The 56160-nt window shown below is 60.8% G+C and carries 55 protein-coding genes, 1 tRNA gene, 3 pseudogenes and 1 riboswitch (2 of these 60 cut by a window edge); of the genes and pseudogenes, 23 read left to right on the top strand and 36 right to left on the bottom strand.

The genetic code is table 11. The features are described 5' to 3' along the window. The 3 genes and pseudogenes from gor to DCY11_RS13405 all read right to left on the bottom strand — a co-directional run. Positions 1 to 1142: the 5' portion of a glutathione-disulfide reductase gene (gene gor, locus DCY11_RS13415; RefSeq protein ID WP_108683302.1), read on the bottom strand. The gene continues 250 nt to the left of window position 1, outside the view; the window shows 1142 of its 1392 coding nt (coding positions 1-1142); the start codon lies at positions 1140 to 1142; its stop codon lies beyond the left edge, outside the window. A 96-nt stretch (positions 1143 to 1238) separates the two neighbouring features. Then, the gene (gene rpiA / locus DCY11_RS13410; RefSeq protein ID WP_108683301.1) at positions 1239 to 1958 is read right to left on the bottom strand and encodes a ribose-5-phosphate isomerase RpiA; all 720 of its coding nucleotides are present in this window, start codon (positions 1956 to 1958) and stop codon (positions 1239 to 1241) included. 33 nt (positions 1959 to 1991) lie between these two features. After that, positions 1992 to 3451: pseudogene (locus tag DCY11_RS13405) on the bottom strand (NAD-dependent succinate-semialdehyde dehydrogenase). Positions 3452 to 3507: 56 nt separating this feature from the next. Here DCY11_RS13405 and DCY11_RS13400 point away from each other — a divergent pair. The 3 genes from DCY11_RS13400 (at position 3508) to DCY11_RS13390 (ending at position 4843) form a co-directional block, all read left to right on the top strand. Continuing rightward, complete coding sequence (locus DCY11_RS13400) at positions 3508 to 4191, top strand: HAD-IA family hydrolase (RefSeq protein ID WP_108683300.1); 684 nt, start codon at positions 3508 to 3510, stop codon at positions 4189 to 4191. Between the two features lie 116 nt (positions 4192 to 4307). Next, a complete protein-coding gene (locus DCY11_RS13395; protein ID WP_108683299.1) occupies positions 4308 to 4613 on the top strand; it encodes a hypothetical protein in 306 nt (101 codons plus the stop codon). A gap of 154 nt (positions 4614 to 4767) precedes the next feature. After that, positions 4768 to 4843, top strand: a tRNA-Val gene (locus DCY11_RS13390). A 182-nt stretch (positions 4844 to 5025) separates the two neighbouring features. On the opposite strand, the gene hsdR is transcribed toward DCY11_RS13390, so the two are convergent. From hsdR to DCY11_RS13370, 4 genes are all read right to left on the bottom strand, one after another. Beyond that, complete coding sequence (gene hsdR / locus DCY11_RS13385) at positions 5026 to 7347, bottom strand: EcoAI/FtnUII family type I restriction enzme subunit R (RefSeq protein ID WP_371515047.1); 2322 nt, start codon at positions 7345 to 7347, stop codon at positions 5026 to 5028. Positions 7348 to 7370: 23 nt separating this feature from the next. Continuing rightward, positions 7371 to 8591 carry a restriction endonuclease subunit S gene (locus DCY11_RS13380; RefSeq protein WP_108683297.1) on the bottom strand — a complete coding sequence of 407 codons (1221 nt, stop codon included), beginning with the start codon at positions 8589 to 8591 and terminating at the stop codon, positions 7371 to 7373. Continuing rightward, entirely contained in the window at positions 8588 to 10036 is a 1449-nt protein-coding gene (locus DCY11_RS13375; RefSeq protein WP_108683296.1) for an N-6 DNA methylase, read from the bottom strand. Before DCY11_RS13375 ends, DCY11_RS13380 begins: the two co-directional genes overlap by 4 nt. A gap of 81 nt (positions 10037 to 10117) precedes the next feature. Then, a complete protein-coding gene (locus DCY11_RS13370; protein ID WP_108683295.1) occupies positions 10118 to 11032 on the bottom strand; it encodes a YecA family protein in 915 nt (304 codons plus the stop codon). Between the two features lie 165 nt (positions 11033 to 11197). Here DCY11_RS13370 and DCY11_RS13365 point away from each other — a divergent pair, with 165 nt between their 5' ends. Then, on the top strand, positions 11198 to 11935 hold the full coding sequence (locus DCY11_RS13365; protein WP_245409378.1) for a recombinase family protein: 738 nt from the start codon (positions 11198 to 11200) through the stop codon (positions 11933 to 11935). A gap of 145 nt (positions 11936 to 12080) precedes the next feature. Next, positions 12081 to 12704, top strand: coding sequence for a GIY-YIG nuclease family protein (locus DCY11_RS13360; protein WP_159080027.1), 624 nt, complete (start codon positions 12081 to 12083; stop codon positions 12702 to 12704). A gap of 63 nt (positions 12705 to 12767) precedes the next feature. Here the strand turns inward: DCY11_RS13360 and DCY11_RS13355 are convergent, their stop codons facing one another. The 6 genes from DCY11_RS13355 to DCY11_RS13330 form a co-directional block, all read right to left on the bottom strand. Then, complete coding sequence (locus DCY11_RS13355) at positions 12768 to 13331, bottom strand: hypothetical protein (RefSeq protein WP_108683293.1); 564 nt, start codon at positions 13329 to 13331, stop codon at positions 12768 to 12770. Positions 13332 to 13455: 124 nt separating this feature from the next. After that, positions 13456 to 14355: a nucleotidyl transferase AbiEii/AbiGii toxin family protein gene (locus tag DCY11_RS13350; protein ID WP_108683292.1), complete on the bottom strand. Its 900-nt coding sequence runs from the start codon at positions 14353 to 14355 to the stop codon at positions 13456 to 13458. Beyond that, a complete protein-coding gene (locus tag DCY11_RS13345; RefSeq protein WP_108683291.1) occupies positions 14345 to 15298 on the bottom strand; it encodes a hypothetical protein in 954 nt (317 codons plus the stop codon). The genes DCY11_RS13350 and DCY11_RS13345 overlap by 11 nt, the downstream gene beginning before the upstream one ends. Positions 15299 to 15496: 198 nt before the next feature. Further along, complete coding sequence (locus DCY11_RS13340) at positions 15497 to 16360, bottom strand: hypothetical protein (RefSeq protein WP_159080026.1); 864 nt, start codon at positions 16358 to 16360, stop codon at positions 15497 to 15499. 540 nt (positions 16361 to 16900) lie between these two features. After that, positions 16901 to 17122 (bottom strand): AlpA family transcriptional regulator, encoded by a 222-nt coding sequence (locus DCY11_RS13335; RefSeq protein WP_108683289.1) that lies wholly within the window; start codon positions 17120 to 17122, stop codon positions 16901 to 16903. A gap of 134 nt (positions 17123 to 17256) precedes the next feature. After that, entirely contained in the window at positions 17257 to 18483 is a 1227-nt protein-coding gene (locus DCY11_RS13330; RefSeq protein WP_159080025.1) for a site-specific integrase, read from the bottom strand. A gap of 698 nt (positions 18484 to 19181) precedes the next feature. On the opposite strand from DCY11_RS13330, the gene DCY11_RS13325 reads away from it, so the two are divergent. Together DCY11_RS13325 and DCY11_RS13320 are read left to right on the top strand one after the other, a co-directional pair. Further along, positions 19182 to 20465: a type II toxin-antitoxin system HipA family toxin gene (locus DCY11_RS13325; protein WP_108683287.1), complete on the top strand. Its 1284-nt coding sequence runs from the start codon at positions 19182 to 19184 to the stop codon at positions 20463 to 20465. A 469-nt stretch (positions 20466 to 20934) separates the two neighbouring features. Next, positions 20935 to 22383 carry an LLM class flavin-dependent oxidoreductase gene (locus DCY11_RS13320; protein ID WP_108683850.1) on the top strand — a complete coding sequence of 483 codons (1449 nt, stop codon included), beginning with the start codon at positions 20935 to 20937 and terminating at the stop codon, positions 22381 to 22383. A gap of 320 nt (positions 22384 to 22703) precedes the next feature. Here the strand turns inward: DCY11_RS13320 and DCY11_RS13315 are convergent, their stop codons facing one another. The 11 genes and pseudogenes from DCY11_RS13315 to DCY11_RS13270 all read right to left on the bottom strand — a co-directional run bounded on the left by DCY11_RS13315 (position 22704) and on the right by DCY11_RS13270 (position 33562). Continuing rightward, positions 22704 to 23327: a TetR/AcrR family transcriptional regulator gene (locus DCY11_RS13315; protein ID WP_245409377.1), complete on the bottom strand. Its 624-nt coding sequence runs from the start codon at positions 23325 to 23327 to the stop codon at positions 22704 to 22706. Positions 23328 to 23835: 508 nt separating this feature from the next. Then, a complete protein-coding gene (locus DCY11_RS13310; RefSeq protein WP_108683286.1) occupies positions 23836 to 24933 on the bottom strand; it encodes a hypothetical protein in 1098 nt (365 codons plus the stop codon). 116 nt (positions 24934 to 25049) lie between these two features. Next, a complete protein-coding gene (locus tag DCY11_RS13305) occupies positions 25050 to 25619 on the bottom strand; it encodes a c-type cytochrome (RefSeq protein WP_108683285.1) in 570 nt (189 codons plus the stop codon). Continuing rightward, positions 25612 to 26853: a sulfite dehydrogenase gene (gene soxC, locus DCY11_RS13300; RefSeq protein WP_108683848.1), complete on the bottom strand. Its 1242-nt coding sequence runs from the start codon at positions 26851 to 26853 to the stop codon at positions 25612 to 25614. The genes DCY11_RS13305 and soxC overlap by 8 nt, the downstream gene beginning before the upstream one ends. 116 nt (positions 26854 to 26969) lie before the next feature. After that, positions 26970 to 28328 carry a carbohydrate porin gene (locus DCY11_RS13295; RefSeq protein WP_108683284.1) on the bottom strand — a complete coding sequence of 453 codons (1359 nt, stop codon included), beginning with the start codon at positions 28326 to 28328 and terminating at the stop codon, positions 26970 to 26972. A 137-nt stretch (positions 28329 to 28465) separates the two neighbouring features. Then, complete coding sequence (locus DCY11_RS13290) at positions 28466 to 29023, bottom strand: flavin reductase family protein (protein WP_108683283.1); 558 nt, start codon at positions 29021 to 29023, stop codon at positions 28466 to 28468. Next, a complete protein-coding gene (ribB, locus tag DCY11_RS15990; protein ID WP_108683282.1) occupies positions 29020 to 30258 on the bottom strand; it encodes a 3,4-dihydroxy-2-butanone-4-phosphate synthase in 1239 nt (412 codons plus the stop codon). Before ribB ends, DCY11_RS13290 begins: the two co-directional genes overlap by 4 nt. A gap of 76 nt (positions 30259 to 30334) precedes the next feature. After that, positions 30335 to 31420, bottom strand: a pseudogene (gene sfnG / locus DCY11_RS13280) (dimethylsulfone monooxygenase SfnG); the annotation flags it as partial. A gap of 38 nt (positions 31421 to 31458) precedes the next feature. Then, positions 31459 to 32025, bottom strand: a complete 567-nt coding sequence (locus tag DCY11_RS13275) for an NAD(P)H-dependent oxidoreductase (protein WP_108683281.1) — start codon at positions 32023 to 32025, stop codon at positions 31459 to 31461. A gap of 296 nt (positions 32026 to 32321) precedes the next feature. Continuing rightward, the gene (locus DCY11_RS15985) at positions 32322 to 32618 is read right to left on the bottom strand and encodes a hypothetical protein (protein ID WP_245409376.1); all 297 of its coding nucleotides are present in this window, start codon (positions 32616 to 32618) and stop codon (positions 32322 to 32324) included. Further along, entirely contained in the window at positions 32603 to 33562 is a 960-nt protein-coding gene (locus DCY11_RS13270; RefSeq protein WP_245409375.1) for a nitrate/nitrite transporter, read from the bottom strand. Before DCY11_RS13270 ends, DCY11_RS15985 begins: the two co-directional genes overlap by 16 nt. A gap of 390 nt (positions 33563 to 33952) precedes the next feature. On the opposite strand from DCY11_RS13270, the gene DCY11_RS13265 reads away from it, so the two are divergent. After that, positions 33953 to 35098: a GTP cyclohydrolase II gene (locus tag DCY11_RS13265; RefSeq protein ID WP_159080024.1), complete on the top strand. Its 1146-nt coding sequence runs from the start codon at positions 33953 to 33955 to the stop codon at positions 35096 to 35098. Beyond that, on the top strand, positions 35095 to 35526 hold the full coding sequence (locus tag DCY11_RS13260) for a MaoC family dehydratase (RefSeq protein ID WP_108683279.1): 432 nt from the start codon (positions 35095 to 35097) through the stop codon (positions 35524 to 35526). Before DCY11_RS13265 ends, DCY11_RS13260 begins: the two co-directional genes overlap by 4 nt. Here the strand turns inward: DCY11_RS13260 and DCY11_RS13255 are convergent. Then, positions 35510 to 36039: pseudogene (locus DCY11_RS13255) on the bottom strand (N-acetyltransferase family protein). The gene DCY11_RS13260 and the pseudogene DCY11_RS13255 sit on opposite strands and share 17 nt — an antisense overlap. A 126-nt stretch (positions 36040 to 36165) precedes the next feature. Here DCY11_RS13255 and DCY11_RS13250 point away from each other — a divergent pair. Further along, complete coding sequence (locus DCY11_RS13250) at positions 36166 to 36930, top strand: molybdopterin-binding protein (RefSeq protein WP_108683278.1); 765 nt, start codon at positions 36166 to 36168, stop codon at positions 36928 to 36930. A 12-nt stretch (positions 36931 to 36942) separates the two neighbouring features. On the opposite strand, the gene DCY11_RS13245 is transcribed toward DCY11_RS13250, so the two are convergent. Continuing rightward, entirely contained in the window at positions 36943 to 37920 is a 978-nt protein-coding gene (locus DCY11_RS13245) for a GlxA family transcriptional regulator (RefSeq protein ID WP_108683277.1), read from the bottom strand. Positions 37921 to 37977: 57 nt separating this feature from the next. On the opposite strand from DCY11_RS13245, the gene DCY11_RS13240 reads away from it, so the two are divergent. The 8 genes from DCY11_RS13240 to DCY11_RS13200 all read left to right on the top strand — a co-directional run bounded on the left by DCY11_RS13240 (position 37978) and on the right by DCY11_RS13200 (position 43475). Beyond that, a complete protein-coding gene (locus DCY11_RS13240) occupies positions 37978 to 38415 on the top strand; it encodes a putative quinol monooxygenase (RefSeq protein WP_108683276.1) in 438 nt (145 codons plus the stop codon). 339 nt (positions 38416 to 38754) lie between these two features. Continuing rightward, a riboswitch (cobalamin riboswitch) is annotated at positions 38755 to 38979 on the top strand. Between the two features lie 173 nt (positions 38980 to 39152). Then, positions 39153 to 39950 carry a DUF4198 domain-containing protein gene (locus tag DCY11_RS13230; protein WP_108683274.1) on the top strand — a complete coding sequence of 266 codons (798 nt, stop codon included), beginning with the start codon at positions 39153 to 39155 and terminating at the stop codon, positions 39948 to 39950. 25 nt (positions 39951 to 39975) lie between these two features. After that, complete coding sequence (cbiM, locus tag DCY11_RS13225) at positions 39976 to 40608, top strand: cobalt transporter CbiM (protein WP_108683273.1); 633 nt, start codon at positions 39976 to 39978, stop codon at positions 40606 to 40608. Further along, on the top strand, positions 40605 to 41210 hold the full coding sequence (locus DCY11_RS13220; RefSeq protein WP_108683272.1) for a cobalt ABC transporter permease: 606 nt from the start codon (positions 40605 to 40607) through the stop codon (positions 41208 to 41210). Before cbiM ends, DCY11_RS13220 begins: the two co-directional genes overlap by 4 nt. 4 nt (positions 41211 to 41214) lie before the next feature. Beyond that, positions 41215 to 42000, top strand: a complete 786-nt coding sequence (cbiQ, locus tag DCY11_RS13215) for a cobalt ECF transporter T component CbiQ (RefSeq protein ID WP_108683271.1) — start codon at positions 41215 to 41217, stop codon at positions 41998 to 42000. A 16-nt stretch (positions 42001 to 42016) separates the two neighbouring features. Then, positions 42017 to 42679 carry an energy-coupling factor ABC transporter ATP-binding protein gene (locus DCY11_RS13210; RefSeq protein ID WP_108683270.1) on the top strand — a complete coding sequence of 221 codons (663 nt, stop codon included), beginning with the start codon at positions 42017 to 42019 and terminating at the stop codon, positions 42677 to 42679. Between the two features lie 106 nt (positions 42680 to 42785). Next, positions 42786 to 43028, top strand: a complete 243-nt coding sequence (locus DCY11_RS13205) for a hypothetical protein (protein ID WP_108683269.1) — start codon at positions 42786 to 42788, stop codon at positions 43026 to 43028. 195 nt (positions 43029 to 43223) lie between these two features. Then, a complete protein-coding gene (locus DCY11_RS13200; RefSeq protein ID WP_245409374.1) occupies positions 43224 to 43475 on the top strand; it encodes a hypothetical protein in 252 nt (83 codons plus the stop codon). Positions 43476 to 44303: 828 nt separating this feature from the next. On the opposite strand, the gene DCY11_RS13195 is transcribed toward DCY11_RS13200, so the two are convergent. The 3 genes from DCY11_RS13195 to DCY11_RS13185 all read right to left on the bottom strand — a co-directional run bounded on the left by DCY11_RS13195 (position 44304) and on the right by DCY11_RS13185 (position 46256). After that, positions 44304 to 44543 carry a hypothetical protein gene (locus tag DCY11_RS13195; RefSeq protein ID WP_108683268.1) on the bottom strand — a complete coding sequence of 80 codons (240 nt, stop codon included), beginning with the start codon at positions 44541 to 44543 and terminating at the stop codon, positions 44304 to 44306. A gap of 105 nt (positions 44544 to 44648) precedes the next feature. After that, positions 44649 to 45044 carry a DoxX family protein gene (locus DCY11_RS13190; protein WP_108683267.1) on the bottom strand — a complete coding sequence of 132 codons (396 nt, stop codon included), beginning with the start codon at positions 45042 to 45044 and terminating at the stop codon, positions 44649 to 44651. A 180-nt stretch (positions 45045 to 45224) separates the two neighbouring features. Then, positions 45225 to 46256, bottom strand: coding sequence for a glutamine synthetase beta-grasp domain-containing protein (locus DCY11_RS13185; RefSeq protein WP_108683266.1), 1032 nt, complete (start codon positions 46254 to 46256; stop codon positions 45225 to 45227). 418 nt (positions 46257 to 46674) lie between these two features. Between DCY11_RS13185 and DCY11_RS13180 the strand changes: the two genes are divergently transcribed. Next, positions 46675 to 46875, top strand: a complete 201-nt coding sequence (locus tag DCY11_RS13180; RefSeq protein ID WP_158007438.1) for a DUF2735 domain-containing protein — start codon at positions 46675 to 46677, stop codon at positions 46873 to 46875. A 99-nt stretch (positions 46876 to 46974) separates the two neighbouring features. Here DCY11_RS13180 and DCY11_RS13175 read toward each other — a convergent pair whose 3' ends face one another. From DCY11_RS13175 to DCY11_RS13160, 4 genes are all read right to left on the bottom strand, one after another. Continuing rightward, positions 46975 to 48168 carry a decarboxylase gene (locus DCY11_RS13175; RefSeq protein ID WP_108683264.1) on the bottom strand — a complete coding sequence of 398 codons (1194 nt, stop codon included), beginning with the start codon at positions 48166 to 48168 and terminating at the stop codon, positions 46975 to 46977. A 173-nt stretch (positions 48169 to 48341) separates the two neighbouring features. Continuing rightward, positions 48342 to 49763: a caspase family protein gene (locus DCY11_RS13170; protein WP_159080022.1), complete on the bottom strand. Its 1422-nt coding sequence runs from the start codon at positions 49761 to 49763 to the stop codon at positions 48342 to 48344. 66 nt (positions 49764 to 49829) lie between these two features. Then, on the bottom strand, positions 49830 to 50765 hold the full coding sequence (locus DCY11_RS13165; protein ID WP_108683262.1) for a c-type cytochrome: 936 nt from the start codon (positions 50763 to 50765) through the stop codon (positions 49830 to 49832). A 27-nt stretch (positions 50766 to 50792) separates the two neighbouring features. Then, on the bottom strand, positions 50793 to 51422 hold the full coding sequence (locus DCY11_RS13160) for a glutathione S-transferase N-terminal domain-containing protein (RefSeq protein WP_108683261.1): 630 nt from the start codon (positions 51420 to 51422) through the stop codon (positions 50793 to 50795). Between the two features lie 174 nt (positions 51423 to 51596). Between DCY11_RS13160 and DCY11_RS13155 the strand changes: the two genes are divergently transcribed. The 4 genes from DCY11_RS13155 to DCY11_RS13140 all read left to right on the top strand — a co-directional run bounded on the left by DCY11_RS13155 (position 51597) and on the right by DCY11_RS13140 (position 54633). Further along, positions 51597 to 52373, top strand: coding sequence for a DUF1045 domain-containing protein (locus DCY11_RS13155; RefSeq protein ID WP_159080021.1), 777 nt, complete (start codon positions 51597 to 51599; stop codon positions 52371 to 52373). Positions 52374 to 52464: 91 nt separating this feature from the next. After that, entirely contained in the window at positions 52465 to 52644 is a 180-nt protein-coding gene (locus DCY11_RS13150) for a hypothetical protein (protein ID WP_045367957.1), read from the top strand. Between the two features lie 283 nt (positions 52645 to 52927). Next, complete coding sequence (locus DCY11_RS13145) at positions 52928 to 53626, top strand: 2OG-Fe(II) oxygenase (protein WP_245409373.1); 699 nt, start codon at positions 52928 to 52930, stop codon at positions 53624 to 53626. A 122-nt stretch (positions 53627 to 53748) separates the two neighbouring features. Further along, the gene (locus tag DCY11_RS13140; RefSeq protein ID WP_108683259.1) at positions 53749 to 54633 is read left to right on the top strand and encodes an NAD(P)-dependent oxidoreductase; all 885 of its coding nucleotides are present in this window, start codon (positions 53749 to 53751) and stop codon (positions 54631 to 54633) included. Between the two features lie 6 nt (positions 54634 to 54639). Here DCY11_RS13140 and DCY11_RS13135 read toward each other — a convergent pair whose 3' ends face one another. The 3 genes from DCY11_RS13135 to DCY11_RS13125 form a co-directional block, all read right to left on the bottom strand. Beyond that, positions 54640 to 55119, bottom strand: a complete 480-nt coding sequence (locus DCY11_RS13135) for an Lrp/AsnC family transcriptional regulator (protein ID WP_045367962.1) — start codon at positions 55117 to 55119, stop codon at positions 54640 to 54642. A 113-nt stretch (positions 55120 to 55232) separates the two neighbouring features. Continuing rightward, on the bottom strand, positions 55233 to 55844 hold the full coding sequence (locus DCY11_RS13130; protein ID WP_108683258.1) for a uracil-DNA glycosylase family protein: 612 nt from the start codon (positions 55842 to 55844) through the stop codon (positions 55233 to 55235). Positions 55845 to 55914: 70 nt separating this feature from the next. Next, positions 55915 to 56160, bottom strand: the end of a protein-coding gene (locus DCY11_RS13125) for an MBL fold metallo-hydrolase (protein WP_108683257.1). 498 nt of this gene lie beyond the right edge of the window; 246 of the gene's 744 nt are visible here — the last part of the coding sequence; its start codon lies beyond the right edge, outside the window; its stop codon occupies positions 55915 to 55917.

Here is a 56160-nt window from a genome sequence, read left to right as displayed (position 1 = left end):
CCGCTGATGGTGGCACGCATGGGCCGGAAGCTCGTCTTGTAGACATCGACCGCATGGTTCTTGCGCGCGTCTTCTTCCGTAAGGCCCACGGTGCCGATCTCCGGCTCGGTGAAAACCGCCGTCGGGATGAAACTGTAGTCCATCGCCTTGGGACGGTCTTCGAACACCGTCTCGACGAAGGCCGTCCCCTCGCGGATCGCCACCGGCGTGAGATTGGCGCGGTCCGTCACATCGCCCACCGCATAGATGCTGTCGACGGACGACTTGGAGTAGGCGTTCACGACCACTTTGCCGTTGTCGCCGAGTTCGACACCGGCGGCCTCAAGCCCCAGCCCCTTGGTGTTGGGCGTGCGGCCGATCGCAGCCATGACGGATGAGGCACGAAGGCAATCACCATCCGTCAGCGCGACGCGGTATCCGTCGCCGTCCTTCTCGACCGAGGTGATGTTGGTGCACATCCGCAAGTCGACACCGCGATCGCGCAGTGCCTCGGCGACCATGTCGCACAAATCGTTGTCGAACCCGCGCAGGATCTGTTCGCCGCGATGGACCACGGTGACGTCGACACCGAACCCTGCGAAGATCGAGGCAAACTCCATACCGATATAGCCCGCGCCCAGAATGACAATGCTCTGGGGCAGCGCCTCGAACTTGAAGCACTCGTTCGAGCTGATGAAATGCTCCGTACCCGGTATGGACGGGAATGCCGGCGCCGATCCGGTGGCAACCAAAATGTATTCGGCCGTTACGGGCGTATCGCGATCGCCAAGGCGCACGCTGTGAGGGCCGTCCACCGTCGCCCGCGTCAGGAAGCGCTCGACCCCGTTGTTCTCAAGGGTTCGCGTATAGACGCCGTTGAGCCGGTCGACCTCGCGCTGCACGTTGTGGATCAGCGTGGACCAATCGAATGCAAGATCACTATAAGACCAGCCGAAAGGCTTTGCGTCTTCGATTTCGGCGCCGTAGCGGCTGCCATAGACCAACAGCTTCTTCGGCACACAGCCGCGAATGACGCAGGTACCGCCGACACGATATTCCTCGGCGATAGCGACGCGCTTGCCGAGCTGGGCCGCGAGCCTGGCCGCGCGAACGCCGCCGGACCCTGCCCCGATGACAAACAAATCGTAGTCGTAGTCAGACACTTTGGATCGGTACTCCGGATGACTTTTTCAGATGATGCGTCGGATGATGACGGGTCGGATGAGATTTTGTCAGATGACAACTTGGCGCTTGTGACCTTATGCGCTCGGATGCTTCAGGACTTGTACGCCATTTGCCCCTGCGACAATTGCCATATCGCAAAGTCCGAGAAAAAGACCGTGCTCGACCACGCCGGGCACGCGCGTCAGCGCGAAAGCCAGAACCTCGGGCTCAGCGATCTTGGGAAATGCGCAGTCCACGATCAGATTGCCCTGATCGGTAACGAAGGGGCGGCCGCCCTCACCGGGCCGCAGCCGGATCTCGCCCTCGCAGCCGGCTTCCGCGGAAAGTGCCTGGATCAGCTGCACGGTCGCCTTCAGGCCGAAGCGCACCACTTCGATGGGCAGCGGGTGAGACCCGAGCGTTCGTGAGAGTTTCCGGTCATCCGCGATGACGACCATGCGCTCGGATGCCGTCGCGACGATCTTCTCCCGCAACAGAGCCCCGCCCCCGCCTTTGATCAGCCGGAGCTGATCGTCGATCTCGTCGGCACCGTCCACGGTCAAATCGAGATGCGGGGTTTCGTCCAACGTCGTCAGCGGAATGCCCAAAGCTTCGGCATGGGCGCGCGTCGCCTCCGACGTCGGTACGCAAATGACGTTGAGACCATCGCGCACGCGCGCGCCGACCTCTTCGACGAAAGGCGCAGCCGTGGAGCCCGTGCCGAGCCCGAGCCGCATGCCCGGCTGCACCAGCTCGATAGCCGCCCTCGCCGCGGCGGCCTTGTACCCTTCGATCGTCCTTGCGCTTTCCGACATCGGTGGCCAGGTCTCCCCTCGTGAGGTCTCTCGCTATCCGGGGCTCCCGTTCTCGAGACCACCCATCATGACGTATTTCAATTCCAAGAATTCTTCGATGCCATGGTGGGAGCCTTCGCGGCCCTGGCCCGACTCCTTCACACCGCCGAACGGGCCAATGCGGAGGAGATCATCCCTTCGTTGACGCCGATCATGCCATATTCGAGCGCCTCGGCCACCCGCCAGGCGCGGGAAATATTCTCCGTGAAGAAATAGGCCGCAAGACCGAACGGCGTGTCGTTCGCCAGAGCAATCGCCTCCTGCTCGTCGCGGAAGCGGAACAGCGCCGCGACGGGTCCGAAGGTCTCTTCGTGGGCGATGCGCATCTCCGGCGTCACGTCGGTCAACACGGTGGGCGTAAAGAATGTCCGTCCCAGCTCGTGCCGTACGCCGCCGGTCAGAACCTTGGCGCCATGGGCGACCGCGTCCCGCACATGAGCCTCGACCTTTTCGAGCCCCGCCTCGTTGATGAGCGGGCCTTGCGCCACGCCCTGCTCGGTGCCGTCGCCTACCTTGAGGTCCGAAACGACCTCGGTGAGCCGTTCGGCGAAGCGATCGTAGATGCCACTCTGAACCAGAATGCGGTTGGCGCTCACGCAGGTCTGACCCGAATTCCGGAACTTCGAGGCGACGGCGCCCGCAACGGCCGCATCGAGGTCGGCGTCGTCGAACACCATGAACGGGGCATTGCCCCCGAGCTCCAGGGAGAGCTTCTTCACCGTGTCGGCCGACTGACGCATGAGGAGCTTCCCGACCTCGGTGGATCCGGTGAAGGTGATCATGCGCACGAGCCGGTTCGAAGTGAGTTCGCCGCCGATGGCCTCGGCATTGCCGGTGATGACATTGAGAACGCCCGGGGGGAATCCGGCCTGGCACGCCAGCTCCGCCAGCGCGAGCGCGGTGAGCGGCGTCTCCGGTGCCGGCTTCACGACCACGGTGCAGCCTGCGGCCAGCGCCGGCGAAATCTTGCGCGTGATCATCGCGAACGGGAAGTTCCACGGGGTGATGGCCCCGACCACACCGACCGGCTGCTTCATGACGAGCACGCGGCCGCTGTGCTTGGGCGTCGGGATGATCTCGCCCAGCACACGCCTGGCCTCCTCCGCGTAGAACTCCGTGAAGGATGACCCGTAATCCACCTCCGCGCGCGCTTCGGCCAAAGGCTTGCCCTGCTCGGCGGTCATGAGACGGGCGAGGTCCTCCGCGTGCTCCTGCTGGAGTTCGTACCAGCGGCGCAAGACTTTCGCGCGCTCGCCCGCCAGCAAGCCACTCCAGGCCCGAAAGGCGCGATCCGCGGCCTCAACGGCCGTGCGGGTCTCGTGCGCGCCGAGATCGGGCACGCGGCCGACCACAGCGCCGGTCGCCGGGTTGGTGATGTCGTCCACCGGCGTGCCTGTCCAGGCACCGCCGATCAGGCATTGGTCCTTGATGAGGGTCGGTGTCTTGAGTTGCATGGCCCGCTCTCTACGCCGCCGCTTGCGCAACGGCAAGTCACGTGTGAGAGAGGCCCATGTTCGAGGGTGCGACAATTGTTTTCGATCTCGACGGCACGCTGGTCGACACCGCGCCGGACCTCACGAATGCCCTCAACCACGCCCTGCAACTGCATGGACACCGGACCGTGGAGCCCGCGCTCGTCCGCGAGGCGGTGGGACGCGGCGCGCCGGCCATGATCTACGAGGCGCTGGGGATCGAGACCGGCACGGAGGCGATCCTCGCGGACTTCCTCATCCACTACGAGGCCAATATCGCGGTGGAGAGCCGCCCCTTCCCCGGCGCCGTGGCGCTGCTGGAGCGCCTCGCGGACCGCGGCGCGCGCCTTGCCGTCTGCACCAACAAGCGGGCGCGCCTCGCCAATCTTCTCCTCGAAGCGCTGGAACTCGATCATCATTTCGCAGCAATCGCGGGCCGCGATACGTTCGAGACTTCCAAGCCCCACCCGGGTCACCTTCTGGACGCCATCGCCGCCGTGGGCGGCGATCCGGCCCGCGCCGTCATGGTGGGCGACAGCGCCGTCGACATTGAGGCTGCGCAGCGCGCCGGAATTCCCTCGATCCTGGTCACGTTCGGCTATTCCCCTCCGTCGCCGGACGGTCCCCACCCCAGCGCCGCAATCGACAGCTTCGACGCCTTGGAATCCCAGGCCGAAATCCTGCTCAAACGCTTGACAGACCACGACCCGACCCGTTCCTAATAGCGCCCGGGTGGACGCGCTGGAATTTCGCCTCAATCGCCCCACGGGCTGCAACCAACAGCCACAATTGCGCGCTAGGTACGGGAACTGAGCTTTTTGCTCCAAGGAGAACTGGAATGCGCGGACGTATTGTGATGAGCGCTTGCATCGCATTGATGATGAGCGGAACCGCTTTCGCCCAAGACGCAGGGGACGACTGTGTCAGCCAGCTTGCCGAAACCGAAAGCCTCGTAGACCAGACGGTCAACGCGAAGGTGCTCGACGAAGGCGACGTCGAAGAGGTGAACATGCTCCTCGACGAGGCGGACGCCGCCTGCACGGATGGGGACTACGGCAAGGCCAAGACCACGATGGCCAAGGTCAAGGGCATGCTGAAGCCGGCGCCCGCCCCGGCCCCGGCGGAAGACGCGGCGGCCCAGTAGACTTTTTAGGAAATCTGCGCGGTTTCGCGGGACGGCCTGCTTGACTTGGCGAGGGGCCGTTCGCTAAATGCGCGCTTGCCGTCGCGGCCCCTCATCACTTGAGGCGAGGACGCGGACGGAGCCGGGCGCAAGCTAGATCAGCCGCGCCCCGCACGGGCGGTTAGCTCAGCTGGTAGAGCACTGTGTTCACATCGCAGGGGTCACTGGTTCAAGTCCAGTACCGCCCACCATATTTAGTGTTAAAAATCAACTTACTAAGACGGAAGATGGGGTGATGGTCCGTTGCGGGCAACGTCTGGGGCAACATCCGACGCGATCGAGACTCATTGGCTTCATGCCAAAAGCGGAGCTTGCCCGAGACGTTATTAGAGAAATCGCTGCAAGCGGGAACAGCCTAAGGGGGCTAGACAGTTCAACCTGAATAGAGGGTCGTCTGCATTGCTCGAAACGCGTCCCTTACCATGTCTAGCCCACCTAATCTCTCCTTGCCCTCACTGACACTGCCGTAGCGTGCCGTCATGAATGTGCCGAGTTTGTTGGTGGCCAGTTCCGCTTCGCCGCGCTCCTCATATGCCGCCAGGATGGCCAGAAGCAGCGCCTTCATTTCTCCATCCGCGTCGGCGACGCCATCCTTACGAACCTGTTCTGCTCGCTGATGTCGCGTCTTAGGTTCAGTTGTGAACAAGATGTAGCTAAGCACGTCAAAGAGGTCGCTGTCCGCAGCATCTACAAGCCGACGAATGTCGTCGAGCCTGTCCTTATCATACCCGCGATCTGACAGTTGCTGTAGGAAATGCTCACGGTTGTCTGGATCACTCCACATCGCGCGAAGTTGGTCTTCGTCCGCGACCAACCCAGATAGATCGCCGAAGAGCCGCTCAAGAAACTCCATAGCCGAAATCGGTTTGCCTTCGGGACTCCAGTATGTCGTGGAAGCGATGTAGGCGATGCGCCGTAAACTGCCGTCCGACAACTTTACGACAATCTTCTCGCGCGGCGGCTCCTCGGGGCCATCTTCGCCCGGTTCGCCTGGGTCGCCTGGTTCGGGCTCAGGTCCCCCAATGGGTGGGTGTGGTTCTCCCGGCGGTTCGGGCTCCAGCGGCTCGCCGTCCCACTCAGGATCGTTGAAGTTTTCGTGCGCCTTCACGAAGTCCCAGATGGTGAAAAAATCTTTGCCTTCATAGGTACGCGTGCCGCGTCCGATGATTTGCTTGAACTCGATCATTGAACGGATGGGGCGCATCAACACAATGTGGCGAATGTTCCGCGCATCCACGCCCGTTGATAGCTTTTGGGAGGTCGTCAGGATCGTGGGGATTGTCTTGTCATTATCCTGAAAATCGCGAAGGTGCTGCTCGCCCACTGCGCCATCATCAGCAGTAACGCGGTGACAATAGTGCGGGTGAGTGCTGTGCTTCACCTGATTGATGAGGTCTCGCACTAACGCTGCATGGTCCTGCGTAGCACAGAAAACTATCGTCTTCTGACGCTGGTCGATCTGACTCATGAATTCCTTCACGCGGCTGAGCTCGCGTTCTTCGATTATGATCCGCGTGTTGAAATCGCCTTCCGTGAAGGCCTCGCCTTCTTCAATGTCACCCGAAATCAGCTCGTCGCTGCCATCATAGACATATTCGTCGATGGTGCTGGCCAACTGACGTACTTTGAAAGGCGTGAGGAAGCCATCCTCGATGCCATCTCGCAGAGCGTAGGTGTATACGGGCTCGCCGAAATAGGCGTAGGTGTCGGCGTTGTGCTTGCGCTTGGGCGTGGCGGTCAGGCCAAGTTGCGCGGCTGGCTCAAAGTATTCGAGTAATTGACGCCACTCGCTTTCGTCCTTGGCCCCGCCGCGGTGGCATTCGTCGATCACAATAAAATCGAAGAAATCGGGTGGGTACTGCATATAGACCGGTTCACTTTCGCCGGTCATGAAGGTCTGGAAGATCGTAAAGAATAGGCTCGCGTTCTTAGGCGGCTTGCCGCCATTCTTCCTGATTGTGCCAGGGTCAATCCTTGTTACCGCATCGTTCGGAAAGGCGGAAAAAGCGTTGTAGGCCTGGTCAGCGAGAATGTTGCGGTCGGCCAGGAACAAGATACGGGGACGGCGAACCGGTTCGCCAGAGAGGTTCCACTTGGACTGGAACAGCTTCCACGCGATCTGAAACGCAATGGATGTCTTTCCAGTGCCAGTCGCGAGCGTCAGCAGGATACGGTGGTCGCCCTTGGCTACGGCCTCAAGTGCTGCCGTGATGGCCTTGTGTTGGTAGTAGCGCAGCTCCCACTTGCCGCCATCAGTTTCAAAATCCACGGCACCAAAACGCTCGCGCCAATCGTTGTGATCGGCAAAGGTCCGGTCCCAAAGCTCGTTGGGCGTCGGGAAGGGCAAGTCCATATCGCCCTCGGCCCCGCTGGCCATGTCGATCTGATACCAGTTCAGCCCGTTGGAGGCGTAAGCATAGCGCGAGCCCAGACGGGTGGCGTAGTCCTTGGCCTGACCAACCCCGTTGCGATGACTGACGCCTGCGCGCTTGGCTTCCAGCACTGCAAGCTTCTGGTCTTTGTGGATCAGGACGTAATCAGCGGACAACCCTTTACCACGTGTGCCGCCTGATTGGATGCGCCCAGGGCAGATAACTTCACGACGGACCCTAGAGCCGTTCTTACCCCAGCCAGCCGCCGCAAGGACGGGGTCTATGCGCTCGGCGCGAGTGTCGGCTTCGGTTTCATCGTGAATGCTCATCTTCGCGATCCGCTACATCATGCCAACTCGGCCGCAAAGGCTCTTTGCAAAAGACATTGCCGGAGATCGTCGATGTCATGGAGCTTTTCGGAGTACAGCCCTGCCAATTCCCTCGACGCCTTATTTAAACTTGAAATCTTTTCAACTGCGGAAAATTGCAGTTCCAAGTTCGGTATCGGGAACAGCCGATCACTGAAGGTTCGCAGGTTAATATTGTCTCGGGCACTGCCCTTGCCAGCTTCCTTTAGATCCGCCTTGACGAATTGCAGCAGAAACTCGAGAAACTCCGGATCGGCCTTCTCGGGATGAGGGATCATTCCGATTATGCTGTCGGGAAAGCATGCTTCAAATTCTAAAATTGCACTCTCGCCGATTGTTGCACCAACTATCGCGACGCAGACAGTCCCTTTGGGCCAAACACGGCTTTGAGCTATGCCTGCAGGGGAATAGGTCTGTGTAAAGTCACTAAGAAAGTGATCGGCGCGGCTCAAGTCCCCTGTCTGGATAAATGGCATATCGCCGCCATAAAGACGGGGGTCGTTGCGCGGGCGATGCTTCGACTTGCCCCTACCGAAATTGGAGCAAACATCCGCGATGTTTCGTAAAGGCCAATGCTCACTGTTATCCGAGAATAGCGAGCGCAACGACGCGGAGAACAACTCACGCGAATTTTTGAGGTTGGCCTCTGCATGGGCACGCGCGCGGGCCAGGCCCTCGAAGGCCTCATCCAGCACAGCAACAATCCGTCGCTGTTCTTCGAGTGCAGGAAACGGGATCGGTATCTTCTTGAGCTTTGCTTTGTTTAACGTCTTTCCCTTAACTTTCTGATCACCTTCAGCAGCCTTGTCCCAGTCAAACGCAGTCAGGGCCCAATATAGGAACTCCTTTGAAATTCGCTGTTCATCGATTTCGAGAAGCGAGGCTATAGCCTCGTTTGAAAAAAGGTCGCGGCCAGCGTACGCAAGCCTTCCCAAAGTCAGCTTGAAGCTGACCAAGAGGGTTCCCCGAGGGATCACTCGCATGCTCTCGGCGGCTAGGTCAGAAACGTACTCTTTGCTGTCTGTCACAACGGCGTGAAGGCTGTGCGGAAGATCGGCGATTGACAGCCAGACGTTTTCTGTCTTCCGGCCTGGGTCCCACATTGCCGCACTCTTTCGTGCAGGAGTGCTGCCAAGCTCAATGCGGCACAGTTCACCCAGCGGTTTGACCGCCCACGAAGCTTCTACCGCAGCCCTCAAAGCGTCCTCCGAATATCTTCGAGGATTTGTGCCGTCTCGGCATCCCGCGCCAGCATGTCAGCGATGACCTCCTCGGGGCTGCGCAGGAGCTCGGCCTCAGGCGCGTTGGGGTTCTTAACCGACAGATCGTAGCTCTCCTCGTCCAAATCGGCACGATTGACGACCCAGCTGTGCGGCCCCGTTGCGCGGGTGCGTTGTAGCTCGACAAACTCCGTCAGATCGTCGTCATTCAACGGGCTGGTCTTCCCAAGGCTGCGGCCAGGATTGAGCTGGTAGTACCAGATGTCCCGAGTTCTTGCGCCTTTCTCAAAGAACAGCACCACGGTCTTCACACCAGCGCCCTGGAACGTGCCTTGCGGGCAATCGAGGATCGTGTGCAGTTCAGCAGCCTCCAGAAGTTCTTTGCGCAGTGCGATGGAGGCGTTGTCGGTGTTGCTGAGGAAGGTGTTCTTGATCACCACGGCGGCGCGTCCGCCTGCCTTCAGCTTGCGAATGAAGTGTTGCAGGAACAGATAGGCTGTCTCGCCCGTGCGGATCGGGAAGTTCTGCTGCACCTCGCGCCGTTCGCCGCCACCGAATGGAGGATTGGCGAGGATGATGTCGTGGCGGTCCTTTTCCTGAATATCCATCACGTTCTCATTGAGCGTATTGGAATGGATCAGGTTCGGCGCTTCGATCCCGTGCAGGACCATATTCATGATCCCGATAATGTAGGCGAGGCCCTTCTTTTCCTGACCGAGGAAGGTTTTGGTTTGCAGGGTCTCGTATTCGGACGCGGAGATCTCGTCGGTGCGCAAGTAGTCATAGGCCTCACAGAGGAAGCCCGCAGAGCCGACTGCTCCGTCATAAATCGTCTCACCAATTTTTGGATCGACGACTTTGATCATGGCGCGGATGAGCGGGCGGGGCGTGTAGTATTCGCCGCCGTTGCGGCCCGCGTTGCCCATGCGGCGGATGCGCGTTTCGTAAAGCTGGGACAGCTCGTGGCGCTCAGCCTGGGTGTTGAAAGACAGGCCGTCCACGGCTTCGAGGACATCGCGCAGAATGTAGCCAGAGCGAAACTTGTTTCGCAGCTCTGTAAAAACCTCACCGATCTTGTACTGGATCGTCTGCGGGCTTGTGGCAGACTGCCGGAATGACGCAAGGTACGGGAACAGCTCCTGATCAACAAACTTTATCAGGTCATTCCCGATCCGTGCCGCGTTGTGATCGAATTCGCCATCCTTTGTAGGGGCTGCCCACTTATCCCAGCGGAACTCGCCGTCAATGATCGGAGTGTAATCTTCGCCATCGAGCTCCGCGCGATCGCGACGTTCCGTTTCGAGGTCGTGTAGATATTTTAGGAACAGGACCCAAGAGGTCTGTTCGACGTAATCCAGCTCATTGGCGATGCCATCCTCGGCCCGCAGGTCTCGCTCGATTTTGTTGAATGCGTTCTCGTACAAGTGAGTTTTGATCCTTGTCTATTTTCCCGATCGGTTCTGCTGAACCACAGCCGCAACCGAAGCGGTTTTAGTCAGGCAGGCTTAATGAGTGCGACCATGGCAGCGCTTATACTTCACTCCACTTCCACATGGACAAGGCGCATTCCTATTCGGTCGCCCGGGAAATTTGTCCTGAGTAACCAACTGAATACGGGCGATGGCCCAACCATTGGGCTCGACCATTCCTAAAAGATGAATCTTATCGCCTCCGGTCGCAGAGTGATAAATAGACTGAGGTGGCTTCTGCCGTATCGGCCACAAGGTCGCTTCCATGGTGTTTGGCCCAACTGCACCGCGCGCACGGGGATTGTCAGACGCCTCCGCCACTATTTGAAGAGCTTTCCCCGCCAGAGCTTTGGGCGGTTTCCCTTCCTTGATCAGCGCAGTTAGCTCCGCCTTCCTGCTGTCAGAGACCACCTGGACTCCGAGAAGCAACAGTTGCTGCGCACCAGATTCATCACACGGCCTGACATGCAGAAAAAATTCACTCTGCGCAGTGTCGTGCCTTACCTCAGAGGCCACATCTTCAAAATTTGAGAGAACTGCGGAGAAAGGACGACCTTCCTCTGGTCCGTTTTGCTGAGGATACTCATAACCAAGGAAGACGACGCTCAGCCTGCGTCTTTCAGGCGCAAGCTGCGTCAACGCGGGATGAGAATTGAATGTGTTTGAAGCGCGTTCCCGAAGCTCACGAAGCAAATCATTTATCGACGTGGTGCGTCCCAGACACTCGGATATTTCGCCTGTCAGCCACGCTAGAGTATTGAATGACGTGTCGGGATCATTGGTCTTCCATTCTGCCAACCCGGTATAGCCGAAAATTACACGAGCGACTCCAGACTCGAAGAAACATGCTTTGACGGTTTCATCGTCACGAACCTCCCCGTTCCAAGAAAGCCGCATGTCTGAGAACATTTGGACGGCTTGCGAAGTACAAATCCCGATAATGATTGTCATCGGTGGAGTCCCTCCAAGCGCCGCCGCTTGCCGATTTGACTTTTCATCTTGGACCCCGCTCGACCGTTGGCCGTTGCACCCCAAAGTGGTGATCTACTATCTTACTACTTTGACCATCCTGTCACGCACTCAAAATCTGACCCGGGCTGTTAAAATTCGGTATTTGTGTTACTTTATCTTGAGATTAAATTACAACTATGCGACTATCCCATTGAACTTAAGCAGGTAATGTCGAAACAAATGAAACCCGCAGTTGCCTATTTGCGCACTTCGAGCGCGACGAATGTCGGCGCAGACAAGGACAGCGACAAACGTCAACGGGCCGCCATCGAGGCATTTGCTGAGCGGGCTGGCTTCCAGATCGTGGACGAGTACTACGACCGCGCGGTCAGCGGTGCCGATTTGGTGGACCAACGACCCGGCTTCGCTGAGATGCTCCAGCGATTGGCATCGAACGGGGCTAAGACAATCATTGTAGAGAGCCCCGACCGTTTTGCGCGTGATCTCGCGGTGCAGCTCGCCGGTCACGACATGCTACGAGACCTCGGGATTGCGATCATCCCCGCGTCGGCCCCAGACTTCTTCACGGAGGATACGCCAACTGCTGTTTTGGTGCGTCAGGTGCTTGGAGCTATTGCGCAGTTCGAGAAGGCAAGCGTCGTGGCGAAGCTCGCCGCCGCGCGGAAGCGCAAGCGGCAGAGCGAGGGGCGATGCGAGGGACGCAAACCTCTGCAGGAGACGCATCCCGAAGTTGTCGCCCTTGCGCGCAAGCTCCGCAGGAAGCGTCCGAAGGCCGGGCGGATGTCGTTGCGGGCAATCTCTAAGGAGCTGGCAGCGTGCGGCTATGTCAATGAGCGGGGACGCCCCTATGCTGCCAAATCAGTCGCCAGCATGCTGGCCTAGTCCCTCGGCAGGGGGCCCTTCTTAAGGGGCGGTCACGAACTGAGAATGTTCGCGGCCACCATGCCAACCACAGTGTTGTTACCTTGTGTTTTTTGCGTCGAGAACATCACTCTTGCGGGAGACAATGCGATCCCAGGAGAGAAGAATGCTCAAGCTAACCGATGATCAGTTGCGCAGCTTGGGCAGACACAAATTGCCCGTCGATAGTGTGCTTGATGCGCGGGGAATGCGCACTTCGGACTGGAAGATTGAACTGAAGCGCCAGAATAAGTCGTTGGCGCTTGTGGACAGCCCGTGCCAGAAGGGTCATGCAGCCCGGCTTCGTCTAAGCTCCGGTCATTGTGTGGAATGTTCCCCCCAAGGCGTAGCCCATTGGAAGAGGCACCAGGTGCCTGGCTTTGTCTACGTTGCTGTGTCTCGCAAACTGAGGCTTGTCAAAATTGGGATCGCTCAGCTCGCCAGCGAACGCGCGGATGCCCTGATCAAGGATGAGTATGGCGGCGCGGATGACTGGCAACTGATCTATCGACGCAAATTCGACAAAGCGGGCTGGGTTGAGGCGAAGGCGCAAACATCTCTTGCAGAGTACAGCAGTCCCCGGACGTATACCCGCAAGCATCACGGGAAATCGGTGACGGCAAGAGAGCTATTTAGTTGCGACTACAGCAAAGCCATCGGCTCGGTAGAAAGTCTTTGCGAGCATGCGTTGGGTGACGCTTGGGAACCAGCAGATTTGGCGCGCATCGTGGCTCGCCTAGAAGCACCCTAGCTCCTCCCGCTCTGGCTGCCCAGTTTCAGAAATCGAAACACGTTGGCTAACCCGCAAAAAAACTCAACGCAGATAGTCAGCAATAGTCTGATCGATGATACGTTGCTGGTGCAGGTATTTTTCGGCCAAACGCTCATAGGTTCTAAGCCGCATCCATTTCGGTTTCGGAGGTAAGTCCCAGGCGCGGCGGTCGAGGTCGCCGATCAGGCGGTCCTTCACCTTCTCCCTCGCCGTGATAGCCCGGTCAAATGGGGTCTCGAACTGGGTCTGGTAGGCGACCTGGTTTCCCCAAGCTTGGCGGCTGCAAAAGCGGTGCGCTCCGGGAGGTTGCCACAGCACGGAGCACTTTCGTCCCGTGATGGGGCAGACGAAATACCACTGGCGTCCGCCAAAGTGCCGAGGTTGTGTGATCAGCTCGACCCGCTGCTCAAACCTGCCGGGGAAGAGCACTCTTAGCGACGCTCGGTCCTCATCATGCTTCTGAATGATCATTCCAGCGCTGGCCTTCGGTCCGGTACGATTGGAGGTCCACTCAGTGCGGAAGACGACGGGCTCGTTGTCGCGTGGCCCGAAGCCATCGCGTACTAGCTCGTTCAGATCGAGCTTGAGACCATCTTCAAGGCGCACTCGGCTTCTTGCTCTGCTCATGGTTCCACCGTTCCAGGTTATCGTTGGTGTTTCGCAGTCAGACGTGGCGCTAGGTGCATAAATTTTGCGCCAGATTGTCTAGCAAGCTGAAAGCCGAGATTGGCTAATCGCGTTTCCAAGGCAAAGACCGGTAGAAGGCGTCGACGCGTGAGAAGCAGTCGTCGAAGTCGGGTACTTCAGCCAGCTCCTGGCCGAGTGTGTCCCATTCCTGCTTGGCTCGCCTGACTATTTCAGGCTGCGACAGCGATTGTTCGTTGGGGTTTATCTTTCTTGCAGCGCACTTCTCCAAGAGCGTTTCATGCAGCTTTTGCTTCTCGTCGTCGTCCAGAGCAAATTTATTCAGAAGCGCATCTAGATCGTAGATGTCTTGCCGTCTGAAGCGGTTCCTGAGTTCTTGCTGCAACAGCGCCCGGAGCTTCTCCGCAATGAGGTCGAAAAGAGAATATGCGTGAACTCGACCAGACGAGCCCGTGAACTTGACAATCTGGATTGCTCTGACAGGCTCTCGAAAACTGATATCAACGTCGAGGGTGTTTATCGCACGTCCCTGTTGGAAATGGCGTTCCTGCGGGGACCCTCGTCGTGCATAGCCAATCTTCAGCAACAGTGCGGGTGCTTCAGCAGTCGGGAACTTCTCCATAGCCGGACGATACTTCGATGTCTGCACTGCACACAGGAGATCGGGATAGCCAAGTTCAGCAGCCGCGCGCGGAAAGGCGGCGTCGAGTGCATTGCTGATTTGGTCGCCAATCTCAGGGGTTGGCTCCATGATGGTGGTGAAATCAATATCACCCGTTTGGCGCGGGCTTTGGTAGACAACGCCCATCAGAATGCCGCCCTTAAGAAATATCTGATGGCTGAATGGCTCGGCAATTCCTAAGGCCGTCAGAAAAACCTCTGTAGCCTGACGTTCTAGGTAGGCCTCCGGGTCCGACTTTGCTTTTTCAACCCACTCGGCGATATCTACGACGACTTCGTTGTCGCCTTCACTTTCAGCCGACATTAATTGAGATCATCCAATCTTCTGAATAGTGGTCAACGAATGGCTCCCCGGGGTCCAGAACGCGGCTGCCCCCGCGCTGAGCATATTTCTTCCAGGCGAGCACTCTCGGATCATCGATGCCCAACTGCTCCTCTAATATGTAACCGGCTCGAACCTTATGAATTGGCTTGGGAGCCGTATTCACTCGCGTGATGATTTCCTCAAGGTAGCCCCGAGCATGTGCATTCCATGTAGACAAGACGTGGAGCATGCCGCCACAGCGATGGGGCGCTTCAAGCATGTCAAGAAAGGTTTGGCCGACAGTGGCGACGCGAACGAATGAGCCTCTAATTTGCCGCCACTCGCCAAAGTACCGTGTGGAGAACGTGTCGATGGGGCGACCCCTAACCCGGCGCGGGTGATGCGTCGCATTTAAGGGTTCGATGTAGATATCGTTGTTGTCTATCGCGTCGCCGAAGTCTTCACGAACGCGCGTTCTCAATCTCTGTTTGACCTCTGTCGGCGCAGGCAGCGTTATAAACAATGCCTCTGGACGTCGACTTGTTAGGCCATATCTCTGCATTGCCGAAAGGTGAGATACATAACAGTTTGGATCGGCGACACAGACGATGTCGTCGGCGGGACTGTCAGAGACTGCCGTTATTCGCCACATGCTAGTGTAGTCGTTGTCCGCACGGATTACGCCTTCTCTGCGAAGCAGTTTGCGAGTGCGCCGAAGCACGTCTTGGCTCGGGAGGTCTCCTCGAAGGTACTTCACATCCCTAGCTGCATAGATGTCCCAGAGATGGCGAAAAATCTCGTAGTTTCCTACCAATGGTTTGCCGGACGCTTCGAGCTTTCGCATTAGCGCTTCGCCCAAGAGCGTCATGCGCTTTGTATCTTGGAACGGCGCTCGGATTTGCTCTGCCATATGGCCTGCTTGGGTTGGCACCATGTAGAGCATCAGTTGTCCTTAGGACAACTGATGCTCTACATGTATCGATTATAAACGCCTTAGGCTGAATGTCAAGCCGCTTGACATTCAGGAGTTTTTAAGATATAGCCAATAAGGCGTCCTAAGGACGCCTTATTGGCTATATCAATCTAGTTCCAAAAACCTATTCCACTCAGATAGCTGGCCCATTCCCCTGCATCGACGGACTTACAGCCGACATGTGATCTTGACGTGGCTCTCTTTGTTGGTCGGCGGCCGTATCCGGTACACTCGGCAGTCTTGCGGTGTTGCAAGGGCTCGGGGGCGACCAGATGACCTCGCTCGCACATCCTCTTCCCAACCCTCGTCAGTTTCCCAGCGCTCGCGTGCCAGCCGCCCAATATTCTCAGTAGTGCCGCACCGTTTCCCCTGAATTAGGCCCTGCAGGCGGCGGTGTTCTCTTCTAACACCAAAGCGCTCCCACACATCGGGGCCTCCGCCCTTGATTAGATACTTGCCGTCAGGGCAGTAGTGGATCACGAGCTTGACGACTTCATCGGCCCAGTAGCCATCACTTGGCTTCGATCCCGTGCGTCGACCGTGTTTGTTGATGAGGCGATAGATTGCGGCTTCGACTTCGCTCAGGCCTTTGCCCGTCCGGTATTTTACCGGCAGGTGAAAGAGCAGATGACAGTGCTCCACCTCCGCCTGCCCGCCTGACATCCGTTCTCGTGCCCAAATACCAGCGAGGGGGAAGCCGCGCCGACGAGCCCACTTGTCCAGGCCTTCCCGCAACTTGGCGAATAACTTGCCGTCTTGGTCATCGCCAACATCAGTGTAGCCCCAATGGATTGTGAGGTGAGCCACTAAGGGCAGACCAATGGAACGGGCAAACTGGACGGCCTCCATCATGTTCTCAGCCTGACGCATGGTGATGCATTTGCTCGAATGGTGTCTGCCTGGCTTTGCGATGTTGGCACGCTCAGCTCGATACGGATTGGCGAGAGATGAAAGCTGTTCCAGAGATGCTACGCAGGAGCGGCTAACTAATAGAGAGCAGAGCTGAACGTCATGTTCGCTATCTGTCAGCATCGCGAACCTCGAAAGTCTCGGGCGACGACCGCATGGACCCGTTTTCGCCTGGTACTTGGTCTGTTTCCAGAACGTCCAAGTTTTGCATTCCATGAAAATCGGGCAGAGAAGCGAGTTTGGACAGTGCCGACGGGTCGACGTTGCTGCAGTACTCACGCACGCACTGGAGGAGGCCCTCTTTCGTCCGGCAATGGGAGCGATGCGACCAGCCGGAGTTTTTGTTGCGGGGATTTCCCTTGCGCTTCTGAAGTGTCCACTGAGGTGGATCGTCCACGACCCGCCATCGATCATTTAGCTGGGCTACGAGCGGATTTGAGGGGTGCGCTAGACGTTTGAGACGCTCCGGGCACTCTCCAACAGGTTCAGCCTGTGTCACACGCTCGCGCACCATCAAACAGCCGGTGCCCAGGTACTCCTGGCCCACAGCCTGGCGGGTGGAAACGCGCTCCGAAAAGAGCAACGACTTGGTTGAGTTCAAGAGAGGCTGGTGCTCGCGGCGCGGATCGGCCAGGGGGATTTGTGACTGGTCAATCATCTCCCCTATGCAGCCTCCACGTCACGCTCGGACATCCGTTTACGTATGTGCCCGTCAATCTCGTGCTCTAGCCACGTAGGTGACTTGCCGAGATAAACCGGCTTCGGGAACTTGTCCTGTTTGATCTGGCGGTAAATCGTTGGCTTGCTGGCAGTGATGCCTTTTGCGACTAAACCATCCCAGCCCAGCAATTTGAGCTGCGCTTGGCCTTCTGAAACTGTCTTCATGGTACGAGTTCCCTCAGTGCGTGACTGCGCGCTTCATTGCGCCTCAGTGCTTACTGACGAACACTGAGCCCACTCGTTTTTTGCGTAAGTCAGGACAGAGCCTTTATCCACACTTGATGCGGACCCGTTCGGCGTCACGCTGAAGTCGTCACAATCTCGTGCAAGCGGTCGGCCCAAAGCTCAAGGGCCTCGCGCATCTCTCGTTCGTAGCTGTGCTGATCGTAAACGCGTTGAAGACCCCTGCGGCCATGGCCAATTACCATCTCCGCGATAGTGTCCGAGACCCGCAGCGCAGCCAGTTGGGTTCGCATGGTTCGCCTAAGATCATGGTTTCGCCATGGGTCCAGTGGGCGTCCTAACTCGGCAGCCATCAGCCGATCTAGGCGCTCCTTCGCATTCGCGAAGCCCGAGACGGGTCGCACCCCAAACGAAGTGCTGAAGAGAAAATTAGGTTTCTCAAAGACCGGGAGACCATCGATCACTTTCATGGCCTCGTCAGTCAGCGGGACGATATGAGTGGCGTCTGATTTGAAGCGCTCGGGAGGGATAACTAGCGCCTTCTTCACCCTATCCAGTTCGCGTTCGCGCGCCTCTCCGATTTCGCTCTTACGAGCGCCAGTGAGAAGCAGCAGTCTATAGAGTGGACCGAACGGATAACCGATCTCGCCGGTTGCGATCCAGAAGGCTCGGAGTTCGGCGTCAGTCAACACCCGCTGGCGTGACTTGCGTTCACCTATCAACTTGTTCGGTCGGATGCGATCACAGGGCGAGTGCTCAAGCCCGTAATCGCCCGCTTCGATGCACCAATTAAAGAACGAACGAAGATGTCCGAATAGATTGTGGGCTTGGTAGGTCGCACCCCGCTCGACGACCTCGCTAATTGCTTCGATGACATCACGCCGCTCGATGGAGCTAATCGGTCGTCCAGTCCAACGGCCACAGAACTCCCGACGCATTTCCCTCGCGACAATGTCTCCACGTCGCTGCGAGGGAAGAACGCGACTGACGTACGCTTCGACAACCCCTTCAAACCTATCATCACGCTTGCGCTGTTCCGCGCGTCGCTGAGCCTCCTCCTCATTTCGCGGGTCTTTCCCGTCCTTGATGAGGTCGATCCAGTCCCGAGCCTTCTTCCGTGCCTTCTCCAAGCTGAGTGATGGGTATTCGCCGAGCTTGCGACGCGTCGGGTTGTTGCTGCCGGGATAACGCGCCAAGAGGATGAAGGTCTTGCGTCCCTTGTCGGTCAGCCTCACACCGAAACCGGGAACAACCGTATCCATAAATTCAACGCGCAGGCCTGTCGGGGCAGATTGCAGACTGCGAAGGAACGTATCCGAGAATTTGCGCTTGTCGGCGGCCATACCAGTGGCTGTGCCCTCGTTACCAGTGACCCTTTCTGGGCAACGTGTGGGCAACATTTGAGGTGCGCTGCCGTGTTGCCCCGTGAGAGGCAATGATCCGCTATGTATGAAATAACACAAGCAAAACAGTGGTCTTACGCAACACTATGCACTGGTTTGATTTCGATCAAAACGCTCATGTCACTGGTTCAAGTCCAGTACCGCCCACCATTTGTATCAATGATCTAGGTTTCAATCTGCGCAGCGCGCGTTGGTACAACTGTACCAGCCGATGTCCCATTCGACATGACGGGGCCGCAGGTTCACGGACAGTAGAATTGAAGGCCACATAGAAAGTCTATTGCCGTGGTGCCTTAGCCGGTACCAATACGTAGCCGCTCGGCTCACGGTACGCCCGCGCGTCCACTTGCACTTCGGGAAGCCACTAGAGGGCGGGCCTATCACACTGATGTGCAGATTTCCGCGCCGATGTCGTGCAAAAAACGACTTCTCTCTTTATTGTACCGATCGGATGATACATGCTTGGGCTCGCGACTGCAGTCCACGTCCCCGGGGCGTATCCATCGGAGTGAGACTTTGATTGAAGGAACACGTCGCACGGCCGTCTGTGCCGTGCATCTCATCCCCGTTGGTCCCATAGGTCGCGGGGCTTGTTCGTAGTGCCGCACTCCGACCTCCGCCCCCCTTTGCGGGTTCTGATGAACAACTGCGTTGTGGGACATCTGACCCATGCTGGAAACGAGACCATTCAGTTCGGCTACGATTCCCGTTGGCTCAACCGGCCTTTTGCCCCTCCCGTTTCGACGACCCTTCCGCTGCGCGAAGCCCCCTACAGCGGCGCTTCCGTCTTGGCGGTGTTCGACAACCTGCTGCCCGATTCAGAAAGACAGCGGTGCGAGATCGCCGCGACGGTCGGCGCCCCGGGGAGCGACACGTGCAGCTTGCTGGCGGCGATCGGCAACGACTGCGCGGGCGCACTTCAGTTCGCAGCTGAGGACGAAGGTCCCGAAGACGGCGGAACGGGCGCGGGCGAGATCAGCGGCGACGCCCTAGGCGACACGGAACTTGAAGCACTGCTCCAGAGTCTTCCAGACACTCCACTCGGCATCCGCTCGGACGACCCGTTTCGTATTGCCCTGGCGGGAGCCCAGAAGAAAACGGCCCTGCTGCGCCACGACGGCCGCTGGTTCAAACCGCACGGCTCAACCCCGACGACGCATATTCTGAAGACCCAGATCGGAAAACTGCCGACGGGCACCGATCTGTCGAACAGCATCGAAAACGAATACTACTGTCTCGAGCTTGCGCGGGCTTTCGGACTGTCCGTGGCCAATGCGGAAATCCATTCCTTTGGGGACACGAAGGCGCTTGTGGTGGAGCGGTTCGACCGGGAGGTCGACAAAGACGGGCGGATCGTCCGTATCCACCAAGAAGATATGTGCCAGGCGCTATCGGTCCATCCGACGGTAAAATACGAACGGCAAGGCGGACCCGGCATGGCGCAGATTCTCGACTTCCTGCAGAGAAGCGAAACCCCGGCGGAGGACCAGGCAGCCGTTTTGAAAGCCCAAATCGTGTTCTGGCTGACGGGCGCAACCGACGGACACGCCAAGAATTTCAGCGTTTTTCTCGGACACGGCGGCACGTTTCGGCTGACGCCCCTCTACGACATCCTGACCGTCGAGCCGAGCATTGCGAACGGATCCGCAGGGGGCCTGCGGCCGCGGCTCGCCATGTCCGTCGGCACTGAACGCCATCACAGGATCGAAGATATCGAGGCGCAGCACTTCCTCGAGACCGCGGCAATGACGGAGACGCTGGGCCGTCACGTGCTCGCAGAGGTGGTGGACACGGCGGCCGATGCGATCGACGCGGTAGAAAGCGCCCTTCCCGCACCTTTTTCCGAAGACATTCACGAGACGGTCAAGGCCGTCGCCGTCAAACGGCTGGTCAAACTGCAAACGCTTTGCGCGTCGTCCTAGGCAACGCGTGCCCCGGCGGTAAACCAGTCCGCGGACCACGCGCTCCGACGCCGGTCTGAAATCCCGCTTTGGCCACAAAATGGCCTCCTGCCCCTCGGATGAGCCCCCGATCGGTCCTCCGAGCGCGGTTTGCCTGCGCCACGCGCCCGCCATCCGAAGCACGGGATGCCCCCTTAAAAACACGGAATTACGTCAGGTCTTTTTCGATCAAACCAACTTGACTCAGCTTCCGAGGGCTTTCATTGTGTATATACCGATCGATACAGAGCCAACTTGAAGTGGTTCGAGGGACTCTCGATTGGGAGGGAGTATCGAACCTTCGAAACACCCATACCCGGCGGCCTGTTGCTGAGCTCAACCTCGGCACGGGCGCTATCGGAAACGGGCCGAAATTGGCAGCGGCGCGCAGTGTGCCGTGCGAATGCAGGTCAATGAGAAAAGCAATGGGAAGCCTAAGGAGCCTAACATTATGACGAAGAAGCGCATAATTCTGAACGCCTTCGACATGACTTGCGTCAGTCACCAGGCGGCAGGAACGTGGCGCCATCCCGAGAGCCAAGCCTCTCGGTACAACGACATCGAATACTGGACCAACATGGCGATCGAGCTGGAGCGGGGGCATTTCGACACCCTGTTCATCGCCGACGTGGTCGGCGTCTACGATGTCTATCGCAACTCCGCCGCCGCGGCCCTCAAAGACGCCGATCAGGTGCCGGTGAACGATCCGTTCGGCGCGATCTCGGCCATGGCCGCCGTTACCGATCATGTGGGCTTCGGCGTCACCGCCGCGGTGACGTTCGAGCAGCCTTACGTGCTGGCCCGCCGTCTTTCCACGCTCGATCACCTGACCAAGGGCCGTGTCGCCTGGAACGTTGTGTCGTCGTACCTGAACAGCGCCGCGCTCAACATCGGCATGGACAAGCAAATCGGCCATGACGAGCGTTACGACATGGCGGAAGAGTACATGCAAGTCATGTACAAGCTTTGGGAAGGTTCCTGGGAAGAAGGCGCTGTCCACCGTGACAAGGTGAGCGGCATCTTCACCGATCCGGCCAAGGTCCATCCGATCCGGCACGACGGCAAGTACTACAAGGTGCCCGGTTTCCACCTTTGCGAACCGTCTCCGCAGCGGACTCCGGTCATCTTCCAGGCCGGCGCTTCGCCGAAGGGTCAGGCCTTTGCCGCCCGGCACGCCGAGGGCATGTTCATTCTGACCACGAGCATCGCGCAGTCCAAGGCTGTGACGACGAAGATCCGCGATCAGGTCGAGGCCGCAGGCCGCAGCCGCGACTCGGTCAAGATCTTCACGCTTCTGACGGTCATCACCGGCGCCAACGACGAAGCCGCCGAGCGCAAGTATCAGGAGTACCTCTCCTATGCGAGCCCGGAAGGCATGCTGGCTCTCTATGGTGGTTGGACCGGTATCGACTTCTCCGGTTACGATCCCAACCAGCCGCTCGAGGCGATGGAGAACGACAGCCTTCGCACGACGCTCGAATCCCTGACCAGCGGCCACGACGGCAAGACCTGGACGGTGAAGGACGTGATCCGCGAACGCTGCATCGGCGGTCTGGGCCCGGTTCTCGTCGGCGGCCCGCAGAAGGTTGCGGACGTTCTCGAGGAGTGGGTCGACGAAGGCGGTATCGACGGCTTCAACCTCGCCTACGCGGTGACGCCCGGCACGACTTCGGACTTCATCAACTACGTGGTTCCGGAGCTGGTTAAGCGCGGTCGCGCACAGACCGAGTACAAGCCGGGTACCTTCCGCGAGAAGCTGATCGGCACGTCGACGCCTTACGCCGAGGACACCCATCCGGCGAGCGAGCAGCGCGGTGCATTTGCCGGCAAGGAAAGCGTCGCGGACAAGACGACCGAATCCAACTTCGATGACGAACGCGCTCCGGTCGCAGCGCAGTAGATAGAAACGAAATGTGGGCGGAAGCTGAAAACAGCTTCCGCCCACAAATTTATCGTCAGTGCTTGGACGGGTTTCACGAGGACATCGTCCAAAGCTCTCGCGTACAGCCCCGAGAACCTTCCTCTCCCGGGGGTCTGTACCGGATCGGGATCGTCTTCAAGCTCCCACTGTCCACCCGAAGACGGTCGCGCTAAGGGCGGCAGCATGGAATGTTCTACGTGCTGCCGCTCTGAGCTCTCGAACCCCGAGATTACCATCCCAATTCGATCGAGAGAAGAACCCCGGCACGCGAAACCGGGGCCGTGTCGATGCGGCCGGCCTTACTCCGCGTCTGGCGTGGGCCGGTCCTTGTCCGCTGCCCGGAAAACGATGTCCGCGAATACGTCGGCGATCTCGTCCGAGCTCTGACGCCCGTTCGGGTTCAGCCACAAGAAGCTGTAGAAGTACATGCCGAGGATGCCCTTGAGCGCCACGGGCGGCAACTCGCGGAACGTCCCCTGCTCTGCCCCTTCCTTGATGGCGCGCGCCCAAATCTCCTGATAGTCCGCGTGGAGACGGGACACCTCGTCATAGCGCTCGCCCGTCAGTGCCTCTGCCTCGCGGAAGCACACCGTGAGCTCGGATAGATGCTCGGAGATCGTTCGCATGAGGTAGCGGCTGAGCTGCGTGATGCGCTCATGCGGATCTGAATATTCGTAGAGGATGGTGTTGCCCGCCGTCACGAGGGCGGTGATGTAGCGAATGACAATGTCGTACAGCAGGTCTTCCTTGCTGCCGATATGATAATAGAGGGCGCCTCTTCCGAGGCCCACGGCCTCCCCGATCTCGGCAACGCCGACAGCCTGGTATCCTTTTTCGGCAAACAGCTTTGCCGTGATGCGCCTGATCCGCTCCTTCTGGGGCTTCTCTGGTTTCGGAATTTCAAGCGTCGCAGGTTCGGCCAACGTTATGTTTCCTCAATGACGCAAGCGGCACGGCAACCATGTGATGAGCACGCCCAAATGGGCCTAAGTGATCGCCTCGGCGGGCAATCTACACTGGATGTCACGTCCCGTCGCTGTTCGTAATCATTCCTCGCCCGAGCAATTCAGTGTGTTCACGGAGGCGCGCATCGCAGCGTTCCCCTGGCCAATACGATGTTGGCACAGTGTCCGATCGGTACCGACTGCTCCCTCGAAGTTGCCTTGGGCGAAGTTGCCTTGAGCATGGTGCAATACTCGACCGCCTGGGCCGAGACTTGGTGCAACTACTATGACGCCATGTCTTGGAACGCGCAACCTTGAACACCCCAAGGTATGGGAGCGGCCTGTGAGAGAAACGTGCCGGGATGCCGGCCGCTTCGGTCGCCGTAGAATGAGTCGAGGCGGGCCGCCCAGACCCGTTGCTTTGGTGATCCAAAGCCAGGGTTCCGGAGGACCCGCCTCTATCAAGACCATGATTGGTCATTGTTTGTTATGTGGTGCTGGGCGCTGCCTCGTCGACGTCTTCCCAGGTACCTGGAGTCTTCTGACCCTTCCAAAGGTAGGGCTCGGTCATACCCGTTCCGAACACGAGCGGCATGACCAGAGACCAGTTGACGCCCATATAGGCGTAGGTCAGCAGCTGCTCTTGCGAGGAGAACACCGTCCCGACGCCGGCGAGCAGCAACACGGTCACGACCACGTCGAGTGCCAGATAGAAGGCACAGGCGATCAGACCGCCCCAAGGCATGGGGATCTTGCTGAACGGCCAGTTGTTCAACAGGACAGGCAGCGCGAAGTTGATCGACGTGCCCACCATGAAGAAGACGAGCCACTCATTGCCCGCTCCAATGGCGCCCATGTTCCAGAACTCGGCGACGCCGGTGGCGCTGCTGTCCCAGAAACCAAGTCCGGCCGAAGCCCAAATGACCGCCCCTGCCACGAGGAACAGCATCGACATTTGCGTGACGGACTTCTCCGGCTGACGCATGCCCCGGGTCAGGTAGGCGAGCGTTCCGGTCGCGGCGCCGGCCAGATTGAACGGGAACCACCAAGCCGGAATCCAGACGATGTCGGTGTGGGTCAGCACGAAGGTAAGCCCGCCGATCAGGATGAGCAGGATGAAGAACTGCCGTGCCGGCTTCAGGCCCTGAACGATCCAGTTCTCTCCGTTGAAACAGAAGAAGGCCAGAAAGAACCACGACGTGCCCACGAGCGGGAAGATCCAGTCCGAGCCGAGACCCGTGACGTAGATCGCCTTGGCCGTGATCCAGCCGAGGACCCACGACGCCGCAACGACGGCAATGCCCCGTGTAAGTGGGTTCGTCATTGTGTTGAATGGCCAGAAGCTACAGACCACGAACAGGCATGCCCAGCCGACCGCGAAGATCTGCCAGGTCACGTTGTCGAGCCAGAAGAACTTGGCGATCTCTTCGCCTTGCCATGGCCCGATCGGATAATGCGTCACAATCAGGTTCACGAGCGCGCACGACGCGATCGTCAGCCCGTAAATCCACGCGGCTCCCTTTAAAGCACTCCCAAGTCTGAGTGGGGCTACTTCGATACCCTCATCAATATTCGCCTTCTGCATAGCGCTATCCCTTTTGCGTTTCCCTCTGTTTTGGTTATCATTTTTCGCTCCCACCATTCTTTTTCGAAGAAGACACGAAGGAATTCTCTTCGAATTTCTTCATAAACGAACCCAGATCACCTGAAGCGCCGCACATCAGGATTCGGATACGCAACGAATCCATCTGCATTCGGCATTTTTACTTTTGGAAGGGTCGTTTTATTCATCACATCATCGTCCTCGATGATGCCGCCTTCGGCCAGGATGTAGGCCGTCACCGCATAGACCTGATCGTCTGTCAGCGAGCCAGGCATGTGGAACGGCATGGCCCGCTTGATGTAGTCGAACAGCGTCGTGGCGTAGGGCCAGTAGCTCTCGACTGTCTTGATCGCCGGCACGTCGGTGAGCGTGCCGCGACCACCGACAAGCGCCGGGCCGCCGGTCGCGGGCACCGACTCCATCTTGGGCCCGTGGCACATGGCGCAGGAGACCGCGTAGACCTCCTTGCCTTGCGCCGCGGCGCCGCTGCCTTCGGGAAGCCCGGCACCGTCCGGCGGAATGGAGAAGAACTCGAGGAGATCCTCCGGCTTCAGCGGCGTGCCGTAGCCGTCGGCATTGTTCGCCACGTCCTGTGACCAAGCCGGTCCCTGCACGGCGAACAGCGTGAAAGCGGCCACGGCCGCGAACAGCAAGGAGGGTTTAGACATTGCTCACCCCTCCATCGGCGGCGACGGCCCAGTGCTGAATGGCGTTGTAGTGGTAGACGTAGTTGAGGCCGTGCAGCGCCACGAGATCCTCGCGCGTTGCCTGCACCATGCCCGTTTCGTCCGTGCATCGGCTCGCAAGCAGCACCGGCTGTCCGTCCCAGCGCCACGGGAACGTGAAACGCACCGTGCACTTCGGCTCAGGTGGCGAATCCAAATGCGCCGGGTACCAGCTCTTGCCGCCGTCAAGCGACACCTCGACCGAGCGGATACGGCCGCGGCCGGACCAGGCCAGGCCGGCGATCTCGTACCGTCCCGGTCCAGGCAGCTTCATTTCGCCCGAGGGGAACGTAATGACCGACTTCGCTTCCATGTCGAAGACGAACTTGTCGGCCATGCCGTTCGCGTTGAGCCCAGTGTATTTGGAGGTCTCTTCGCGTGTCATGTAGGGCCGGTCGCTGATCTCCAGGCGGCGCAGCCATTTGATGCTCATGTTGCCTTCGTAGCCGGGGAGCATCAGACGAAGCGGGTAGCCCTGCTCGGGGCGGATCGCTTCGCCATTCTGGCCATATGCCAGGAATGCATCGTCGAGCATCTTGTCGAGCGGGATGCTGCGAGTCATGACGGCCGCATCCGCCCCTTCGGCCAGCACCCAGGCGGCACCGGGCTTGAGCTTGAGATTGCGCGCGAGAAAACTGAACGGCACGCCCGTCCATTCCGACGTGCTGAGCAGCCCGTGGGTGACCTGCACGGTCTTCGCCGTCGGCCCGGGCCACTCCGTCAGCGTGTTCCCCGAACACTCGATGAAGTGCATGCGGGTAATCGACGGCATGCGTTTCAGGTCTGCCATGTTGAAGCGCTTCGGGTGCTCCACCATGCCGTGAATGAAGAGTTCGTGGCGCGCCGGATCGATCGCCGGAATGCCACCGTGATGACGCTCATAGTGCAGACCCGACGGCGTGAGATTGCCGATCTGCGTGGCAAGAGGCGTGTAAGACCAGCTCGTGATCTGACTGGGATTGCCAAGCTCGGTGAGACGCTTCTCGGTCTCGAATGGCGAGCGGGAGCCATAGCCGCCGTCGGATCCAACCGGCCGTCCCGGCACCTTGGTCGGATCTTCAGGAACGGAAATCTCTTTGGCCGCTACTTCGGCCACTGCGCGGCCCGCAAGCATGAGGGGCACACTGCCCGCCGCGGCGGCCAGAAGACGCCGCCGCGACGGGTTCCTGGGGAACATTCCCTCCCGGCAGGGGCAATCCTCTTCGGTGCGCTCCTGATCCGTATCGTCCATCATCATTCCTTACTTGTTGGGGGACGGCAGGCCCGGCCAGCGGGCCTGCCGCTTCAGATTTTCTATTGCGGCGCAATGCCTGCGAATTTTCCGAGGGGCACCTTCAGAGTCGCACCGAGATAGAAGCCTTCATCCGGGCGTTCGGCCGTATACGGATTGTAGTAGCTGTTCGGATTGACGATGTACTGGGCGACCGACTCGAGGACCATGCCCTTGAACAGATCGGTGTGCGCGTTGAGTTCGACGATGAACTTGTCTTCGAACGGCGCACCCGAGCCACCGGCAGTCTTGTTCGCCTGCGCCATGAACTCGTTGTAGCTGTCGTTCATGGCTTCGTAGCGGAACTTCATCCCGACTTTGTCGTTCGGGCGCGACAGCAACGGCGCATGCAGGTTGAAGCCCATATAGATGTCGGCAAGGACCGGCACGGTCGTGTCGAACGAATAGCCGGCGCCCGTGTAGACCGCGAGGGTTCTCGGCGAGCTGTAGGTGCTGCTGCCCCCGTCCTCACGCCAGACGATCTGCGTGCTGTTGAAGACGATACCGGACGTATCCGACTCCATCTTCGCCTGCTCGTCCGGGAAGAGACCACGGGAACGGCCGCTGACCGTGGTGTTGTTGGAGGCGTGTTCGCCGGAATTGTAGTAGCCGGTCAGAACGTATTTACCGGTGTACTTGCCACCGGGCCCGTAGGCGGTGTCAAAGCCGTACTCGGCCAATGACAACATGCCGTCCGGCAGCGGACGTCCCCAGTCCCAGCCGCTATGGAAATGCCAGCCTTGATCGAGCGAGAAGGTGCCGACCTGGAAATAGCTCGTCGGCGAGAGGTCGATCTTGGCCCGGCCGCCCCAAACGGAAAACAGCGGCGAGATGTAGCCGGCATTGAAATAGAGCACATCCTGGTAACAGGTGTTGTACGTCTCACACGTCATAGGCGTGAAGTAAAAGAACGGATGTGTGCGGCCGAACTCGACGTTGACCTTTCCGTTGAACATCGACTGCTCGAGTGTGAGCTGAGACAGCTCCGAGCCACGCTGAATGTAGGTCGTTTGGTATCCGAGGGAGTTGTCGCCGAACTGACCCGCGATGTCGTCGTTGTTGTAGACGAGATTGAAGAACGTTTCCTTCAGGTGGAATTTGCCGCCCTTCCAGCCCATCAGCTTATCGAGATCGACATCGGCCGAGGTTACCCAGTATGCGGAGTTACCCGCGTTGCCCGGGTCGAGACCAAAGCTCGGGTTCGTGAATAGAAAATCGTAAACGGTCAGATCGAAGGTGATGCCCTTGTCTGCCAAACGGCTGGCGGGACCTGCGAGAAGTCCGGAGTATTCCGGTTCGGACGCCGCCTGCTGCGCAACGGCGGGTCCGGCTAACAAAGCACTGAATGCGGCCGCGACGGCCGAAATTTGAGCGAGTCTCATCGTTCGTTCCACTGGTGAGTGTTCCGTTGGATGCTCTCTCAGCGGTCCTGGAGAGCGTTAATTGTCTAGAGTTTTGTTGGCGTTAGCCGGATCGTAATGCGAGTGCCATCAGCCTAACCCCCCTGTTATTGGGCGACCTATTCCACGCGTCCAAAACGTGCCGCGTGGTACACAAGCGGGTCGCTTTCTGATGTTCCACCGCCCACAACGTCTCCGATAAAGATCGTATGCGTCCCAATATCCAGGCGGGAACTCACGACGCATTGAAGGTGTGCCGAGACACCTTCGAACACGGGGGCTCCACCGTCCGGGATCGTGTAGGACATTCCCTCGAATTGATTTTCCAGCTTGCCGGCAAACCGGTTCGCCAACGCCGTCTGGTCGTCGGCGAGGATGTTCACCGCAAAATGCCGCCGTGCATCGATGTGCGGGTGCGTCCGCGCGGTGCGGTTCACCACGATCAAGACGGTCGGCGGTTCGGCGCAAACGCTGCAGAACGCAGTCGCCGTGAATCCATGCGGGTTGCCTTCGCGCATCGTCGTGATGACCGTGACTCCACCTGCGAGCTGACGCATGACGGCGCGGAAGATCTCACCGTCGATGCGCGGCTGACCGTTGGCCGCGGTGATAGCCTTGACGGCATTGTCCTGGCTTGACTTGCTCTTCTTTGCCACTTGCTGAGTTCCCGTAGTCATTTGCTCCTCATCCCTTTTGAGCCAATCGGTCGGCGCCCCCGGCACGTCCGGCGCGGGCGCGTCTTCCGCGTCCGTCGTGGCCGGCCGCTGCCGGGCGGCGCCAATGAAGTTCTGTCCTGATTGGGGTCGATAATGTTGAGGCCGTAGCCTTCAAGACCCACGAGCGTGGTTGCGCGATCCGACAGGAGGATCATGTCGTGGATCCCCAGATCGATAAGGATCTGTGCGCCGATGCCGTAGTCCCGCATGCGCGGATTGGGGCGCCGATGCGGACTAACGGTACTGACGCGTTCGGAAATCGCATTCGGCCTCGGATCGTTGATCAAGACGACGACGCCGCGGCTCTCCTGCGTGATGCGGTGCATGGCCTGGTGCAGCACCCCGCCGGAGCCACCCAATGCATCGGTGATGAAGTCGGTCGCGTGCATGCGCACGAGCACCGGTTCCGGACCACTCAGGTCGCCCTTGGCGAGAACGATATGCTCGCCGCTCTCGACCTGGTCCCGGTAGACCAGCAAGCGCCATTCGCCGAAGGACGGATGATGCAGGCCGCTTTCGGCAACCTGATCCACCAGACGTTCGTTCTTGCGCCGATACGCGATCAGATCGGCAATCGTGCCCAGCTTGAGATTGTGGAGCTGCGCGAACGAAACCAGATCCGGCAGCCTGGCCATGGATCCGTCCTCGTTCATGATCTCGCAGATCACACCAGAAGGATTGAGCCCCGCGATGCGCGAGACGTCGACCGCAGCCTCTGTGTGGCCGGCGCGGACCAACGTTCCGCCATCGCGCGCGCAAAGCGGAAACACATGGCCGGGCATGACGATGTCTTCGCGGCTGGTCTCCGGATTGATCGCAATGGCGATCGTATGGGCGCGATCGGCCGCGGAGATCCCGGTTGTGACACCCGTGCTGGCCTCGATCGAGACGGTGAACGCCGTCTCGTACTGGGTGTTGTTGCGCGATGCCATCGGCGGAAGGCCGAGCTGGTCGACGCGGCGCGGCGTCAGCGCCAGGCAGATCAAACCGCGGGCGTGCCGGGCCATGAAATTGATGGCTTCGGCCGTGGCGAACTGCGCCGGGATGACCAGGTCGCCTTCATTCTCGCGATCCTCGTCGTCCACCAGGATGAACATCCGGCCGTTGCGGGCTTCCTCGATGATCTCCTCGGCGCTGCTGATCGCGCGCTTGATCGACGGGAAAGACACGTGCTCCACCTTTCTGTCGTCGCTCATGGCCGCCCCCTTCCAGTGGCGTCGGGGACGGGTTCTGCGCGACGAGACGCGGCGTGGCGGAGAACTCGGACTCTTCGGCAGCGTGCGCAGCGCCGCCTTCAGCCTGCTCGAGAGCACGGACGAGCGGGATGATCCGTTCGCCGAAATACTGCGTGTCCTCGTGAAAGTGCAGGAAGCCGCACAGGATCATGTCGACGCCGATCTTGCGCAGCGCGTGGATGCGTTCGGCGATTTGCTCGGGCGTCCCGATCAGATCCGTCTTGAAGCCGTCATTGTATTGGACGAGGTCGCGGCGGGCCGAATCGGTCCACATACCCTCTCGGTCCTTGGTCGCCTGCCCGGCCTCCTTGACCGAGATGCGGAATTTCTCGACCGCCTCGTCGTCGGCGTTGTTGATGATCCGCTTGAGCTCTTCGTGCGCCTCTTTCTCGGTTTCCCGGGCGATGACGAAGGCATTTACAGCATGGCGAACGGTACGGCCGCGCTCGGCCGCCATACCCCGGATATTGTCGATCTGCCGCTTGAGATTGTCGGGCGTGTTGCCGTTCATGAAGTACCAGTCGGAGACAGCGGCGGCCATCTCCTGGGCCGCGGTCGAATTGCCGCCCTGGAAGACGTCGGGCATCGGCCGGTCCGGCAGCGCCAGCGGCTTCGGCTGGAGCGTGAAGTTTTTGATCTGCCAGTATTTGCCGTCGTACGAAAAATTGTCCGTGGTCCAGGCGCCGCGCAGAATCTCGACGAACTCCCGAGAGCGCGCATAGCGCTCGTCGTGGTCCAGAAACGGTACGCCGAGAGCGTCGAACTCCTCCCGGTTCCAGCCGCTCGCCACATGGATCGACCAGCGTCCATTGAAGATCTGATCGGCCGTCGCGCCCTGCTTGGCGACGACGATGGGGTGGAAGATTCCGGGAATGATCGCAGAGATGATCTTCAGCCGCCGCGTCGCGGAGAGAATGGCGGCAGAGAACATGATGGAGTCATGCTGGTACTCCGCACCATAGCTCCCCATGAGCCGGACCTGCGTGAGGGCATATTCGAACCCCGCCTCCTCCGCGATCTTGGCGAGCTTGACGTTGTACTCGAGCCCCCAGTCCGTCCGCTGCGGAATACGGCTGACGACGAGACCACCGCTCACATTCGGCACCCAATGGGCGAACTTCATGCCCCCGTGCTCATGATAGTCTTTGTGGCTGAGCTGGCTCATTGTGCAGCCTCGACGGCTTCCTCCGACGCTGCGGAGGCATTCAGCAGCTCCGCCGCCTCGAATGCGGCGCGGTCGATCAGCGCGCGAAGCGTCTCGCTGCGAATCTCGACGCCGTCGAAATCGCCCTCGACGCCGTACAAAGCGGTCGGGACCGTTTGAATGTTGAAGAAGCCCATCAGAGGACGGAACTGGTGCTCCAATGCGAGCCAGTGCATCTGCGATCCGCCCGTTGCGGCAAGAATCGCCTTCTTGCCCGACATCACGTCGCGATCGACGAGGTCGAAATAATGCTTCAGCACGCCCGTGTAGCTGGCCCGGTAAATGGGCGAACCGATAATCAGGAGGTCGGCCTGTTCGGCACGGCACACAACCTCTTCAGCGCGTTCAGAAATCTGCGGGCGCCAGAGGCCTGAAAAGATTTCTTTCCAGTCCAGCGCGAGGCTAACCTCTTCGATGCGCGCGCCATCTACGCGCCGGCGCACCGCCTCTGCTGTCTCGCGTAATATTGCGCCCGTGCGACCGCCGTCCTTCGGGCTGCCGTTCACCGTGACAATCAGGCACATTTCCTCACTCCCCAATCCGGCTCATTAAATTATTATACCGACCGGTCCATCCATCGTGCCGTTTCGATTGGTTTTGCGCAACCGGAAATCGCCCATAACCAAAAAAATACCTTTTGTGCGGTCGCCCGCGACACACCGGCCCATGTAAGACACTGTTCCAGCGCAATCTTTTCGACCTCCGAGAGATCCGCGCCGTGCGCGGATGCTCGCCACCAAGTCCCTTGCGAGAAGCCGCAACACGTTCGCTTCTTCCCTTGCCGGGGCCTGCCGAACGATCGGCCGGCCCCCTGATTCAGCTATCGGCGCCCATGGGCGATCTGGGTCGCCTCGGGCAACCGACGAAGCATCGCCATGGCAATGGCACCGATCACCGGTCCCGGAACGAGAACCAAGAAGACCCACTGCCAACTGCCAAGCCAGTGCTCCACGGCTGGCAAGAGCCAGATGGCCAGCACAGTGAGCGCGTAGCCCGAGCCGAGCTGCACGGTCAGAGCCGTGCCGACGAGCCGCGGGTCGCCGGCTTCGGTGACGATGGTTGAGAACTGAGCGGAATCGGCCACCACCGTGGCGCCCCAGATCAGGCCGACAACCATGAAGATCCACAGGGGGACGTCGAAGGTGAAGCCGATAAAGGCGGCGCAGGCCCCGAGATGACCATCAGGATGAAGGTCATGGCCGTGCGTCCAATGCGGTCGGCGGCAGCGCCGGCGAGGATGCAGGCCGGGGCACCGGCCGCGATGATTAGGAACGTGAGCAGCGATGCCATGTAGCCGCTGTCGATGTCGCCTGCGGCGAGCCTCGCCTTCACGAAGAAGAGGAGCCAGGTCCACATGGCATACAGCTCCCACATGTGACCGAGATATCCGACCGTGCCCAATACAAAGACCCGGTTGGCGAGCGCCTGCTTGATCTGCGACGGGTCGAACTTCGTCTTCGCGAAGGGGTACGGCCCCTCACGCAAAAGGGTGATCATCAGAACGGCCGCGAGAAGGCTCGCGATGCTCGTCGTGACGATGACGATGCGCCAATCGAGTCCGCCGAGCGCGTTGATGGCGTGGGGCATGGCCGAGCCGAGAGTCAACGCGCCGATGACGCTGCCGAGCGCCACGCCACGTCCCTTGCGAAACCACGTCGAGATGAGTTTGAGGGCCGGCGGGTATACCGCGGCGAGCAATACGCCGGTGATCGTCCGCAAGATGATGCCGCTATCGGCATCCGGCACGACCAACAGCCCAAGATTGGCGACCGCGACCGCGGCCGAAGCAATGGCCATGAGCACGCGCGGCGACACAAGGTCCGAAAGACTGATCGCGGCCGAGCCGACCGCGCCGATGGCAAAGCCGAGTTGCACGGAAATGGCGAGCCACGTGCTCTGCTGCGGCGTGACGTTCCAATAGGTCTGCAGTTGCGGCATCACGGCGGTGGCCGAGAACCACGTGGTCATGGAAAGGACCACGCATAAGCACAACAGCAGCAGCGTCGACAGACGCTTCTCTGAATTCGCTAGCTCGGTGTGTCCCGAGTCGCCTACAATCACCCCGGGCGCTCGCACCGGGTGATCCAACTCGCCGCCCCTCGAATTAACTGGCTTTTGCACAGACCCACCCTGCCTTTTGCTTATTCCGGGTCTCGGATTTCCCCCACGAAAGTCTTGCGGTGCCTTTCCGGCGCCGGTGTCGACGAAACCTCCAGATTTTCTCTGGCAAGGATGTACCGACCGGTCTATCCTTGCGACAACCGGTCACTTTTTGTCAAGGCTGGAAGGGAGGACTCGAAATGTCGAACGGCTGGGCCAATCCGCTGCGCAACGATGTGGCGGCGTTCAAAAGGCAGGTAAAATCAGAGGTTAGACCCGTGCTGCCGACCTATTCCCGAAATCTTCAACTCGTCCGTAAGCGTCGTGGCTGACCGGGCCGCAAATACCAACATGCGGCAAAAAAAGGTTTGGTATTTCGACCTCGTTAAGGAGCAGCGTGCCCGCTCGGTACGGCACGCAATGTCGGCGCTGCGCGATGGCCTGCCCATCCTGGTGGACGGCAGACGACCCCTGGTCGTATTGGCAGCGGAAACCGCATCTGGCTTGAACCTGCGGGAGATCACAGATCTCGCAATCGAGGAACCGGCCCTGCTGCTCGCTGCCGGACGGGCCCGGGCACTCGGCTACGATACCAGCTTCCCGCCGGAGACGGTTCTGGCCTTTCCCGTCGACCCGTCCAGCCTCACGCCCGAGGAAGTACGCGGACTGGCGGACCCGACCGTACCCCAGCACCTGACGCGCCTCGGCGAGCCGACCGCGGTGCCGATGAACGGCGATATCGCCGTCGACTTGGCGAAGCACGCTCAACTCCTGCCGGCCCTCATTGTCGGCCTCACGACAACGGCGGATGCGCAGCGCTACGCCACCAAGGGCTATCCCGTCGTCGATGGGGAGGACATCGTCGGTCAGTTCAACCAGCCTCCGAGCCTCGAGCGCATCGCCACGACAGAGCTTCCGCTCGACGTCGCGAGCGTCGCGCGCGCGATCGTCTATCGGGATAGCGAGAGCGGACTGCACAACATTGCGCTGATCATCGGCGATCCGAGCAAGCAATCTGCCCCGCTGGTGCGGGTGCATTCCGCCTGCTTCACCGGCGACGTGCTCGGCAGCCTTCGGTGCGATTGCGGTCCCCAGCTCCGCCGTGCACTCGAGCGCATGTCGGAAGAAGGCTCGGGCGTCCTTCTCTATCTCGCGCAGGAAGGACGGGGCATCGGACTCACCAACAAGCTCCGCGCCTATCTTCTGCAGGAACGGGGACAAAACACGCTCGAAGCCAATCACTCGCTTGGGTGGGAAAGCGACGCCCGCTGCTTCGGGCTGGCAGCCGCGATCCTGAAAGATCTGGGCATCCAAACTGTCCGGCTGCTTTCCAATAATCCCAACAAGCTCGAATCGATGTCGCAATTCGGGATCGTCGTTCAATCACGTGTGGCCCACACGATCGCACCGAACGGAACAAACAACCGGTATTTGGAAACAAAAAGAACCTGCTGTGGACATCTAACCGAGCAGGACCAGATGGGGAGGACTGTATGAGCGCGTGGTTAGAGACGGCCCGAGGGACGACTCCGAGGGTCGGCGAGTCTGCGGAACTCAAGAACGAGATCAGCATGCGGGACATCGAGTTGTTCACAGAGATCACGGGCGACAAGAACCCTCTGCACTACGACGAGGCGATTGCTAAGAACTCCATATTCGGTGGCCTCATCGTCCAGGGCGGCGTGACATCCGGAATCCTCAACGCCATCGTCGCGGAGAAGCTTCCAGGACCCGGCACGGTTTTCCTGAAGGTCGACTGGAGCTTCACCAAGGCTGTCCTGGTCGGCGATGTGATCACGGGCCGGATCGAGGTGCTGAAGGCACGCGACGACAAACCGATTTGCGACCTGCGCACGACCGTCACCAATCAACACGGAGAAGTCTGCCTGAAGGGAACGGCAACGACCTTCACCGTACCGGTTTAGGGTCGCCACCGGGCGCATCGTCACTCAAGCACCTTTGCATGAAGACGAGATCGAGCCAGCGGCCGAACTTGCGGCCGACTTCCGGCAGACGGCCGACGATTTCGAATCCTGCTTCGCGGTGCAAGGCAAGCGACGGCACGTTGGCGGCTTCTATCCCGGCAACGATGGCATGCATCCGGCGCGTTTCCGCCTCGGCAATCAGAGCGGCAAGAAGCGCCCGTCCCGCCCCCTGCCGCTGCGCCCGGGGGCGACATAGATCGAATGCTCGACGGTGTGCCGAAAGCCCTGGAAGGGCCGAAAGAAACCGAACGATGCGAACCCGATCACGGCACCGTCGCGGTCGGCGACCAGCACCGGCAGATCCTTCTCCCTGCGGGCATCGAGCCAGGCTTTGCGGTCCGTGGCGCTGGAAGGCTCGAGGTCCCAGTTAGCTGTCGTGTTCTCGATGGCGTCATTGATGATCTGATGGATACGCGGGAAGTCCAGCTCCACGGCGTCTCGAACTCTCAGCATCTGCGCTGCCTTTATTGCGAATCGTCACTCCCGGTGGGGGCATCCGCCACCAATGACCTATGCGAGTGTACCAGTTGGTCTATAGTGTCTCGACGCCCTCCATGGAGGAAAACGGGACCCTGGGCAATGACTGACGGCAACATGACGACCGCGGCGCTCGTCGTTATCGGCGAGGAAATTCTTTCGGGCCGGACCCGCGACGAAAACATCTCCTACATCGCCGGCCGCCTGGACAGCGCCGGCATCACATTGTGCGAGGTGCGCATCGTTCCCGACGTCGTCACCGAGATAGCCAGCGCGGTCAACGGCCTGCGCGGGCGTTTCTCCTATGTCCTGACCACCGGCGGCATCGGACCCACGCATGACGACGTCACCACCGATGCGATCGCCAGTGCTTTTGGGGTGCCGTTGGTCGAAGACGACCCCAGAGCCGTCAAGGCAATGGAGGACTGCTTTCCCGGCGCTGCTCTCGGACCGGGCACGCGCCGTATGGCGCGGCTGCCGCAGGGCGCCGAACTGGTACCGAACCCGGTCTCCGGTGCGCCGGGCTACATCGTCGGCAACGTCGTGGTCATGGCGGGCGTCCCCCGCGTCATGCAGGCCATGATGGAGACCATCGTGCAGCGGCTTAATACCGGCCACCCGATCAGTTCACGGTCCATCCGCGTCGACGCCGTCGAGGGCGAGGTCGCCGAAGCTCTTGCAGCGCTACAGGCTGCCCATCCCAAGGTGCGGATCGGCAGCTACCCCTATTTCAAAGAGAGCGGCTACGGCACGTTTGTCGTATTCCGCTGCCATGACCTTCCAGCGATCGAGGAGGCTGCGAAGGACTTGTGCCAGGTCCTCGACATGGGCGGCACGCCCTACTCGGACTCCGACAGCGGCATTTAGTGCTGCAACGGCTCACCGGCGATCGCGGCACCGATTCCGATAGGCCGCAGGCGTCGTGCCGACAAGCCGTTTGAACCGCCGCCGAAAGCTGCTTTCGTCCTCGTATCCGACCGCTGCTGAAATTTCCTTGACCGACTGCTGTCCGGATTCGAGGAGCGTCTGCGCCGTCTCGATACGAACCCGATCGATGAAGCGCTTCGGCGATTCACCCGTCGCTTCCGTCAGCCGCCGGTGCAACGTCCGCTCGGACGTCGCCAGCCGCTGCGCGAGTTCGCGTGCGCCGATACGTTGCCCGCCGGCATGACGCACGACGTGCTCGGCATCCGCGAGCCAATGCCCCGCCCGGCTGAGATATCCGATGGGGACATAGGCTGCACCGGCGGAAGGCGCCGCATCGACGACGGCGAAGTCGGCGGCCGCCCTTGCAGCCTCGGCGCCCATGAGGCGGCGGATGACATGCAGCGCGAGATCGATCCAGGACAGTGGCCCTCCGGCGGTGGCGATGCGGTCGTCCTCGATCATGGGAGATGCCCAGACCGCATGGACGCGCGGGTAGCGGCGCTTGAATTCCTCATGCAACCACCACGTCGTCGTACACCGACGCCGGTCCAGCAGTCCGGCTTCGGCCAAAAGGAAGCTTCCGCTGCAGGAGCCGCAGACCAGAGCCCCGCTATCATGTGCCGCGCGGAGCCACGTTGCCACCGACGCCAGACCAGCCATGGACGGCGGACGCAGGGCATTATCGGGAAGGAAGCCCGGAACGATTACCGCAGCGCAGGTCCCAATCTCGTCGAGACTGCGCATGACGTCGACGCGACACCCCCGTCCGTCAGTCACTGGCGCCCCGTCTGCACTCGCCGAAAGGATCTCAAAAGCCGGGCCGGACTGCCGCCTGTTCGCGGGCGCCCATTGCGCAAGAGTCAGTACGTCCATCAGGCCTACGAAGGCCGAGGGAAGACACCCGCTCGCCGCCAAGACAACGATCTTCATGGTGTCTCCAGTCTCCCTAATCCGCCGGACTTTCTGAACCCCTTTGGCGATTTTTGCATGAACTATGGCAAATCCGCCATCGTGGCAACGGCCGGGATCGAGATCATTGTTCGGAAGGAGGCAGCTGCGCTGCCTAACTCGCGCGGACGCGGCGGACGGCGTCCCGTTTCAGTCAGCAAGGAGATCCCTATGAGCGACATCGCCGGCGTCATTCCATTCAAGGCCAAGCCGGGCAAAGGAGCGGAAGTGGCAGAGGCCCTCGCCGCAGCGCTGCCCCATGTAGAGAAGGAACAAGGAACGCCACTGTGGCTGATCCTCCGTTCGGAGGCCGAGCCAGATAGTGTCTTTCTCGTCGATCTTTTCACGAGCGAAGACGCGCGCGCCGCGCACATGACGGGCGACGCCGCGAAGCTGATCTTTGCAACCGTGCCACCGCTTCTGGCGGAGGAGCCCACAATCCATCCGTCCAAGTTGATTACGAGCAAGGGCGTGTAGTGGAGGGTTAAGCCGAAGTCTGGCTGTGGAGTGTGGCTGCCGCCGAGCCAAATCTGGCAGCCCGCCCCATAAGCGACAGCCGCCCGGCCTTTTGCACGTCTATGTACCCTCGATCATCCAGTATTCCGAGGATCGCCCACTCGTAACACAGTGATCCTCGGTACACTTGTACCGACGAAGCGGACCAACCCGGCGCGCAGCTAGCGTAAATGGCGCTCACCATCACGTCGCCGAAAACAGACGACGACTTCATTCCGCACAGACCGTCGCTGGCGGCGAGAAACATTCCGTCGCAGTCGCAAACGCCGTAGCGCTATTGACACTGCCGAAAATTTGCGGCCCTTTCTAAGGGTCGACGGTTCTCGATCATTGCTGGTCGAGACTAAGAGGGAACACGGTGCGTCCTGTCTCGCGTCATCGAGACGACAATCCCGTGGCTGCCCCCGCAACTGTGAACGGTGAGCACGGCTGAACGACGCCACTGGGGACTTCACGACCCTGGGAAGGCAAGGCCGACGCGACGATCCGTGAGTCAGGAGACCTGCCGCTGACATCCGGCACCGGCTTTTGCCCGGTGCCTTAACCGAAACCGGACGCCGGGGTGAGCGTCTGGCGGTTGAGTGGGTGTCCGGTGGCCTATCTTCCGTTCCCGCTCATCTTACCGCCACTTCCCCGATCGTCCTTTCCTCATGCCCGATGCGGTTCGTCCCGCACGGGCCGCTTGGGAGAGACGACCTATGAAACTTCGTAACGGACTATCCGCTGCAATCGGTGCTGCCGCGCTTCTCGCGCCGCTCGCCGCGGCCGCCCATTTCCAGCTCGTCTATACGCCGGAGGTCAATCTGACCAAGGCGGGAGACGTGCCGGTCAAGCTGATCTTCTGGCATCCTTTCGAGAACGGCCACGTGATGGATATGGGCGAAGTGATCGACTTCTACGCCGTCAACCGCGGCAAGAAGATCGACCTCAAGGACACGCTGAAGCAGATCACGTTCGAGGGCGCGGAGAACACTGCCACGGCTTACGATGCCTCCGTGCCGCTCAAGCGATCGGGCGACTATGTCCTCGTCGCTGTTCCCTCTCCCTATTACGAGGAGAGCGAGGACATCTACATCCAGCAGATCGCGAAGAGCTATCTCAACCTGAATGAGGTCCCGACGGATTGGATGGAGCCGCAGGGCCTCCCCACGGAGATCATTCCCCTCAACAAGCCCACCAACATCGTGGCCGGTTCGACCTTCACCGGCCGGGTGATGGCCGACGGCAAGCCCGTACCCGGCGTGGAGATCGAGGTCGAGTACATGGCGGCCGAGCCGTCCATGGACGAGAACAAGCCGAAAGATCCAACTGCTTCGCCGATGCCGGGCGGCGCGCTCGTCGCCGTCAGCGATGACAACGGCTACTTCACATTCGGCATTCCAAAGGCGGGCTTCTGGGGCTTTGCCGCGCTCGGCTCCGGCAACACCAAGGAGCATGAGGGCAAGGAGCTTTCCCAAGACGCGGTCATCTGGGTCCGCGCTTTCGACGTGAAATAAGCCAGCCTAGGACCTGGAGGGAAAGATGCACATTGTCGACGGTGCTCTATCGAATGAAGTCCTGATCGGCGGCGCGGTTCTCGCCGCCGGCGGTATTGCGTTGGGCCTGAAATCGCTGCCGGCGGAGAAGATGCCCGCCGCGGGCGTTCTAAGCGCAACGTTTTTCGTGGCGTCCCTGGTTCATGTGCCAATCGGACCCTCCAGCGTCCATCTGATCATGAACGGTCTGGCCGGGTTGGTGCTCGGCTGGGCCGCCTTTCCGGCCCTTTTCGTCGCCCTGCTCTTGCAAGCCGTTTTCTTCGGGTTCGGCGGGCTGACTGTGCTGGGCGTCAACACGGTCAACATCGCCCTGCCGGCGGTGCTCGTCTACTACATCTGCCGCCGGGGTATCGCGTCGGGCTCTCCCACCGTCGCCGCAATCTGGGGAGGTATCGGCGGGGGCCTTGCGATTGCCTTGACGACGGGCTGTGTGGCTCTCTCATTGGCGCTGACGGGGGATGAATTCCTGGCGGCGGCCAAGCTCACATTCTTCGCGCACATCCCCATCATGATCATCGAGGCACTGATCACAGCCGCGGCCATCTACCTTGCACGAAAGGTAAAGCCCGAACTGTTCGAGGGCTTCACGGTGTCCCCATCGGAAGGAGTTTCGTCATGAGGTCCCTTCGCCTTGCGCTCATTCTACTTATCCTGATGCCGGTTCACTCCGCGCTTGCGCATAAGGTCATCGCTTCGGTCTATGCCAGCGGCGACGTGATCGAGGGCGAGATCGGCTTCTCCAACGGCGATATGGCGCCCAATGAGCTTGTCGAGGTCTTCGACGAGGACGGCAACAAGCTCGGCGAAACCAAGACGGACGAGGAAGGCTTCTTCACCTTCCGTCCGACCAAGCCCGTTGCGCACTTATTCAAGTCCAATCTCGGCTCCGGACACGTCGCCACTGTCCGCATGGAAGCCGAAGAACTACCGGACATAGCCGGCGCCGAGCCCGTCGCAGCGGATACAGCGACGGCAACTGAGACCAAGACTGACTCAGCGTCCTCCGCTCAAGAGGGCGCGGCCGACGAGACCGTGACGCAAGCACAGTTGAAGTTGATCACGAAGGCCGTGCAAAAGCAGATCATACCGCTTCGCCGCGACATCGATGCGTATAAGGAGAAGAACGACATTCAGAACGTTCTCGGCGGCATCGGCTATATTTTCGGCCTGTTCGGGCTCGGATTCTACATCGCCGCGCGCCGCAAAATGACGGGGGCCTGAGGGCGTGGGACATGTGGTCAAGGCCGGACGGCCGTCGCTGCTGGACACCGGCGCAGCCACGGCCAAGACCTATATTAGCGAGATCGATCCAAGGGCCCGGATTCTAGCGGCGGTGGCGTTCGCCATCGTCGTGGTCAGCCTTCATGACCTCCGGATCCTGGCCGGCGCCCTCGTCGTCTCCCTGGCGCTGATGTTCATGGCCCGGTTGCCGCCGCGCGCGACCCTGAAGCGCATGGTCACGATGGATGGCTTCATCATCTTCATGCTCCTGCTCTTGCCGTTCACCGTGCCGGGCGACGCCATGTTCACGGTCTTCGGTTGGCCAGCGACATGGCAAGGGTTGCGGCAGGCGATCGAGATCGGCTTGAAAGCCAATGCGATCATTCTGACGCTGATGGCGCTTGTCGGTTCCATGGAGCCCGCCAAATTGGGACAGGCTCTCTACCGCCTGAAAATGCCCGAGGGACTCGTCTACCTGCTCATGTTCATGGTCCGGTATGTCGACGTGCTTCAACAAGAGTATCTGCGTCTGCGTATCGCCATGAAGGCGCGCGGGTTCCGCCCCGGAAACAACAGGCACACCTACCAATCTCTGGGTTACTTGATCGGCATGATGCTCGTCCGGGCGGTGGAGCGGTCGGAACGGATTCTCGGCGCCATGAAGTGCCGGGGGTTCTCCGGGCGCATACCGTTATCGGGCGACCTCGCCTATGGGCGATCGGATGTCGGCTTCGCGTTCGCCTTCGGCGGCATCCTGGCAGCGCTCGTCGCGCTCCAGTTTCTGATCTGAGGCGGCGGGGTCGCAGATGTCATCCCTGATCGAGCTTACCGACATTCATTTCGCCTATCCGGGCTACCCGCCCGTGCTCAATGGCGCAGACATCCGGCTCGGCAGCAAAGAGCGTCTGTGCGTCGTCGGGCACAACGGGTCCGGCAAGAGCACGCTCTTGCGTCTCATCGTCGGCCTGCTGCGGCCCAGCCGCGGGCGCGTCATGGCCTTCGGCCAGGAACGCCGCGCCGAAGATGACTTCCTCGAGGTACGGCGCCTTGCCGGGCTGGTGTTCCAGGATCCCGACGATCAACTGTTCTGCCCGACCGTGGCCGAGGATGTGGCTTTCGGCCCCCTCAACCTGGGCAAGACCCGCGAGGAAGCCATGGCCATCGTCGATCGCGTGCTGGCGGAATTGGATCTCGCCCGGTTCAAGGACCGCGTGACCCACAAGCTCTCGGGCGGCGAGAAGCGCCTGGTCACGCTCGCCACCGTTCTGGCCATGGAACCGGAGGTTCTTCTTCTCGACGAGCCGACCAACGCCCTCGACGAAGACAACGAGGCCAGGCTGACCGAGATATTGCGCACGCTTCCGCAGGCGATGATCGTTGTGTCGCATGACGCGCAGTTCCGCGAGCGCATTGCATCGCGCACGGTCCGGCTTGCGGACGGGAAGCTCACCTCACCCTCCGCCATATAGGGGATCCACCCTATCGAGACGCCAAGCGCCTCCGACTACCTTCACCTCATCGACGAACACGCAACAGCGACCCCGACCACCACCCCCTTCGATGAGGAGATTAGAGATGACCGTTTTCACCAAAACCGCCGCGCTCGCCGCCGTCGCCGCACCGCTTCTGTTCACAGGCGCCGCCTATGCCGGAGACTGCGGCGAAGACCCCGTCTGCTACGACTACGCCCCGCCCTCTCTCGAGCAAGTGCTCGTGCACGAAGCGCGCCGCGGCCTGAAGAAGCTGGACCGTTATCTGGAACACCGCTACGGCGACGACACGCCTATTGGCCCGATGCGTCGTGTCACACGCCGTTAGGCAAAGGACCATCTCCCTCCCCCGACGGCGTTCCCCCTGACGCCGATCTCGAAGCCCGGTTTGCACCCCGCTGCAAGCCGGGCTCTCTTTGCCGCACACCCATTTGTTAAGCTTCGGACCGCTCTCGCCTGGCAGCTGCCGCATTTGTCTGCGAGTGTGCACATCAAATCGAAGTTGAAGTCGAAGGAGTTCGCCATGACGAAATTCATGATGGCCTGTGGCATGGCTTGCGCGTTGGTGGTTGGCGTCGTCGCATTTGCACCGACACAAGCAAACGCGGGCGTCTATGTCAGAGCTCCCGGCGTCAGAGTCGGCGTCGGTATCGGACCCCGCTACTATCGGCCTTATCGTTACGCACGGCGCCCTTACTACCGCCAACGCTACTACGGCCCCCGCCCCTACAAGCGCCGCTGGCGCCGTCGCGCACGCCGCGCCTACTATTGGTAGGGAACGCTGGCGCAAACGTGCGCCGCTAGCCTCCAAGCATCCAAACACCTAAGCGAAGGTGCGCACAGCGCGCCTTCGCCTCCGCGCGCCGTGAGCGGCGCACCGGTCTTTGCCCTCCCCAAAGATGAACGTCACCTGCACGTCCGGTTCAGGACGGGTTCAAGCGGCCGCGCGCACTCTGCGCAAGGTCAGGCCCTGAACTGGCGAGCGTAAGCCTCTCCTTGGCAATCGGGCGCGGAGCGTCAGGGCGCTCCACGCTCACCCCCTTTGAAGGCGGGGCCAAGGCAGCAGCATGAGGTGGCGACATGAGTTCCTTCAAACTACTCGCGACCAGCGTCGTTCTGGTCGCCGCATGGGCCGGCGCGGTGGGTTTGGTCACCGTGTTCTTCGCGACCATCTGAGCCGCGCGCCGCACGCGCTGGCACAGCGCCCCAATAAACTGTCCGACACGTCTCTGTGAACTTGCGCGAGGTTCAGCGCACTTCGTTCTGACTGAGCGTGATTGGTAATGCCGTCCGCCCGTATCTACCTTTTGACCACGACAAGCCCGACAGCAATTCCGCAACGGGCCATCGATCAAGGAGATACATCATGAAGGCGATCATGCTCGCACTGACGCTGCTCGCGGCCACCGGCGCACCTGTTCTGGCCGACGGCTTCCCGAACCCCTACCAGACGAATTTCGATCGCTAAGCGATGCGTTCGGACGCAGAGCCCCCGGTCTTCCCTCCCAGGCCGGGGGTTCTGCTTTTTTCACGCCACGCGTGATCGTCCGCGCAACGGACGGCAAGCGGCTCTCAAACAACAGGCTGGAGATATCCGGCAGACCTAGCGCAGCAACTGCGCGGTCCGTGCCTTCTTGCGGTGACGCGGTTTGGTGGGAAGCGGAATTCCTGCCGTGGACTTGGAGACAGTCGTCACGTTGAGCCGTCCGGCCAACAGATCATCCGGCAATTTCGTCTTGATCCAGAACGCGTTGTCGAACTGCTCCGCGCTGGATCCGGGCGCGACCTGTTTGGCCGCGTTGGTTCCGAGCAGACCAGTCACCGTGATAGCCAAGACGGCCATCGTGATATGCCGACATACGCTCATCGCCACCGAGTGTGATTCGGCGGCGATGAACGGCGAGTTTAGAGACTTGCTTAATAATCGGTTTACGCTACGGCGCCGTCCTCAGGACTTTTTCCTCAGCATCTCATCGACGCTCCAGGGGCCGCCGCCTGCGAAGGCAATGTAGAGAAAGATGAAGCAGAACAGGATCGCCGCATCGCCGCCGTTCAACAGCGGATAAACACTCTTCGGCGCATGGGCCAACCAATAGGCAAAGGCCATCAAGCCGGACAGCACGAACGCGGTCGGCCGCGTGAACAGACCCACCACCAGTAGCGCCCCACCGACGATCTCGAGAATGCCGGCAATCCACGGCAACGAAAATGCCTCCGGCGAGAATCCGCCACTCGGAAATCCGAGCAGCTTGGACGTGCCGTGCTCCATGAAGATCAGCGCGGCAACGATGCGCACGATACTCAAGATGCGCGGCGCCCAGTCGGTTTGCAGTCGATCTGCCATTTCGGCGTTCCCTCCCAATTCAGTCATGAGTCGGTGGGAAGCTTAGCCTGCAGAACCAGACCAGTCATGTTACGAGACTGAAAGGAAGTGGCAAATCGGCCGCGAAAAGGGGAGCCTCGAAGGGCTCCCCTTTGCAGTTTCCGATGCGAATTGCCCGGGCCGTTTACGGGACGCGTATCCCTACGCAGCCGCGCTCGCGGCCGTCGGAACAGAAGCAACCGTCTTCAGAATCTGAGAGGCGATCTGGTAGGGGTCGCCTTGCGAGTTCGGACGACGGTCTTCCAGGTAGCCCTTGTAGCCGTTCTTGACGAAGCTGTGCGGCACGCGGACGGACGCACCACGGTCGGCAACGCCATAGCTGAACTTGTTCCACGGCGCCGTCTCGTGCTTGCCGGTCAGACGCATGTGGTTGTCGGGACCGTAGACCGCAATGTGGTCTTCCAGATTGTCCTCGAACGCCTTCATCAGCGCCTCGAAGTAATCCTGGCCGCCGACAGTGCGCAGGTACTCGGTCGAGAAGTTGGCGTGCATGCCAGAGCCGTTCCAGTCGGTGTCGCCGAGCGGTTTGCAGTGATACTCGATGTCGACGCCATACTTCTCGGTCAGGCGCTCCAGCAGGTAGCGGGCCATCCACATTTCGTCGGCCGCCTTCTTGGAGCCCTTGCCGAAGATCTGGAACTCCCACTGGCCCTTGGCCACTTCGGCGTTGATGCCTTCGTGGTTGATGCCGCAGTCCAGGCACATGTCGAGATGCTCTTCCACGATCTGACGCGCGATCGAACCGACCTGCTTGAAGCCGACGCCGGTGTAGTATTTGCCTTGCGGCTCCGGGTAGCCGTGCTCCGGGAAGCCCAGCGGGCGGCCGTCCTTGTAGAAGAAATACTCCTGCTCGAAACCGAACCACGTACCGTCGTCGTCCAGGATGGTCGCGCGCTTGTTCGATACGTGCGGCGTGCCGTCTGGGTTCATCACTTCGCAGAGAACCAAGGCGCCGTTCTTGCGGGCCGGGTCAGCGAAAACGCGGATAGGCTTCAGAACGCAGTCGGAGTTGCTGCCGTCGGCCTGCATTGTCGAGCTGCCATCGAAACCCCAATCGGGGAGGTCTTCGAGGCTCGGAAAGCTATCGTACTCTTTGATGAGGGTCTTGCCACGCAGGTTCGGCACGGGCGCGTAACCGTCGAGCCAAATGTACTCGAGCTTAAACTTGGTCATTGTGAGTCCTTCTGGGTTTTAAACGACTGTACGGATGAGTCCCACCTCGGCCGCGAGAGGCTGGCGGCCAATACCTCCTGAAAGCAGTTTTTGTGCCAGTGCGAAGAAAGCGGGCGGGCCGGGCGCAGAAGGCCAGCTTCGTCAGCATACCCCGCTGCAGGCACGTACATTTTTCCGTAACAATTTTAGCGGCTTAGGGAAAACGGTGAACGCGCGCCCGATATGCGATCAATCTGTGCGCGGTTGGTCAATCCGAAGGCAGCCCAATCTTGCCGAGCAATGCAGCAGAAGAATTGCTGCTCAAATGTACGCCATCCCGCGATTTTTTTGTGCAAGGGGCTGCTGCGTTTCTATATAGGTGACTCCAGGTGCGTTGCTCCGATTCAGTGGTAACGCACACATGACAATGGAGGACTATATGACGGCAAATGCACATGAGGAGACGGCGAAAGTCATTCCGTTTCCGAAAGGCGGCCGCTCGGGACTGAGTGGCAGCCAATACGGCGCACACGCGGCCGATGATCTCCTGACGTCAATGGGTGTAGCCTACGTCGACTACGGGAGCGGCTCGTATCACGATGCGGCCATCCGCGATGCGCGGCAGTCACGTGAGCATTGACGGCCAAGAGACTACTCAAGGCACCTAGAGGGCCCGCTTACACGAAGAGCGCGGCCCTCTCTTCATAGGCGCCGCGTTTCCGTACACCACCTGCAAAATCTAGATGCTGATAGAGCGCGGATCATCCGCCGCTTGAGCTTCCATGTCGGCGAACATCGACAGCATGGGCTCATCCGTCAGCGTGATTTCCTCGAAATCGCCGAAACCGTTGAAACGGTTCCCCAGGACGCGGCCATAGGCGCCGACCTGGCCGATTTCCAGATAATCCCCTTCCCCAATCGCGTCGGGCAAGACGAACGGACCCGGCAGATAGTCGGCGCTGTCGCATGTGGGGCCATAGAGCACATAGGCGGTCTCGCCGCCCCCAAGGTCCTCGCGGCCGGGCGTCACGCAGCGCGCCGGGAAACGAAAACCGGAAAACGCCGCATCGAACAGCGACCCGAAAGCGCCGTCATTGACGTAGAGCGCAGTGCCGCGACGCGCATCGACGCGCACGATCACCGACTCCGCCTCCGCGACAAGGCCCCGGCCCGGCTCGCATAGAAGCTCGCAGGAATGCTTGACCGCGAGCGCATCGGCCGCCCGGACGATCTCCTCCATGTACAGATCGAGGCCCGGCGGGTCCGAGTGCGGGTAGCGCGCCGGAAAGCCGCCGCCGATGTCGATCGCATCCACCAGCACGCCGGACGACACGATAAGTTGCCCAACCTGGGTCAACGCCTCGCCGAAGGCTGCCGGGACCACGGCCTGCGATCCTACATGGAAGGTGATCCCGAGGCGGGTCGCGTGCTGGCGCGCCCGCAAAAGCAGTGCCGGCGCCTCTTCGACGCTCGCGCCGTACTTCCCTTCAAGGGGGATAAGACTGTGCGTGTTGGGACAGGCGATCCGCAGGAACAGCGTCAGATCATCCGCCTCGTCCGTCTCGGCCAAGACCTTGCCCAGCTCGTCATGGGAGTCGAAGGCAAAGCACCGCACGCCGAAGTCGCGATAGGCGCGCGCAATGGCGCCGCGCGACTTGATCGGGTTCATGAAAAAGAGTTCGGCCCCAACGATGGCCCTGACCCGCTCGATCTCCGCCAGCGAGGCGACATCGAAGCTGCGAATGCCGGCCCCGGCCAGCACGTCGAGAACGGCCTGCGTGTCATTGGCCTTGGTCGCGTACAGAACGCGGCCGGGGAAGTTCGCCACAAACCATTGCGCCGCGCGCGCCACCGCATGGGGGCGCAAGGCCAGGACAGGCCGCTCCGGGCGATGGTGGCGGAGATACTCCGCCGCGTTGGGAAAAACGTTCATCCGAAAACTCTCATCCCATGCGACGCCGGCACGAGACTACCGGCCGGACCCGGCGATCCTTACCGACATACGCGCGGAATCGGCTTGGTCAGCTGCCGCGCGAAGCAGCTCTCCGTATGGGGTCCGGCGTATCTTGTAAAGCTGTTTCAGCAGCCTCTTGCATGGCTCTGGCTTTAGCCCTGCTGGGAGTCCTTGGACGCTCCCTTCGGCGCCTTCAAAACGGCGGTGCCGGCGCCCGACAATCGGGGGCTCTGAAGCAAACCAAATGTCTTACGCGCGCCGAGCCGGACCATCGCCGCCGTGTAGGCATAGAGCTCGGCACTATCCACGTCCCCGTCCCCGTTGCCGACGGGTGCAAGGTCCGCGTCGCCGGCCAGGCCTTCGATCAGATAGCGCGTGAAGAGCCCTACGTCGTATTCCTGATCGATCAGCGCGCGCTGGCCGCGATCGGCGGCCACGAGAACCGTGAGCGGCGCCTTGGCCTTCTCCGGCAACGCGCTGCGCTTCGTCTCCGGAATATTGGGCGGCAGGATGTAGTTGCCGTGATCGCGGCCGAAGGAACTCTCGAGCATGACCACGACCTGATCGGCACCGAGCCCCGCGAGGTTGGCGTATAGGGTCGACAGCGGATAGCCGCGCCGCTCCTCGCGATAGGGCTCCGCGTCCACCGGCAGCAGATACGTCTCGTCCTGCGCCGCGTTGACGGCTCCGTGACCGGAATAATAGACGAACACCTTGGCGTTGGGCCGCGCTTCGACCAAGCGCTTCAGCTCTCCGTCGGAGCCCGGCACCGGACCGAAGACCCGCTCCAGGTCGGCGCGCGCGGCATTACGCAGATCGATCACCTGGTCCTGCCGGACGCCCATATGCTCGGTGAGGAAGAAGTACATGGCGCCCGCATCGTTCCGGGCCGTGCGCGCCTCCGGCAGATTGTCGTAGGCCGTGTTGCCGATGATCACCGCGATCGCATTCTCGTCCTCAGGCAATGTCGGCGACGCGCGATACAGTTCGCGAATGCGGCTGAAGGACTTCACGACATTCCCGTTGGCACTGCCGGGCCGCGGCATCTGACGGGGCGGCGTACTGCACAGTTCGAGCTTGCCCGCGTCCTCGATGCGCCGGACATCCTTCAGCGAAAGATGGCCGCCGATCTGGACGCAGGAGCGGCACCACACGACCCCGTAGCGGCCGTAGAGATCGTCCAGCTGCTTCTGATTGAGTCCCGATGGCGCCGGCAAGCAGCCTGGCGCGCACTCCCTCGTCGTCACGCTCGGCCCGTGCGCAGCGCGGAGTCTCTCGAGCAGGTCCTTCGGCAAGCAGTCGATGTCGAGGCGACGGCGCTTCTCGGGTTCGGCCTTGGCGGTGACGGCGTCGGCTCCCGGATCGGCGGCGGCGTCCGGCGCGCCTTCGGCAGCCGGAACTTGCGGAGACTGGGTTTCGTCCGCCACCTCCGCGATGGTCGTCGCCGCCACGACGATTGCGGCGTCACGCACGCCCGGTGCGGCCTGGGCGCCCCCCGACAGAGCGAGCCCGCCCACTGCGGCGAAGGCAAACCCCAAAATCAGCCGCAAGCGGCTTTGAAAGCTCCCCGCCATTGCAATCCTCAAGACCATGGTGCGCGCTCCACGCTAGAGCGCGGGACCCAAGTCTTCAAGGCGTGTTCAGGGAGTCTTCGCCGGATCCGGCCTTGGCGGCAGGGTTTTGAGGAACGCGGCGATGGCCTCGCGATCGCTCGCCGGCAGCCGCGCCATGTTTTCCTGCACGGGCACCATGGACTCGCCGACGACGTCGAAGTCCGGTGTCGATCCCGTCTCCAGGAAATAGGCGATGTCTTCGTGGGCCCAGTCACCGATGCCGTCCGGGCCCGGCGTGATATCCGGCGCATCGCCGCCCCCCTCCGGGCTCTTGGCACCCGCGAAGGCTTGGCTCGCGATAATGCCGCCGAGCGCGTTCCGGGGACTGTGACACTCGGTACAGTGTCCGGGCCCCATGACCAGGTAGCCGCCGCGATTCACGTCCTCGCTCGCGTCCGTGTCCGGTGCGAACGTCTCGCCATCGACGTACAGACGTTGGAACAGGCCCACGCCCCGGCGGATGTTGTAGGGAAAGCGGAGGTCGTTCGGCGGAACCGAGCTGCGCACCGGCGGCAGCGTGTCGAGATAGGCCTTGAGATCGATGAGATCCTCAAAACGCATGCGCTGATACGACGTGTAGGGAAACGCCGGATACAGATGCACGCCCCCGGGCCCGACGCCACGCTTCATCGCGTTGACGAAATCGAGTGTCGACCAGCCTCCGATACCGCTCTCGGGATCGGGTGAGATGTTGGGCACGTGAAAGGTACCCACATCCGTCTTGAGGCAGCGGCCGCCGGCGAGCAGTGTTTCATCCTCGGTATCGAGACTGTCGCACGCCTTGACCGGCACGGCATGGCACTCCGCACACCCGCCGGCGATGAACATCATCTTGCCGTTTGCGACATCCGGCGTGTGATCGGGCAGGTCGTCCGCCGAGAACGTGACGGGCATCGTCAGAAGATAGAACGCAATGCCTCCTGCCGCGATCAACGCGAGCCCGACTAGAAAGACCCTCCGCATCGTCCCTCGCCTCCTGCCTGGCACCGGTTACGGCAACGGCAACTTACGCCCCGCATCGACCACATCCCATCCGCGCTGCACGGCCGGCCGCGCGGCGATCGCACGGTACCACCGCTTGATGTTGGGATAGTCGTCCACATCCACGGGCTGGATCGGGTAGCGCGCAATCCATGGCCAGATCGCGATGTCCGCGATGGAGTAGTCGCCGGCCACATACTCCACATCGCCGAGCCGGGTGTCGAGCACCTTCCAAAGACGGCGCGCCTCTTTCGTGTAGCGCTCTTCGGCGTAGGCGCTCTTGCCGGGATGATAGGACACGAAGTGATGAACTTGTCCGAGGAAGGGCCCGGCCCCACCCATCTGCCACATCAGCCATTCGATCGTCCGCCATTTCGCGTCGAAGTCCTGGGGCAGCAGCATGCCCGTCTTGTCCGCGAGATAAAGAAGGATGGCTCCGGACTCCATCAGGCTCAGCCCCGTGTCGTGATCGACAATGGCGGGGATCTTGTTGTTGGGGGAGATCTTGAGGAACTCGGGATCGAACTGAGCGTCGTTCTCGATGTCGATGCGATGCACCCGGTAGGGTAGCCCCGTCTCCTCGAGCATGATCGAGGCCTTCTGTCCGTTCGGAGTCATCCATGTGTAGAGGTCGATCACGCGTTCGGATTCCTTAAAGTCGCTGACACTGTGCGAAATTGGAGACGAGATTCACCAAGTCTTCATGGCTTCGCCGCCCTATCGCCCGAAACCGGTCGCGTCAAGGTCACAGCGCAACGGTAGACACGGACTTGCAGCTCAATGAGGGGGGAGACCGGCTTGAGGGAGACGGCAATGCAACATTCCGCACAGTACACGCAGCACACGGAACCGAGCTTCGGAGCCGTTCCGGCCGCGCCGACACATTTTTCGGTTTGCTACACGCCGCGCCCCGGCAGTGCGCTCGCACAGTTCGGCCGCTCGTGGTTTGGCCGGGCCAATGACGGCGCGACGCTTCAGGCCTTCTCCGCGTCCGGCCTCGGCGGCGATGCGCCGGCCGGCATCACGCCGACACCGGGCCGCTACTTCGGACTGCACGCATCCTTCTTCGCGCCCGCACCGCTTCGGGGAGACGCGGGCCTGGACGAAGTCCGCACGCACCTCGAGCAGTTCGCCGCGAACCGCAAGCCGATCGAGACCGGTCCTCTGAAGCTGACGCGTATGCGCCGGTCGCTGGTGCTTCAACCGGCCGACCCACGCCCCGAACTCGATTGGCTCGCGCTGCAGTGCTTCAACGCGTTCGACTCGTATGCCGAGATGGCGGACACGGCCGATGACGAGCATCCCCATCTGAGCCGCTATCAGCGTCTGCTCCTCAAGAGCTTCGGCCAGCCGAACGTGATGAGTGAGTACCGCTTCGCCCTCAGGCTGACCGGACCGCTCGACGAGCGGCAGATGGAGCTCGTCTCCGTTGCCCTGCAGCCCCTCATTGCGGACCTCTGCGCGGACGGCGTCTGCGTAGACGGGCTCTCGCTGATCGGGAGCACCCCGGAGGAGGCGAATGGCCAGTCTTCCGGCCAGACTCAAGCTGCGCCGGTCCGGCTCCTCGGCCGCTACAGCCTCGCGGGATGACCTCCCGCGAGCCCTTGGGCCCCGGCCCCCAGCCTCAGTTTTGACACAGGCGTCCTCCAATTTCAGAAAATTGGGGGCACAGGGGATTCCAATGCCGAACTACGCCGAAATACTGGCTTTTCTTGCCGAAAACCCTCCGCAGCTCGAAGGTGAGTGCGAGCTTCATGCCTCGCTCTTGGAACTGCTGGCCAGGTGCCTGCGGAACGAGCAGGTCGCGACCGACGACGATTTCGCGGATTTTGGGGATATCACCGGCATCTCAATAAACTAGCCTGAGCGCCCGCGCCTTCCCGCGCACGTCTCGCATACCTGGCGCTGCTGGTTTTGGAAGGGATTTGAGCCGCATCAACGCCGGCAGACCGTATTCGCCGGAGGTTCGGAGCGGCACCGGGGGCCTTGCGAGCATCAAGTAACGCCGACTCTAGGATAATCAAGGAAATTGGCTCATTTGCACGCATGGGCTTTAGGGTGCTAACTGAGCAGCTGGATGGGATCGACTGGGCGCTGGAGAAACCAGCATTTTATGTCCCAATCTTTAGGAGTTGACCGACACCATGAGGGAAAGCGCAGCCTTGCAGCAGGCGGATGTCGCCGCGAAGAGTACGGCGGACGACGTCATTCGCACCTTCACCGAAAGCGTGGCGAACGGGGATCACAGCGACGCTCCCTATCCGCACTGGGTGCTGAAGAAGTGTTTCCCCGACGATACGATCGAGGACATTCTCGGCCTCCCCTTCCCGGCCCCGTCGCTCGACGGCGTTTCCGGCAAGCGCGAACTCCACAACGCCACGCGCAGATATTTCGACGTTGAGAACCGGGACAAGTTCGCTTCCGTGAGTGCCGTGTCCGAGGCGTTCCAGGACAAGCGCATCACCGACATGATCGAGAAGACCTTCGGCACCGACCTCAGCGGTACCTATCTGCGCATCGAATTCGCGCAAGATACGGATGGTTTCTGGCTCGAGCCGCACACCGATCTCGGCGTGAAGTCGTTCACCATGCTCCTCTACCTCTCGGACGAGGAAGGACACGACAATCTCGGCACCGACGTGTACGACGCGGACAAGAGCCATGTTGCGCGTTCGCCCTTCGCGCCGAATCTCGCGTTCGTGTTCGTGCCCGGCGACAACACCTATCACGGCTTCGAACGGCGTCCGATCAAAGGCGTCCGCAAGTCGCTGATCATCAACTACGTGACCGACGAGTGGCGGGCGCGCGAACAGCTCGCGTTCCCCGAGGCGCCGATCGACTGACGGCCCCGACGCGCAGGCCGTCGGCCGCGAAATTTGAAGAATGAGAGAATGGCCGGGTTCGTCCCGGCCATTTCCTTTATGGTTGCCGCGATGCGGACGAAGGCAAGAAAGACGGGGGCTTCATGAGCAAAGTCGCGTGGATCGGTCTTGGCGTGATGGGATACCCGATGGCCGGCCATCTCGCGGCAAGCGGACACGATGTGACCGTGTTCAACCGCACGCGCGAAAAGGCCGAGAAATGGGTCGCCGAGCACGGTGGATCGTTCGGAGCCACACCGGCAGCGGCAGCGGCGAACGCCGATATCGTCTTCACCTGCGTCGGCAACGACGACGATCTGCGCGCGGTGACGCTGGGCCCCGACGGTTTCTATCAATGCTTGAAGCCCGGCGCCGTCCATGTGGACCACACCACCGCATCCGCCGAGATCGCACGCGAACTCTATGAGGCCGCGAAGAGCCACGGCGCCGGCGCGCTCGATGCGCCCGTCTCCGGCGGACAGGCCGGCGCCGAAAACGGCAAGCTCACGGTGATGGTGGGCGGCGACGAGACGGACTTCGCGAAGGCGCAAGCCGCAATCGCCGCGTTCGCCCACGCCGTCACTCTCATTGGGCCGTCCGGCGCCGGACAGCTCACCAAGATGGTCAATCAGATCTGCATCGCCGGTCTCATCCAGGGGCTGGCCGAGGCGCTCAACTTCGGCATGCGCGCCGGGCTCGACATGGAGAAGGTCATCGCCACCATCTCCAAGGGCGCCGCGCAGTCCTGGCAGATGGAAAATCGCTGGAAGACCATGATCGCGGGCGAGTTCGAGTTCGGCTTTGCCGTCGATTGGGTCCGCAAGGACTTCGGGATGTGTTTCGACGAAGCCCGCCGCAACGGCGCGAGCCTACCCGTCACCGCGCTCGTCGATCAGTTCTATGCCGATGTTCAGAAAATGGGCGGGCGGCGCTGGGACACCTCCAGCCTGATCGCACGGCTCACCCGCGACGAGACCAAACCGTCCTAGCACGCCTCAAGTGCGCTTTTCCTCTGCGGCATAGCCGAGCGGCAAGGACGTGGTGAACTTGATCTGCTCCATGGCGAAGGCCGAACTCACATCGGAGAGTTCGATTTTGGCGATCAGGCGCTTGTAGAACGCGTCGTAGCGTTCGATGTCCGGGACTACCACGCGCAAGAGATAGTCGATCTGCCCACTCATACGGTAGAACTCGACAACCTCCGGAAAGTCGGCGAGTGCGGCATGAAAACGCTCGAGCCATTCCTTGGTGTGGTTGCTGGTCGTGATGGACACGAACACCGTCACACCCGCGTTGACTTTCTTGGGGTCCAACAGCGCCACGCGCCGCTCGATCACCCCCTGCTCTTCGAGCTTCTGGATCCGGCGCCAGCACGGGGTCGTCGACAGCCCGATCCGCTTGCCGATCTCGGCGACCGGCAAGGTGCAATCCTCCTGCAAGATTTCCAGGATCTTGCGGTCCATCCGATCCAGCATCGAAGCCATCCGAGAAAATAGGCGGGATATTCAGGCCGATTAGAAACACAGTTCTAATTTTCACCAGAATAGGCCGATACCGTAGATAAATATTCCACGGTCCGCAAGCTGGCTCACACGACCTTGCCCACCTCATGGCGCAGCACCGGAAGCAGCTCCTCCTCGAACCACGGGTTCTTCTTGAGCCAGGCATTGTTCCGCCAGGACGGATGGGGCAGTGGGAACACACGTGGTCTCCTGGGCTCTTTGAGATGCTCCCGCCAGTTGAGCATGGTTTCCTGCAGCGTCCTTCCCCGCGCTGACCCCAGGTGAAACGCTTGGGCGTACGCCCCGACCGCCAGGATCAACTCGACGTTCGGCAGCGCTGAAAAGAGATCGGGATGCCAGCGCACCGCGCACTCCCGACGCGGGGGCAGATCGCCTCCCTTCGCGTCGAGCCCCGGAAAGCAGAAGCCCATGGGCACGATGGCGACCCGGGATTCGTCGTAGAACGTCTCGGGCGTCATGTTCAGCCAGGACCGCAAGCGGTCGCCGGAGGGGTCGGTAAAGGGCTTGCCGGAGCGGTGCACCCGCGTCCCCGGCGCTTGACCGCAAATGGCCAGGCGCGCCGTCGTGCTGGCCCGCAGAACGGGGCGCGGCTCATGCGGCAATGGCCGGCCGCGTGGCGTCTCCACACAAATACGGCAGTGCCGGATCGCACTCAGGATCGCATTGAAGTCCGACATCGGGCACCAAGACGCAATTAGGGACCGAGAGACGCAAGGCCACGCGGCTCACGCGCGAGCGCCGCGGTGGTCAGAGGTCGATCACCATACCGTCTTCGGCAAGCTCGTAGCGCGCAAGATCCACCTTGCCGCGAGCATCGAGCATCTCCTGGCCCATATGGGTCAGCAAGACGCGCTTCGCCGCGAGGCTCTCGTAGTTGGCGTCGATCGTCTTGTAGTCGAGATGCATCGCCATCTCGAGGTCGTACTGGAAGCACTCCGAGATGAAGAGGTCGGCTCCCCGCGACACCTCGGGCAAAACATCGACCCACCCTGT

Origin of the sequence: Methyloceanibacter sp. wino2 (assembly GCF_003071365.1) — a bacterium.
In the GTDB taxonomy this organism is placed as follows: Bacteria; Pseudomonadota; Alphaproteobacteria; order Rhizobiales; family Methyloligellaceae; genus Methyloceanibacter.
Note: the sequence above shows the minus strand (reverse complement) of the source record. Positions and strands in the feature narration are given on the sequence as shown.

Excerpts from the sequence above, each read along its gene's own strand:
- rpiA (WP_108683301.1), bottom strand. The coding sequence starts at position 1,958 with ATGTCGGAAAGCGCAAGGACGATCGAAGGGTACAAGGCCGCCGCGGCG.
- DCY11_RS13400 (WP_108683300.1), top strand. The coding sequence starts at position 3,508 with ATGTTCGAGGGTGCGACAATTGTTTTCGATCTCGACGGCACGCTGGTC.
- DCY11_RS13395 (WP_108683299.1), top strand. The coding sequence starts at position 4,308 with ATGCGCGGACGTATTGTGATGAGCGCTTGCATCGCATTGATGATGAGC.
- DCY11_RS13370 (WP_108683295.1), bottom strand. The coding sequence starts at position 11,032 with ATGACAATCATTATCGGGATTTGTACTTCGCAAGCCGTCCAAATGTTC.
- DCY11_RS13360 (WP_159080027.1), top strand. The coding sequence starts at position 12,081 with ATGCTCAAGCTAACCGATGATCAGTTGCGCAGCTTGGGCAGACACAAA.
- DCY11_RS13350 (WP_108683292.1), bottom strand. The coding sequence starts at position 14,355 with ATGTCGGCTGAAAGTGAAGGCGACAACGAAGTCGTCGTAGATATCGCC.
- DCY11_RS13345 (WP_108683291.1), bottom strand. The coding sequence starts at position 15,298 with ATGCTCTACATGGTGCCAACCCAAGCAGGCCATATGGCAGAGCAAATC.
- DCY11_RS13340 (WP_159080026.1), bottom strand. The coding sequence starts at position 16,360 with ATGCTGACAGATAGCGAACATGACGTTCAGCTCTGCTCTCTATTAGTT.
- DCY11_RS13335 (WP_108683289.1), bottom strand. The coding sequence starts at position 17,122 with ATGAAGACAGTTTCAGAAGGCCAAGCGCAGCTCAAATTGCTGGGCTGG.
- DCY11_RS13330 (WP_159080025.1), bottom strand. The coding sequence starts at position 18,483 with ATGGCCGCCGACAAGCGCAAATTCTCGGATACGTTCCTTCGCAGTCTG.
- DCY11_RS13325 (WP_108683287.1), top strand. The coding sequence starts at position 19,182 with ATGAACAACTGCGTTGTGGGACATCTGACCCATGCTGGAAACGAGACC.
- DCY11_RS13320 (WP_108683850.1), top strand. The coding sequence starts at position 20,935 with ATGACGAAGAAGCGCATAATTCTGAACGCCTTCGACATGACTTGCGTC.
- DCY11_RS13310 (WP_108683286.1), bottom strand. The coding sequence starts at position 24,933 with ATGCAGAAGGCGAATATTGATGAGGGTATCGAAGTAGCCCCACTCAGA.
- DCY11_RS13305 (WP_108683285.1), bottom strand. The coding sequence starts at position 25,619 with ATGTCTAAACCCTCCTTGCTGTTCGCGGCCGTGGCCGCTTTCACGCTG.
- soxC (WP_108683848.1), bottom strand. The coding sequence starts at position 26,853 with ATGTTCCCCAGGAACCCGTCGCGGCGGCGTCTTCTGGCCGCCGCGGCG.
- DCY11_RS13295 (WP_108683284.1), bottom strand. The coding sequence starts at position 28,328 with ATGAGACTCGCTCAAATTTCGGCCGTCGCGGCCGCATTCAGTGCTTTG.
- DCY11_RS13290 (WP_108683283.1), bottom strand. The coding sequence starts at position 29,023 with ATGACTACGGGAACTCAGCAAGTGGCAAAGAAGAGCAAGTCAAGCCAG.
- ribB (WP_108683282.1), bottom strand. The coding sequence starts at position 30,258 with ATGAGCGACGACAGAAAGGTGGAGCACGTGTCTTTCCCGTCGATCAAG.
- DCY11_RS13275 (WP_108683281.1), bottom strand. The coding sequence starts at position 32,025 with ATGTGCCTGATTGTCACGGTGAACGGCAGCCCGAAGGACGGCGGTCGC.
- DCY11_RS15985 (WP_245409376.1), bottom strand. The coding sequence starts at position 32,618 with ATGGTTGTCGGCCTGATCTGGGGCGCCACGGTGGTGGCCGATTCCGCT.
- DCY11_RS13265 (WP_159080024.1), top strand. The coding sequence starts at position 33,953 with ATGCGGCAAAAAAAGGTTTGGTATTTCGACCTCGTTAAGGAGCAGCGT.
- DCY11_RS13260 (WP_108683279.1), top strand. The coding sequence starts at position 35,095 with ATGAGCGCGTGGTTAGAGACGGCCCGAGGGACGACTCCGAGGGTCGGC.
- DCY11_RS13250 (WP_108683278.1), top strand. The coding sequence starts at position 36,166 with ATGACTGACGGCAACATGACGACCGCGGCGCTCGTCGTTATCGGCGAG.
- DCY11_RS13245 (WP_108683277.1), bottom strand. The coding sequence starts at position 37,920 with ATGAAGATCGTTGTCTTGGCGGCGAGCGGGTGTCTTCCCTCGGCCTTC.
- DCY11_RS13240 (WP_108683276.1), top strand. The coding sequence starts at position 37,978 with ATGAACTATGGCAAATCCGCCATCGTGGCAACGGCCGGGATCGAGATC.
- DCY11_RS13230 (WP_108683274.1), top strand. The coding sequence starts at position 39,153 with ATGAAACTTCGTAACGGACTATCCGCTGCAATCGGTGCTGCCGCGCTT.
- cbiM (WP_108683273.1), top strand. The coding sequence starts at position 39,976 with ATGCACATTGTCGACGGTGCTCTATCGAATGAAGTCCTGATCGGCGGC.
- DCY11_RS13220 (WP_108683272.1), top strand. The coding sequence starts at position 40,605 with ATGAGGTCCCTTCGCCTTGCGCTCATTCTACTTATCCTGATGCCGGTT.
- DCY11_RS13210 (WP_108683270.1), top strand. The coding sequence starts at position 42,017 with ATGTCATCCCTGATCGAGCTTACCGACATTCATTTCGCCTATCCGGGC.
- DCY11_RS13205 (WP_108683269.1), top strand. The coding sequence starts at position 42,786 with ATGACCGTTTTCACCAAAACCGCCGCGCTCGCCGCCGTCGCCGCACCG.
- DCY11_RS13200 (WP_245409374.1), top strand. The coding sequence starts at position 43,224 with ATGACGAAATTCATGATGGCCTGTGGCATGGCTTGCGCGTTGGTGGTT.
- DCY11_RS13195 (WP_108683268.1), bottom strand. The coding sequence starts at position 44,543 with ATGGCCGTCTTGGCTATCACGGTGACTGGTCTGCTCGGAACCAACGCG.
- DCY11_RS13190 (WP_108683267.1), bottom strand. The coding sequence starts at position 45,044 with ATGGCAGATCGACTGCAAACCGACTGGGCGCCGCGCATCTTGAGTATC.
- DCY11_RS13185 (WP_108683266.1), bottom strand. The coding sequence starts at position 46,256 with ATGACCAAGTTTAAGCTCGAGTACATTTGGCTCGACGGTTACGCGCCC.
- DCY11_RS13180 (WP_158007438.1), top strand. The coding sequence starts at position 46,675 with ATGACGGCAAATGCACATGAGGAGACGGCGAAAGTCATTCCGTTTCCG.
- DCY11_RS13175 (WP_108683264.1), bottom strand. The coding sequence starts at position 48,168 with ATGAACGTTTTTCCCAACGCGGCGGAGTATCTCCGCCACCATCGCCCG.
- DCY11_RS13170 (WP_159080022.1), bottom strand. The coding sequence starts at position 49,763 with ATGGCGGGGAGCTTTCAAAGCCGCTTGCGGCTGATTTTGGGGTTTGCC.
- DCY11_RS13165 (WP_108683262.1), bottom strand. The coding sequence starts at position 50,765 with ATGCGGAGGGTCTTTCTAGTCGGGCTCGCGTTGATCGCGGCAGGAGGC.
- DCY11_RS13155 (WP_159080021.1), top strand. The coding sequence starts at position 51,597 with ATGCAACATTCCGCACAGTACACGCAGCACACGGAACCGAGCTTCGGA.
- DCY11_RS13150 (WP_045367957.1), top strand. The coding sequence starts at position 52,465 with ATGCCGAACTACGCCGAAATACTGGCTTTTCTTGCCGAAAACCCTCCG.
- DCY11_RS13145 (WP_245409373.1), top strand. The coding sequence starts at position 52,928 with ATGAGGGAAAGCGCAGCCTTGCAGCAGGCGGATGTCGCCGCGAAGAGT.
- DCY11_RS13140 (WP_108683259.1), top strand. The coding sequence starts at position 53,749 with ATGAGCAAAGTCGCGTGGATCGGTCTTGGCGTGATGGGATACCCGATG.
- DCY11_RS13135 (WP_045367962.1), bottom strand. The coding sequence starts at position 55,119 with ATGCTGGATCGGATGGACCGCAAGATCCTGGAAATCTTGCAGGAGGAT.
- DCY11_RS13130 (WP_108683258.1), bottom strand. The coding sequence starts at position 55,844 with ATGTCGGACTTCAATGCGATCCTGAGTGCGATCCGGCACTGCCGTATT.